Origin of the sequence: Stenotrophomonas sp. MYb238, from assembly GCF_009496535.1 — a bacterium.
Lineage (GTDB): Bacteria > Pseudomonadota > Gammaproteobacteria > Xanthomonadales > Xanthomonadaceae > Stenotrophomonas.
The window spans coordinates 58,431-115,470 of the sequence record NZ_WIDL01000009.1 but is presented as its reverse complement, the minus strand read 5'-3'; the positions used below and the strand labels follow the sequence as shown (position 1 = coordinate 115,470).

Below are 57,040 nucleotides of genomic sequence, written 5' to 3'. Positions count from 1 at the left end.
GGGCTACACCTTCTTCCTGAAGGACAACACCGGGCAGGGCCACGAGGCGCTGGTCAACGCGCGCAACCAGTTGCTGGGCATGGCGGCCGAGAGCGGCAAGCTGGCCAACGTCCGCCCCAACGGCCTGGACGATACCCCGCAGCTGCGCCTGGACATCGACGTGGCCAAGGCCGGCGCGCACGGGTTGTCGCTGGACGCGATCAACAGCACCCTGGCCACCGCATGGGGTTCGAGCTACGTCGACGACTTCATCGACCGCGGCCGGGTCAAGCGCGTCTACATGCAGGCCGACGACGGCTTCCGCATGAACCCGGAAGACTTCAACCTGTGGACGGTGAAGAACAACGCCGGGCAGATGGTGCCGTTCTCGGCCTTCGCCAGCCAGCGCTGGGACTACGGCTCGCCGCGCCTGGAGCGCTACAACGGCGTCTCCGCGCTGGAGATCCAGGGCGAGGCGGCGCCGGGCGTGGCCTCGGGCGATGCGATGCAGGAAGTGGAGAAGCTGGCCAGCCGGCTGCCGCCGGGCTTCAGCATCGAATGGACCGCGGTGTCCTACCAGGAACGCGAGGCCGGTTCGCAGACGCCGCTGCTGTACACGCTGTCGCTGCTGATCGTGTTCCTGTGCCTGGCCGCGCTGTACGAAAGCTGGAGCGTGCCGACCGCGGTGCTGATGGTGGCGCCGCTGGGCATCCTCGGCGCGGTGCTGGCCAACACGATGCGCGGCATGGAGCGCGACGTGTACTTCCAGGTGGCGATGCTGACCACGGTGGGCCTGACCTCGAAGAACGCGATCCTGATCGTCGAGTTCGCCAAGGAGAACCTGGAGAAGGGCGCCGGCGTGATCGAGGCGACGATGCATGCGGTACGCGACCGCCTGCGCCCGATCGTGATGACCTCGCTGGCGTTCGGCCTGGGCGTGCTGCCGCTGGCCATCGCCTCGGGCGCCGGCTCGGGCGCGCAGCGCGCCATCGGCACCGGTGTGCTGGGCGGCATGATCGCCGGCACCCTGCTGGGGCTGTTCTTCATCCCGCTGTTCTTCGTGGTGGTGCAGCGTGTGTTCAACCGCCGGCGCCTGGCCGGCAACGGGGAATCGCCGCAGGCGTGATCCCCTCGTTCCGGGTGCCGGCAGCGAGTCGGCACCCGCGCTGGAACGACGACGCCGGGGCATGCCCCGGCGTCGTCGTTCCGCTCCAGCCGCTCAGTTCCGGTGGGGCGGCTCGTCCAGCAGCTGCGCTTCCTCCACCGCGCCCAGCCGCTGCGCGAAGGCGGCCATGCGGTTGCACAGTTCGGCGCGGTGGTCGGGGAATTCGTCGGCCAGTTCGTTCTGGATCTGCTGGTAGGCATCCCAGAACGCGGCGGAGCGGCGGTGGCGGGCATAGTGGGCGCGCAGCCGCTCGCCGGCCTGGCGCAGCGATTGCCGATGGCGTCCATGTACGGGCGAAAGATGCATCGCGTCACCTCGATGGCAGTGCCCCCCTGCACGGCCGAGCATAGCCCGTATCGATGACAGGCAGGTGGCAGGCGCCCGACCGGCGCGGCCGGACGGGCGCCGCGTCACGGCCGGCGATGGTCCGGGCGCTGCGGCGAGAGCGGGCGCCCCTGGCGCCGCGGCTGCCGCAGATACCGGCGGCTCGCCCCGCCGGCCGCCTTATTCGCCGATGTCCTCGTTCCAGACCTCGGGGTTCTCTGCGATGTAGCGGCGCATCATGTCGATGCAGCCGGCGTCGTTCAGGTCGATGACCCTGACACCGTTTTCGCGCAGCCAGTCGATGCCGCCGCCGAAGGTCACCGATTCGCCGACCACCACGGTGCCGATGTTGAACTGGCGCACCAGCCCGGAGCAGTACCAGCACGGGGCCAGGGTGGTGACCATGATGGTGTCGCGGTAGCCGCGCTGGCGGCCGGCCTTGCGGAAGGCGTCGGTTTCGCCGTGGATCGACGGGTCGCCTTCCTGCACGCGGCGGTTGTGGCCGCAGCCGAGCAGGCGGCCGTCGCTGTGGTACAGCGCCGCGCCGATCGGGATTCCGCCCTCGGCCAGGCCCTGGCGGGCCTCGGCGATGGCGGTGTCGAGCAGGGCGCGGTAGTCGGGCGTGGCGATCATGGGGCGGGCATCCGTCGGGTGGCCGGCCATGATAGCGGTCCGTTCCCGGGCGCCGCCGCGCCGCCGGCGCGGGAGTGCGATAATCGGGCGCATGAGCGAATCCCCCTACAAGAGCGGCACCACCCACTTCGGCTTCCGCGACGTGCCGGCCAAGGACAAGCAGAAGCTTGTCGGCCAGGTGTTCACGTCGGTGGCCGACAACTACGACCTGATGAACGACCTGATGAGCCTGGGCATCCATCGGTTGTGGAAGCGCTACTTCGTGGCCACCGCGCAGGTGAAGCCGGGCGACCGCGTGCTCGACCTGGCCGGCGGCACCGGCGACATCGCCGTGCTGCTGAAGGAGCGCATCGGCGATGAAGGCAGCGTGGTGCTGGGCGACATCAATGCCGGCATGTTGTCGGTGGGCCGCGACCGCCTGACCAACCGCGGCCAGGTGTCCGGCTTCGAGTGGGTACAGCTCAACGCCGAGGCGCTGCCGTTCCCGGACCAGAGCTTCGACCTGGTGACCATTTCCTTCGGCCTGCGCAACGTCACCGACAAGGACGCCGCGCTGCGCGAGATGTACCGCGTGCTCAAGGTCGGCGGCCAGGCGCGCGTGCTGGAGTTCTCCGAGGTCACCGCCGACTGGTTCAAGCCGATCTACGATTTCCACTCGTTCAAGGTGCTGCCGAAGCTGGGCAGGCTGTTCGCGCGTGGCGACGGCGACAGTTACCAGTACCTGGCCGAGAGCATCCGCAAGCATCCGCCGCAGGAAGAGCTCAAGGCGATGATGGGCGAGGCCGGTTTCGCCCGCTGCCACTACAAGAACCTCAGCGCCGGCATCGTCGCCATCCATTCCGGCTACAAGATCTAGGAACGGGTGCGGGGAAACCAGGAACGAGCGGCGAAGCCGCGTCGTTCCCGCTTCCCGTCTCCTGCCGTTCCTCTCCACCCGTTCCTGCTTCCAGAGGTAACTCCATGCGTTCACCCTTCCTGATGCTGCCCCTGGCCGTCGCGCTCGCCGCCGGCTGCGCCAAGGACCCCGCCACCCCCGTTGCCGATCCGGTCGCCGAGAAGCCCGCCGCCGCCGTGAACACCCTCAGCCGCAGCCATGACGAAAGCTCCTACGCCGAGCCGGACAAGGTCGCCATCAAGGACCTGGCGCTGGACCTGAAGGTCGATTTCGACCAGAAGCAGATCGGCGGCACCGCCACCTACGCGCTGGAGTGGAAGGACAAGGCGGCCAAGCAGCTGGTGCTGGACACGCGCGAGCTGAGCATCGCCAAGGTCGAGGCGCTGGCCGCCGACGGCGCCGCCACGCCGCTGCAGCTCGAGCTGGCGCCGGCGGACAAGGTGTTCGGCAGCAAGCTGACCATCCAGACGCCGGACCAGCCGGCCAGCGTGCGCATCACCTACCACACCGCGCCGACCGCCTCGGGCCTGCAGTGGCTGGAGCCGTCGATGACCGAGGGCAAGAAGCTGCCCTTCATGTTCAGCCAGTCGCAGGCCATCCACGCCCGTTCGTGGGTGCCGCTGCAGGATACCCCGAGCGTGCGCTTCACCTACAGCGCGCACGTGACCAGCCGCCCGGACGTGATGGTGCTGATGAGCGCCGACAACGATCCCAAGGCCGCGCGCGACGGCGACTACACCTTCAAGATGCCGCAGCCGATCCCGTCCTACCTGCTGGCGATCGCCGCCGGCGACCTGGTGTTCGAGCCGATCTCCGGCCGCTCCGGCGTGTGGGCCGAACCGGCCATGGTCGGCAAGGCCGCCAAGGAGTTCGAGGACACCGAGAAGATGATCGGCGCGGCTGAGAAGCTGTACGGCGAATACCGCTGGGGCCGCTACGACATGCTGGTGCTGCCGCCGTCGTTCCCGTTCGGCGGCATGGAGAACCCGCGCCTGACCTTCGCCACCCCGACCGTGATCGTCGGCGACAAGTCGCTGGTCTCGCTGGTCGCCCATGAACTGGCGCACAGCTGGTCGGGCAACCTGGTGACCAACGCCAGCTGGAAGGACATCTGGCTCAACGAGGGCTTCACCACCTACGTGCAGGCGCGCATCACCGAGGCGCTGTACGGCCAGGAAGCGGCCGAGATGGAACGCGAGATCGACCAGACCGACCTGCTCAACGAAGTGAAGGACATGAGCCCGGCCGACCAGGCGCTGGCGCTGCCGCCGCTGACCGAGCGTGATCCGGACGAGGCGCTGAGCAACGTCGCCTACGTCAAGGGCGCGTGGTTCCTGCAGTTCCTGGAGCAGCGCTTCGGCCGCGAGGTGTTCGACCCGTTCCTGCGCGGCTGGTTCGACGACCACGCCTTCCAGAGCGCCAACACCGACCAGTTCGTCGACTACCTGAAGAAGAACCTGCTGCCGAAGAACCCGACCGCGGTGACCGAGGCCGAGCTGCATGCGTGGCTGGACGAGCCGGGCATCCCGTCGTTCGCGCCGAAGGCCCGTTCGCGCGGCTTCGCCGTGGTCGATACCGCGCGTATCGCCTGGCTGGGCAGCGAGCAGCTGCCGACCCACCAGGTGACCGACGAGTGGACCACCCAGGAATGGGTGCGCTTCATCGACGGCCTGGGCCAGACCGTGCCGGTGGCCAAGCTCGAGCAGCTGGACAAGGCCTACCACTTCACCGGTACGCCGAACGGCGAGATCGCCATGCGCTGGTATCCGCTGGCCATCCGCAGCGGCTACGCCCAGGCCCAGCCGGCCGCCGGCGAGTTCATCCAGAAGGTCGGCCGCCGCAAGCTGATCCTGCCGATCTACGCCGAACTGCTGAAGACGCCCGAGGGCCTGGCCTTCGCCAGGGAAGTGTTCGCTAGGGCGAAGCCGGGCTACCACCCGATCACCACCGCCTCGGTGGAAGACATGATCGCCAAGGCCGAAGCCGCGCCGAAGCAGGACGCGGCGCTGAAGCCGTAATCGGCGGTAACGCGCTTCACTGCAGACGGCGGGCTTCGGCTCGCCGTCTGTCTTTCCATCCCCGCCAACGGCAGGGGTCCTGAAGCCCGGGCAAGCGCCACGCGCCCGGGACATGCAGATCGGCAGGGGGCTGGCGCGGAGCAGCAGGACGGACGCTTCTAGATGGCGAGTCCACGTCCCGCCGCGCTTGCCCGGGTTACGTATGCCGGAGTTCAACTCCGGTCACGGCATTCAGTCGCGCGCCTTCGCCGCCGCAGCCGGCAGGCCCTTCAATACCGATTTGTCGATCTTCGCCGCCACGCCAACACTGCGGCCGGCAAGATTGACCACGTTGTACTGCACCGCCACCCCCAGTACCTGGGTAGCCTGCGACATGTCCAGGCCGTAGGACTGGCGCAGCCACTGCAGCATCCCCGATGTCGCCAGGCGCAGCGCGTCGTCGCTGGAGCCGGCCTGTCCCAGGGTCATGATCTGGGTGGGCGATTCCACCCGCGGGGTGGCGATGGAATGCTGCTTGATCAGCTCGACCTTCAACACCACGTCCAGCGAGGTTTCCAGCGCCCATTGGCTGGTCTCGCCATCGCCCTGCAAGGCGTGCCCATCGCCCACATAGAGCAAGGCGCCGGGCTGCTGCACTTCCAGGTAGACCGTATTGCCCTGGACCACGGCGTTGAAATCCATGTTGCCGCCGAAGTCGCCGGTATCGCCGGTGGAGAAGGGCGGGTAGCCAAAACCGGGGGCGACGGCGAGACCGCCGAGCATCGGTTTGACCGGGATTTCGAAGTCCTTCAACGCGCCGCTGGCGCCTTGCGGCCGCGCCGTGCCGCGTGTGCGATCCAGTTCCCAGCGGACCGGATTGCCCAGCGCCGATGTCTCGGTGGCGATGCGGGGGGTCTTCAGGCGCCCGACGATGCCGTCGAGGCTGTCGGCATAGTCGCGGTTGAGCTTGAGGGAGCTGATGGTGATCGCCAGGGTGTCGCCGGGCTCGGCACCGGCGACGAAGAAGGGACCGACCTGCGGGTTGCCGAACAAGGCGCGGGTGATGCCGTTCTCGTCGACGCCACCGGAATCCAGGGTCCTGGTCTGCACCGAATCGCCGGGCCAGATCACCAACGCCGGGGCGCGGTCGGCGCTGAAGGTATTGGAGTAATCGCTCGGCGTAAAACGGTGCAGGCGCGGTGCGTTGTCCGGCCGTACCGGCACCCGCCAGGCGCTGAAATCATGCGCGGCACGCGCGCTGCGGTTGTTGGTGTCCGGCTCATCGCTGCGGCCTTGCATGCGGCTGCCATCGATGCGGCCATCGTAGTGATAGACCTGCCCGTCACTGCCGGTTGCGGTGAACTTCAGCCGTGCGCCGTTCACGCTGCCGGTGATCGGGTCGCCGCCCAGTGTTCCGCTGACGCGCGTGCCTTGCACGTCCAGATTCAAGGTCTGCCTGGCGGTATTGCCCCATAGATCGGTGGCCAGGATCCATTGATCGGCAGCGAGGGTGGTGAGCGGGAATGCGGACAACAACAGCGATGACAGTTTCAGTGAAGTGCGCATGTTGCCGGTGTCTGCGAAAGGTCCGGTGGACGTGTTCGCGGAGTGTACGAATGGCCGTGCCGCCCTCGCAGTGTCAAACGTAACGACACTTGTAGTCAGCCCGGCCGCCGTAAAGCCGAGCAATGAATCCCGCGGCAGGCTGCCGGAGTGGGCGGCTGATGCCGGTGCCGCGCGGCACTCAAGGCGCGGGTGCGCGCACCGCCAGGAACATGTCCACGCAGTCGTGCATCAGCCGCTGCTGCGCGGCGGCATCCAGCGGTGCGGCGCCCATCGCGATCTGCGGCCAGAACGCGAACGCCTTGACCATGCCCTGAAGCTGATGGGCGGCGTCGGCCGGGGCGAGGTCGTCGCGCAGGCGGCCATCGGCCTGTGCCGCGCGGATCCAGCTGGTCAGGCCTTCTTCCTTCTCGGCCAGCTTGTCCATCATCACCCGCGCGCGCTCGGGCGCGTGCACCAGCTCGGCCATGGCCACCCGCGACAGGTCGATGAAGCTGGCGTCGCCGAGCAGGCGCAGTTTCTGCGCGACGAAGGCCAGCAGTTGTTCGCGCAGCGGCCGCGCCGGGTCGTAACCGGGTGCGTCCAGCGACCGGCTGGCTTCCCACAGCTGCCAGAGGATGGCGGTGAACAGCTCGTCCTTGCTGGCGAAGTGGTTGTAGACCGTGCGCTTGGAAACCCCGGCGGTGGCGGCGATGCGGTCCATGCGGGTGCCGGCGAAGCCGAATTCGCGGAACTCGGCGACCGCCGCGCGGAGGATGGCCTCGCGTTTGCGGTCGGTCAGGCGGGTGGGGCGGCCGGGCAGGTTCATGGCGGTCATTTTACACCGTTCAGTTTACTTTTCTGGAAGGCGAAGTAGACTCTGCGGTGTACTTTTCAGGGCAAGCCCCGATGACGCGCCGCCTGCCCCGCATCCTCCTCCTCGTGACGGTATTGATCGCCATGTCCATCGGACTGCTGACCTGCGGCGCCCATCCGGCCGCCACCTACGACCGGTCGCCGCACTACGGCGAAGGCCGATTCCACAACGCCGATCCCGCCGCCAAGGTGTCGCCGGGTTTTTCGGGCACTGTCCGCGCGCTGTGGCGGCTGCTGTTCGACAAGCCGGTCGATGCCAGCCCGCTGGCGCCGGTCCCGGTGCGGCGGCTGAGCCGGCAGGCGCTGCTGGAGGCGCCGGACGACAGCCTGTGGCGGCTGGGGCATTCGACCCTGCTGCTCAAGCTGGACGGCCATTTCTGGCTGACCGACCCGGTGTTCTCCGAGCGCGCCTCGCCGATGTCGTTCATGGGGCCCAAGCGCTTTCATGCGCCACCGCTGTCCATCGACGAACTGCCGGAAATCACCGGCGTGGTCATTTCCCACGACCATTACGACCACCTCGACCGCGCCGCGGTGCTGGCGCTGGCGCCGAAGGTGCGGCACTTCGTGACCGCGCTGGGCGTGGGCGACCGTCTTGCCGCCTGGGGCGTGCCGGCGGCGAAGATCGAGCAGCTGGACTGGTGGCAGGAAACGCGGGTGGAGGGGCTGAAGATCGCCGCCACCCCGGCCCAGCATTTCTCCGGGCGCGGCCTGTCCGACGGCAACCGCACGCTGTGGGCGTCGTGGGTGCTCGATACCGGCCGCACGCGGATCTTCTTCAGCGGCGACAGCGGCTACTTCGACGGTTTCGCCCGCATCGGCGAGCGCTACGGCCCGTTCGACCTGAGCATGGTCGAGACCGGCGCCTACGATGCCGGCTGGCCCGGCGTGCACATGCAGCCCGAACAGAGCCTGCAGGCGCACCTGGACGTGCGCGGCAAGGTGATGATGCCGATCCACAACGGCACCTTCGACCTTGCGCTGCATCCGTGGACCGAGCCGTTCGAAAGCATCCTCGCGCTGGCGCGGCAGCGCGGCGTGGCGCTGGCCACGCCGGAGATGGGCGAGCGGCTGGACATCCACGCGCCGTCGCCGCCCATGCCCTGGTGGCGCGAAGGGCAGCCGGCGAATAAGCAGGCCCACGCGCTCGTGCGGGAATGACGGAGCGCCATGCGGATGTTTAAAGTGGACGCCGTCGCGTGGCATCGCCGCGCATCGTCCCCGCGGAGTCGCCCGATGAAACCCCTGATCCTTGGCGCCCTGTGCGTCGTCGCCCTGGCCGCCTGCGGCAACCCGGAGGCCGAGCGCCAGCAGCGCGAGGCCGCCGCCGCGCAGGAGCGCGCCAAGCGCGAAGCCGATGCCGAGGGCATCGCCAGGCTCTACGACGCGGCGGTGACCGCCACCGAATGGGAGAAGGCGCGTGTCCATGGCGCCGCGCTGCTCGACCAGTTCCCGGAGTCGGACGCGGCCAGGCGCATCGAGCCCGGCTTCGCCGAGGTGAAGGAAAAGGCCGAGGCCGCGCGCGAACTGCGCCGCATGCAGGGCCTGTGGAGCTACAACCAGGTGTCGGTCGGCAGCAAGGGCGTGCAGCGCTCGGCGATGATCCAGGGCAAGGAGCGGGTCGATGTCGACGGCAGCGGCCCCAAGGTGGTGCAGCTGGTGTTCCGCGACCACCCGGAATGGAAACGCCACGCCTACCTGGTGCTGCAGACCGGCGATTTCGCCAAGGCCTGCTACGCCAGCTGCCAGGTCACGGTGACGGTGGACGACCAGGCGCCGCGGCGGATGGCCGCCTACCGCCCGGACACCGACGAGGCCATCGCGATGTTCGTCACCGACAACCGCGGCCTGTGGCGGCTGGCGCGCAAGGCCAGGACGATCCGCATCGAGTTCCCGGTAAAGGCCGGCGGCACCCGCGCCGCGGTGTTCGAGACCGGCGGCCTGGACGGCAGCCAGATGCCCGCGGGCTGGGATTGAATCCGGTGGCGGTGGGCGGCAGGTCCCGGCAGCCATGCGGCGGTACGCCCCGCAGGCACGCCTCGCGCGCGGCTTGGCTGTGCGCGCTGGTCGTCCTGTTTTCGCTGCCGGCGTCGCCGGCGGCGGCATGCGGCAGCCTGCCCGCGGACATGCACCGCCGGCTCGTGGCCGAGGACCTGCAACGGCAGCAGGCCCTGGCCGCCGCGCTGGCCGCCAAGGCCGATACCATCGTGATCGCCGACGTCCTGTCGGTGGCGGCGGACGGCGCGCGGGTGCGCGTGCGCCAGCGCATCAAGGGGGCGGGGGACGCGGAACTGCAGGTCGCTCCGGCGAACCGGCTCGACGCGCTCGGCTGCCTGCCCTCGGCGGATTTCGGCAACGTCGCGCTGCGGCCGGGGGAGCACTACCTGTTCTACCTGGCCGACGGCACCGTGCTGCGTGCCGGCAACCTGCGGCGCGGGCAGGAGGAACTCACCCTGGCGCAGGAACTGGTGCAGGCGCGCGCACCGATGGCGCCGCCGGCAACGACGGAGGCGCGGTGATGGATCTTGCGATCGTGCTCGTTGTCAGCGTGCTGGCCATCGCCCTGCACGTGGTGCTGTACCTGGTGTTCCGGCGCTGGATGGATCGCGACCTGGCGCTGTCCCTGGCCGGCGACGACGAGGACAAGCGGCGCTACATGCTCGATTGCCTGCGGCGCGCCAAGGCCGAAGGCGTGCGCAAGCGCGACCTGCAGGCCTGGCTGGAGCGCGAGGCGGTCCGCTACGGTCCGCTGGAATAGCCCCCGGCTGCGGAAGCGGAATCCCCGCCATCGCCGCAACGAGAAACGGCGCCTTCCGGCGCCGTTTCCGCAGGTGTCCGGACCCGCCGGATCAGAGCGCGTAGCCGAACTGCTGCTTGAACTGCTCGTTGAATTCGTCGAAGTCGAAGCGCTGGTTCTGCGTGCCCGGGTGTTCGACCTTCAGCGCGCCCATCAGGTTGCCCATGCGGCCGATGGTCAGCCAGTCGTAGCCCTTCTGGATGCCGTAGATCAGGCCGGCGCGGAACGCATCACCGCAGCCGGTCGGGTCGACCACGCGGCGCTCGTGCGCCGGCGGGATGTCATAGCTCTTTTCCGGCGTGTGGATCACCGCGCCCTTGGGGCCGCGGGTGGTGATGTAGGCCTTGACCCGGTCGACGATCTCCTTCTCGTTCCAGCCGGTGCGCTCCTGCAGCAGGTTGGACTCGTAGTCGTTGACCACCACGTAGTCGGCCTGCTCGATGAAGGTGCGCAGTTCCGGGCCGTTGAACAGCGGCATCGCCTGGCCCGGGTCGAAGATGAACGGCACGCCCATCTCCTTGAACTCGATGGCGTTCTGGATCATGCCTTCGCGGCCGTCCGGGCCGACCAGGCCCAGGGTCACGCCCGGCACGTCCTTCACGTGGTTCTCGTAGGACCGCATCATCGCGCCCGGGTGGAAGGCGGTGATCTGGTTGTTGTCGTGGTCGGTGGTGATGAACGCCTGCGGGGTGAACAGTTCCTCGATCACGCGCACGCGGCTCAGGTCGATGCCCAGCGCGTCGAAGTGCTCGCGGTACGGGCCGAAGTCCGAACCCACCGTGCCCATCGGGATCGGGGCGCCGCCCAGCAGGTGCAGGTTGTAGGCGATGTTGCCGGCGCAGCCGCCGAACTCGCGGCGCATGCGCGGCACCAGGAAGGACACGTTCAGGATGTGCACCTTGTCCGGCAGGATGTGGTTCTTGAACTGGTCCGGGAACACCATGATGGTGTCGAAGGCAAGGGAACCACAGATCAGTGCGGACATCGCGGACGGGCCTATACGGGTAAAGGGAAAGCACCGCCGTGCGGGCGCAGGCGGGTCGGGCGCGGACCTGCGCCAAAGTGCGTAAGGGTACCGGCTGCGGCGGCGCTCGGCCAGAACCGCGTGTCGTCCGGGGCGGCCGGACAAGGCCGCCAAACCCGCTCCGGGCATGGATTTTCCTTGCCCGTGCGGGGGTGGGTTGATAGGCTAGCCACCCCCCGATTTCTGCCCATTTTTTCGCCATCCGGCGTGGGCGCGCGCTCTCAGGATCACTCCCCAGATGTTCAAGAAGCTCCGCGGCATGTTCTCCAATGACCTGTCCATCGACCTGGGCACGGCCAACACTCTCATCTATGTGCGGGGGCAGGGGATCGTGCTGAACGAGCCGTCGGTCGTGGCCGTGCGCCAGGACCGCGCCATCGGCGGCACCCGCTCGGTCGCCGCGGTCGGCGCCGAGGCCAAGCAGATGCTGGGCCGTACCCCGGGCCACATCACCACCATCCGCCCGATGAAGGACGGCGTCATCGCCGACTTCACCTACACCGAGGCGATGCTCAAGCACTTCATCAAGAAGGTGCACAAGTCGCGCGTGCTGCGCCCGAGCCCGCGCGTGCTGGTGTGCGTGCCGGCCGGCTCGACCCAGGTCGAGCGCCGCGCCATCAAGGAGTCGGCCGAGGAAGCCGGCGCCCGCGACGTGTTCCTGATCGAGGAGCCGATGGCCGCGGCGATCGGCGCCGGCATGCCGGTCACCGAGGCGCGCGGCTCGATGGTCATCGACATCGGCGGTGGCACCACCGAGGTGGCGGTGATCTCGCTCAACGGCATCGTCTACTCGGCCTCGGTCCGCATCGGCGGCGACCGTTTCGACGAGTCGATCACCAATTACGTGCGCCGCAACCACGGCATGCTGATCGGCGAAGCCACTGCCGAGCGCATCAAGGTCGAGCTGGGCTGCGCCTACCCGCAGGCGGAAGTGATCGAGATGGAAATCTCCGGCCGCAACCTCGCCGAGGGCGTGCCGAAGATGATCAAGATCAGCTCCAACGAGGTGCTGGAAGCTCTGCACGAGCCGCTGTCGGGGATTGTTTCGGCGGTCAAGCTGGCGCTGGAGCAGACCCCGCCGGAACTGTGCGCCGACGTCGCCGAGCGCGGCATCGTGCTGACCGGTGGCGGCGCCCTGCTGCGCGACCTGGACCGCCTGATCTCCGAGGAGACCGGCCTGCACGTGCAGGTGGCCGACGACCCGCTGACCTGCGTGGCCCGCGGCGGCGGCCGCGCGCTGGAACTGGTCGACATGCACGGCAACGAGTTCTTTGCGCCGGAGTGACGCGCGAAGCTGGGAAGGGGGAAACGGGAATGAACAACCATCGGCTTTCCCGCCCTTTCCCGTTCCGTGATTGCCATTGTCCCGATCCGCGGTCCGCGTCGCGCCGTGAACGCGGAAGCCGTCGCGCACGTCCGTTCCCCTTTCCCCATTTCCCGTTCCCGGTAGTCGCACTGTGCCGCCCTATGCCGGTCCACCCGTAGCCTCCCGCCAGGGCGACGCCAGCAGCACGCTGCGGCTGCTGGCCTACCTGGCGTTGGCGATCATCCTGATCGTGCTGGACGACCAGGGCGGCTGGCTGTCGCGCCTGCGCGCGCAGGCCGGCGTGGCGGTGCAGCCGGTGTGGGCGCTGGCCGGCCTGCCCGGGCGCCTGGGCGCCTCGGTGCGCGACAACGCCGCCAGCCACAACCAGCTGGTCGCCGAGAACCGCGAGCTGCGCAACCAGCTGCTGCTGGCCAACGCGCGCCTGACCCGCCTGCAGACCGCTGCGCTGGACAACGCCCAGCTGCGCGAACTGTTGAACGTGGCCGAGCGCAGCGGCCTGGACGTGCAGCTGGCGCCGATCCTGGACATCGACCTGGACCCGGTGAAGCAGCGCCTGGTGCTGGACGCCGGCAGCCGCGAAGGCGTGCGCGCCGGCCAGGCGGTGATCGACGCCGGCGGCCTGATGGGGCAGGTGATCGCGGTGACCCCGCTGCATTCGACCGTGCTGCTGCTGACCGATCCCGACCACGCCGTGCCGGTGACGGTGGCGCGCAACGGCGTGCGCCTGATCGCCTACGGCCGCGGCGACCGCCTGGAACTGCGCGACATCCCGCTCAGCGCCGGCGTGGAAGTGGGCGACGAGATCGTCACCTCCGGCCTGGGCGGGCGTTTCCCGGCCGGTTTCCCGGTGGGAAAGATCCTGGAACTGCGGCCGGACGACACCCACGCCTTCCTGGTCGGCGAGCTGGAGCCGGCGGCCAAGCTGGACCGCGGCCGCGACGTGCTGCTGCTGCGCTCGGTGCCCCAGATCCCGCGCATGCCGGTGACCACCGGCCTGGAACCGCCGGCCGGCGGCGACACCGCGCCCGGTCCGCGCCCGGCGCCGAACAACCCGGCGCCCGGGGCCGCCGCGCCGGCCGCGCCGACGGATACCCCTGCGGCGGCGCCCGCCGCGACCACGCCGCCCGCCACCGATGCGCCGGCGCCTCCGGCAGGAGACCGCCGATGAGCCGCCTGCGCAGCCGTGGCTGGGTATTGCCGGCCAGCCTCGCGCTGGCCCTGCTGCTGGGCCTGGTGCCGTTGCCGGAACTGCTGCAGCCGGTCCGCCCGTACTGGCTGGCGCTGGTGCTGGGCTACTGGGTGATCGAAACCCCCGAGCGGGTCGGGCTGGGCTTCGCCTTCTGCATCGGCGTGCTGGCCGACCTGCTGTACGGGGGCATCCTCGGCGAGCAGGCGCTGCGGCTGGTGGTGTTCGCCTTCATCCTGCAGCGCTTCCGCGCCCGCATCCGCTTCTTCCCGCTGTCGCAGCAGGCGCTGGCGATCGGCGGCCTGCTGCTCAACGACCGCATCATCAGCGCCGCCGTGCGCCTGTTCACCGCCGAGCCGCTGATGCCGTGGAGCTACTGGTGGGCGCCGCTGCCGGGCATGCTGCTGTGGCTGCCGATCTACGTGCTGCTGGACGCCGCGCGGCTGGGCAGGCGCGGGCACTGAGCCATGTACGGGCGGCGCCAGCACAAGAACCTGCAGGCCGAGGTCGAGCAGTTCCGGCGCCGCGCGGCGATCGGCTTCCTCGGCGTGCTGCTGGGGCTGGGCGTGCTGGGCGGCTGGTACTTCAAGCTGCAGGTGCTGGACCACGACGTTTACGCCACCCGCTCGGAAGCCAACCGCATCAAGGCGCGGCCGGTGGTGCCCGGGCGAGGGCTGATTTACGACCGCAAGGGCAGGCTGCTGGCCGAGAACGTGCCGGCGTTCCGCCTGGACGTGACCCCGAACAAGGTCGAGGACATGGCCGCCACGCTGGCCGGGCTGCGCACGATCTTCTCGCTCGGCGAGGAGGACATCGAGCGCTTCAACCAGTCGCGCAAGGCGCGGCGCAGCTTCGTGCCGGTCACGCTCAAGCTGCGCGTCAGCGACGAGGAGATGGCCCGCTTCGCGGTGGACCGCTGGCGCTATCCGGGCGTGGAACTGGAGCCCTACCTGACCCGCCGCTACCCGTACGGCGACCTGCTCGCGCACGTCATCGGCTACGTCGGCCGGGTCGACGACAAGGACCTGCTGGAACTGGGCGAGGGCAACGCGGCGCTGACCCATATCGGCAAGTCCGGGCTGGAGCGCTATTACGAGAACCAGCTGCGCGGCAAGGTCGGCTACGAGCGGGTCGAGACCAACGTGCAGGGACGCGCGATCCGCACCCTCGGCCGGGTGCCGGCGCAGTCGGGCACCGACCTGCGCTTGTCCATCGACGTCGACCTGCAGCAGGCGATGGTGACCGCGTTCGGCGAGCAGGAAGGCTCGGCGGTGGCGATCGACCCGCGCACCGGCGAGATCCTGGCCATGGTCAGCCTGCCGTCCTACGACCCCAACCTGTTCGTCAACGGCATCTCGCACGCCGACTTCAGGCGGCTCAACGAGAACCCCTCGCGGCCGCAGTTCAACCGCCTGGTGCTCGGCGGCGTGGCGCCCGGTTCCACGGTCAAGCCGTTCCTGGGCCTGGCCGGCCTGGACAGCGGCCTGCGCCGGCCGGAGGACAAGATCCTCTCGCGCGGCATGTTCTACCTGCCCGGCGTGAGCCGCGGCTGGGGCGACGCCAACCGCGGCGGCCATGGCTGGACCGACCTGCGCAAGTCGATCTCGCAGTCGGTCAATACCTACTACTACCAGCTCGGCGTGGACATGGGCGTGGAGCGCTACGACCAGTACATGGGCGGCCGCTACGGTTTCGGCCAGCCCACCGGCATCGACCTGGCCGGCGAGATCGGCGGCATCCTGCCGTCGCCGGCGGCCAAGGCCCGGCTGCGCAACGAGCGCTGGTACCCGGGCGACATGGTCAATGCCAGCATCGGCCAGGGCCTGTGGAAGGTGACCCCGCTGCAACTGGTGCGCGGCGTCGGCGGCCTGGCGTCCGGGCAGCTGCGCACGCCGCACCTGGTGGTCGAGCAGAAAGTGGGCTTCGATCACGACTGGGCGCCGTTGCCGCAGCCCGCGTCGCGGCCGATCAGCCCCAATCCGTCCAACCTGCAGGCGGTGCGCGAGGGCATGATGGGCACCATGCAGCCGGGCGGCAGCGGCTGGCGCGTGGCGTCCGGCGCGCCGTACCTGATGGCCGGCAAGACCGGTACCGCGCAGGTGATCAGCCGCAAGGGCACTGCCGCGGTGAACCCCAAGAACCTGCCGATGCACCTGCGCCACCGCGCGCTGTTCATCGGCTTCGCCCCCGCCGAGGAACCGCGGATCGCCATCGCCATCGCGGTCGAGGGCGGCGGCTACGGCGGTTCGGCCGCCGCGCCGATCGCGCGCAAGGTGTTCGACGCCTGGCTGCTGGGGGTGATGCCCGATGCGCAGGACGCCAGCGGCGGCACCGAAGGCGCGGCCGGCGCCACCGCCGCTGCGGCCGGCACGGTGCCTGCGGCGACCGCAGCGGGCGAAGCTACGCCGGTACCCGTGCCGTCCCCGGCGCCGCCGGCATCGACGCCAGCGCCGGTGCCGGCGCAGGAGGAACGGCGATGAGGGATTTCCTGCGCTGGCTGCTGGAGATGACCCAGCGCCTCACCCGCGGCCTGGACTGGCCGCTGCTGCTCGCGCTGGGCGCGCTGATGGCGATGGGCCTGGCGGTGCTGGACAGCGCCGGCGGCAGCAGCCTGGTGATGGCGCAGGGCGCGCGTTTCGGCGTCGGCCTGCTGGCGATGTGGGCGATCGCGCGGGTGCCGATCCTGCGCATCCGCGCCTGGACGCCGCTGATCTACGCGCTGTCGATGCTGCCGCTGCTGGCGGTGTTCGTCCTGGGCACCGGCAAATACGGCCGGCAGTGGCTGGACCTGAAGCTGTTCTACCTGCAGCCGGCGGAACTGCTCAAGGTGAGCATGCCGATGATGGTCGCCTGGTACCTGCACCGCATGCCGCTGCCGCCGCGCATACCGGTGGTACTGGTGGCCGGCGTGATCATCGGCGTGCCGACCGCGCTGGTGATGCTGCAGCCGGATTTCGGCACCGCGATGCTGATCGCCGCCAGCGGCGCCTTCGTGCTGCTGCTGGCCGGGCTGCCGTGGTGGTGGGTGGGGCTGGGCGTGGGCGGCGTCGCCGCAGCCGCGCCCGTCGCCTGGTTCTGGTTCCTGATGCCGTACCAGAAGGACCGCATCATGATGTTCCTGGACCCGGAGAGCGATGCGCTCGGCGCCGGCTGGAACATCATCCAGTCCAAGATCGCGATCGGGTCCGGCGGACTGGCCGGCAAGGGCTGGGGGCTGGGCTCGCAGTCGCACCTGAACTTCATTCCCGAGCAGACCACCGACTTCGCCTTCTCGGTGCTGAGCGAGGAGTTCGGCTGGATCGGCGTGGCCACGGTGCTGGCGCTCTACCTGTTCGTGGTCGGCCGCTGCCTGTGGATCGCGGTGCAGTCGCGCGACGGCTATTCGCGCCTGGTCGCCGGCGCCACCGGCCTGTCGTTCTTCGTCTACGCGCTGGTCAACGGCGGCATGATCTCCGGCCTGCTGCCGGTGGTCGGGGTGCCGATGCCGCTGATCAGCTACGGCGGCACGGCCGCCGTGTCGCTGCTGGCCGGCTTCGGCCTGGTGATGGCCGCGCGCAGCCACAACCCGGTGCACGGCGGCTACGGCTGACGCCCGCGCGCGCGGCGCGCAGGCCGCCCCGGACGGGGGGCGGGGCGATGGCCTGGACCGGGCGCGAAAGTGCGACGTCGGTCGGCGGCTTTGATCAGGATCAAACACTTGGTTTAACAAAAGCCTCACAATGGCGCCCGCCGCAGGACGCCGTCGCGCCGTGGCAGCCGGTCCGCGATCGCGGGCCGGCAAGACCGGAGGCCGCCGGCCGGGCGTGGGGAGACGCCCGGCCAGCGCGGGCATCCGGTCGGGTACCGGCCGCACCCACGGGATGGGAGGTGCGGCCGGTACCCCGGTTTTCCGCAGGATTCGCGCCGCTTACCGTTGATTTCGCCGCTGGAAGCCCAGTCACACGTCGCACGCGGACCACGCGGCGTCAGCCTGCCGCTTCCCTGTCCGTCGGCGCTCGACCTGCTGTCGGAGAATCCCGCGCCTCGGCCAAGGCGTTGTCCGACATCGACTCGCGGGGCTTTCTGACATTCTGCGTATTCAGTTTTCCTGCCTCGCGATGCGTTGTATCCGCGCTTCCACAGGAACCAGGGGGCAAGCTTCAATCCCGTTGCGATTCATGGTGTTATTGATGGAAATTCATCCATGACCTGTTAATCTCGGCCGATGATTCGACGCGTCCTGGTCTGCTGTCTCACCCTGGGCATGGTCGCCTGCGCGACCCAGCCCCAGGCTCCCGCCCCCGCCCCGCAACCGGTGGAAAAACCGGTCGGCAAGGGCACTGCACCGGCCGAAGCCGCGCCGGAGCGCAAACCGGACCTGCCGCCGGTGGACCTGACCCCGGTGCCGTTCGAGACCGCGCGCGCCAACTTCGTGCGCGACACCGCCGCGCGCTACAAACTGGACCCGGCCTATATCGAATCGGTGCTGGCGCAGGCGCAGATCCGCGAACCGATCATCGCCGCCATGTCGCGCCCGGCCGAGCGGGTCAAGCCGTGGAACGAGTACCGGCCGATGTTCATCAGCCAGGCGCGCATCGACGGCGGCAAAAAGTTCCTGGCCCAGCATCGCGCCGAACTCCAGCGCGTGCAGGACCGCACCGGCGTGCCGGCCGAGGTGATCGTGGCGATCATCGGGGTGGAGACCAGCTACGGCGCCAATGCCGGCAACCACCGCGTGCTCGACGCGCTGTACACGCTGGCGTTCAAGTACCCGCGCAGCGGCGACCCGGAAAAACTCGAGCGCGAGGTGCGGCGCGAACTGTTCTTCCGCGACGAACTGGCCAAGCTGTTCGAACTGGGCGCGCTGGAGAAGCTGGACATCGCCGCGCTCAAGGGCAGCTACGCCGGGGCGATGGGCATGGGCCAGTTCATGCCCTCCAGCTACCTGGACTACGCCGTGGACGGCGATGGCGACGGCCGCCGCGACCTGTTCAACAGCTTTGATGACGTGTTCGCCTCCATCGCCAACTACTTCGTGAAGAAGGGCGGCTGGGTGCGCGGCGGCACGGTCGCGGTGCCGGCCACGCTCGATGCCGGCCGCGAGGAACTCAACCCGGTCGACTGGACGCCGAACCTGGGCCTGGACGCCCTGGCCGCGAGCGGTTACCACCCGGTCGTGCCGGTGCGTGCGGCCGGCGCCACCGCCACGCCGATCACGCTGGAAGGCAGCAACGGCAAGCAGTACTGGCTGGGCTTCCAGAACTACTACGCGATCACCCGCTACAACCTCTCCAAGATGTACGCGATGGCCGTGTTCCAGCTGTCGCAGGCCATCGCCGGCCGCGAGTTGCCGCCGGCATGAACATCCGCTGGCTGGTCCCCGCGTTGATCGTGCTCGGGCTGGCCGCCTGCAGCAGCGCGCCGCCCAAGCCGAAGTCCGCCGGCCACGGCCAGGGCCAGCCGGCCGGCAGCGTGGTGCAGGGGCGTGGCGGCCGTCCGCCGCATTGCCCGGAGGGCTCGCCCTACGCCAAGGCGCAGGAGGATCCCGGCACGCGCGGCAATTACGTCGCCGGCGGCCTGTACCGCCCGGGCGTGAAGGACAGCACGCCCGACTACGTGCCCGACGTGGCCTGCATTCCCGAGCCGGTGGTGCGCGAGGAGCCGCGTTCGGCCGTCGGCAACAGGTCGCCGTACGTGGTGCTGGGCAAGGAATACCGGGTGATGGAGCGGGTCGACGAATACGTCGAGCAGGGCACCGCGTCCTATTACGGCGCCAAGTTCCACGGCCGCCTGACCTCCAATCGCGAGGTCTACGACATGTACCAGTTCACCGCCGCGCACAAGACGCTGCCGCTGCCCAGCTTTGCCCGCGTCACCAACCTGGACAACGGCGAGTCGGTGATCGTGCGGGTCAACGACCGCGGCCCGTTCCACGACGGCCGGGTGATCGACCTGAGCTACGCCGCGGCGGTGCGGCTGGGCATCACCCAGCGCGGCACCGGCCGGGTGGAGGTGCGCGGGCTGGCGCCGGGCAGCGACAACCTGCTGGCCGCCGGCGACAGGCCGCGCCCGGCACGCGGCCGTACCGCGGTGCCGGCTGCCACGACCGCCGCCGCGGCCGCGCCAGCGCCCAGCCGCATGGACCAACTGGTCGAGCGGTTGCCGACGCCGGCTGTCCCGCGCCCGGCCGAAGTCAGCGCCGCCGGTCCGGCGGCGCAGGCCGTGGCCGTGCAGGCGCTGCCTGCTTCCACCGCCACGGCGTCCCCGCCGCCGGCTTCCGCGGCCATCGCACCGGCGGCGCCAACGCCGGCGCCCGACGCGGCGGCGCGCGCGCTGGGCGCGATCCTGCTGCAGGTCGCCAGTTTCTCCAGCCGCGACAACGCTTCCCGCGCTTTGGGGCAGCTGAGCGCGGCCGGCATCGCCGGCGCCACGCTCAGCGATGTCGTCAGCGGCGGCCGCACGCTGTGGCGCCTGCGGGTGCCGGCCGACGACGTGGCCAAGGCGGCGGAACTTGCCGGCCGCATCGCCGGTCTGGGGTTCGGCAGGCCGCAGATCGTGCGCGATTGACCGCGGTCCTGCCGCCGGCCGTAACGCTCCGCCGGCCGCGTCCGCGCGACGCTGCCACCGATGCGATAGCGTCCGCACGTCCTACAATGACCGCCTGTTTTCCATTCCTTGTCCCGACAGGAACCGCTTTCCGATGAAATTCCGCTTTGCCGCCGCCGCCATGGCCACGACGTTCGCCATCGGCCTGGCCTCCGCCCAGACGCCCACCCCGGTTCCGACGCCCGCGCCGGCCGCCGCCGCCGCACCCGCCCAGGTGGCGATCCCGCCGGCCCCGGTGCCGTCCAAGTCCAGCGCCTGGGTGCTGATGGACTACGCCTCCGGGCAGGTGCTGGCCGGCGAGAACATCCACATGCCGCTGCCGCCGGCCAGCATCACCAAGGTGATGACGTCCTACGTGCTGGCGGCCGAGACCCGCAACGGCAAGATCAAGCCCGACGACCAGGTGATGATGAGCGAGCGCGCCTGGCGCGAGGGCGGCGCCGGCACCGACGGCAGCTACAGCGGCTTCCCGGTCAACCAGACCGCGCGCCTGGAGGACATGGAAAAGGGCATGGCGATCCAGTCGGGCAACGACGCCGCCATCGCCCTGGCCGAGCACGCCGCCGGCAGCCAGGAAGCCTTTGCTGCGCTGATGAACAACTATGCCGCCAAGCTCGGCATGAAGGACTCGCACTTCGTCAACGCCCACGGCCTGACCGCCGAGGGCCACCAGTCCAGCGCCTACGACCTGGCGCTGCTGGGCCGCGCGTTCGTGCGCGATTACCCGGAAACTTACGCCTACAACAAGATCAAGGAATTCACCGTAGGCAACATCACCCAGCCCAACCGCAACCTGCTGCTGTGGCGCGACGCGAGCGTGGACGGCATCAAGACCGGCCATACCTCGGCGGCCGGCTACTGCCTGCTCAGCTCGGCCCAGCGCGGCGACCAGCGCCTGATCGCGGTGCTGATGGGCGGCGCCTCGGAAAAGCAGCGTGCCGACGACAGCCTGGCGCTGCTCAACTGGGGCTTCCGCTTCTTCGAGACCCACCGCCTCTACGAAACCGGCAAGGCGGTGACCACGCAGCACGTATGGAAGGGCGCCGCCGACGAAGTGCAGCTGGGCGTGGCGCAGCCGCTGCTGGTCAGCGTGCCGCGCGGCCGCTATGCGGACCTCAAGCCCAGCATGGACGTGCCCAGGCAGCTGGTGGCGCCGATTGCCGCGGGCCAGCAGATCGGTACGGTGAAGGTGGCGTTGGACGGCAAGATCGTCGCCGAGTCGCCGCTGGTGGCGGTGCAGGCGGTGGAGGAGGGCGGCTTCTTCAAGCGCCTGTGGGACGCCTTCATGATGTGGTGGAAGTCCTGAGCGGACGCATGAAAAAAGCCGGCGCAAGCCGGCTTTTTTTTCGCAGGTGCCGCGGCTACAGCGTGCGGCTGATGGTGAAGCTGCCGAACAGCGGCCGCTCCTTCTGTCCCTCGAACTCGCGGGTGCGGTGGTAGCGGGCCAGGGCGAATTTCCACTTGCCGCGCATCACCGCCACGCCATAGCCGATGTCGGCCACGAGCGGGCGCTTGTCCACGCTGTGGCTGTGGCGGAAGGTGTTGCCGTCCAGGGTGATGTCGCGCAGCACCCAGCGCGCGTCGGTGGTCATGAACAGGTGCGTCGACCAGCCCGGCGCGCGGCCGTCGCGGGTCGGCGCGGTGTTCTCGCCGGCCGGGCGCATCGGCGAACTGCCGAAATCGTCCGGCAGCTTCCAGCCCAGACGCACCTCGGCGCCGGCATTGGCGTAGGTCGCCAGGTTGCCGACCGCGCCTCCCCAGTGGCTGATCGCATCCCAGCCCCAGCCGCCCGGCGCGTTGGCCGGCCAGCGCCGCATGCGCTCGTGCAGCAGCCGGAACACCGGCTCGTCGTGCAGCTGGTGCTTCCAGCCCATGAACTTCTCGTCGTGCAGCACGCTGTGCACCGCATCCTGCACCTGCCTGCCCTGCGCCGACGGGCCGACCATGCCCACCGCCAGCTGGGTGGTGCGCAGGCGGTCGCCTTTGCGCGCGTTGTAGCCGAAATTGGCCAGCAGCACGCCGGCATACGGACGGTCGTCCTCGATCAGGTCGGTGCGGGTGCTGTCGGTCGGCGTGAACAGCCCCTGGCCGATGCTGAAGATCATGTTCTGCTGCTCGAACCCGCCCGGCTGCAACCGCTCCAGGTGACGGTTGATCCAGCGCGCAGGAGCCGGCAGGCAGGGGTCGTCGGTGTAATCGACCAGGTTGGGCGAGACGAAGGTCAGCAGCGCACCGTTGGTATAGCCCTGGTCCTGGTGGGCGCCGCCGAACAGGTCGTTGTCGACGCGGAAGTTGACCGCCGGCGGGTGGTCGCGCAGGGCGCTGCCGGTGCAGGTATCGGGACGGGGAGGCGCGGCGTGTGCGTCGTCGTTGCCGGCGAGCGCCAATGCCAGGGCCAGGGGCAGCCAGGGGCGGATATCCATCCACTCGTATCCGGTTCGGGGAAAGTGCGCGCAGCTTACCGGCCGTTCGCGCATGGACGCAGTGAGGACGGCGGATCACATCGTTGCAGCGCCGCGGACCCGCCGCCGGGGCGGGTCCACGGGGGCCGCAAACCGTGACGGACGGAGGTTGGAAACCGTCATGGCCCTGCGGTAGCATCGCCGCCGACACTCCGCGCTTGCCGGACTGGCTGCCCGCAAGGACCAGGACCTGTCGCCGGGTTTTCAGACCAATGGAACGCGCCCCCGCGAGGCGCAGGTTAATGGGGAATACACAGCTATGCGTAATGTCTTTTCGCCGTTGATGGCGGCTGCCCTGACCGTGGGCATCGCCGCGGTCGTCTCCAGCCAGCCGGCGCAGGCGGCGTTCAAGAACACCGGTACCCAGGCCCAGGAACAGCGCAAGCAGGCCGCCGCCCAGATCCCGGTGTGCCAGCGCCCGATCGGCACCATCTCGGTGATCGAGCCGGAAGACGCCACCAACTGGTGGACCGGCCAGCAGCTGCCGGCGCCGTCGCGGCTGATCAAGGTGTTCGTCAACCGCTCGCGCTGCTTCACCCTGGTGGACCGCGGCGCCGGCATGGCCGCCGGCCAGTTCGAGCGTGAGCTGGCCGCCAGCGGCGACCTGCGCGGCCGTTCCAACGTCGGCAAGGGCCAGATCAAGGCCGCCGACTACGTGATGATCCCCGACCTGGTCTCGCAGAACAGCAACGCCGGCGGCAACGCCATCGGCGGCCTGCTGGGCGGGCTGATCGGCGGCAAGGCCGGCGCGATCGTCGGCGGCCTGAACTTCCGCAGCAAGACCGCCGACGTGGTGCTGACCGTGACCGACGTGCGCTCCTCCGAGCAGGTCGCGATCTCCGAAGGCTCGGCGCGCAAGAGCGACATCGGCTTCGGCGCCGGCGGCGGCCTGTTCGGCGGCAGCGGCTTCGGCGCGGCCGGCGTCGGCGGCTACGCCAACACCGAGATCGGCCAGGTCATCACCATGGCCTACCTGCAGGCCTATACCGACATCGTCGCCCAGCTCGGCGGCCTGCCGGAAAACGCCTCGGCGGCCAACGCCCAGCAGGCGGTGACGGTGACCCGTCCGGGCCGCCTGCTGGCCAACGCCAAGGGCACCGGCGCGCCGGTGCGTTCGCTGGACCCGGGCATGATGCTGTACCCGACCGGCAACAAGGAAGGCGTGATGTGGGAGGTCGAGGACGAACTGGGCAACAAGGGCTGGGTGTCCTCCACCCTGCTGGAACTGTCCAAGTAAGGGCGCCGCGCCGGCCCTGGCCGGCAGCCCGGATCGGGTCCGGCCGGCGGCCGGCACCGATCCCGGGCCGACAACGCAGCTTTCCGCGAAAGGGCCGCCCGCAGCGGCCCTTTCGCCGTTGCCGACCTTGGGTTTGCCCGCCTGCGCCCCGATAATGGCGGGCATGGAAATCAAGTCCGACAACCCCGAACACGGCTTCCAGTTCCCCGGCACCTTCGAGTTGAGCGCCATGGGCGCGGCCAACGCCGGGCTGGAACAAGAGCTGCCGCAGCTGCTGCAGCAGGCCGGCGTGGATGTGCTCAGCGAGCGCATCAGCTGGAAGCATTCGTCCAACGGCAAGTACGTGTCCGTGCGCATCGCCTTCAGGGCCGACAGCCGCGAGCAGTACGACGCCGCGCACGAAGCCCTGCGCAACCACCCGGAAGTGAAGTGGACGCTGTAGGCGCCTGCCCGGCCGACGCCGTGCGCGCCGGTCGGGTCCGCCCGGCGACGCTGCGCGACCTCGGCCGCCAGGCCTACGAGCCGGTCTGGCACGCGATGCAGCGCTTCACCGACGCCCGCGACGACGCCACCACCGACGAGCTGTGGGTGGTCGAGCACGAGCCGGTGTTCACCCTGGGCCAGGCCGGCAAGGACGAGCACGTGCTGGCGCCGGGCGAGATCCCCGTGCTGCACGTGGACCGCGGCGGCCAGGTGACCTACCACGGCCCCGGCCAGATCGTGGTCTACCCGCTGCTGGACCTGCGCCGGCTCGGCATCGGCGTGCGCGACTACGTGTGCCGCATCGAGCAGGCCATCATCGACACGCTGGACGAATGGAATATCGTCGCCGAGCGCCTGGAAGGCGCGCCGGGCGTCTACGTCGGCGGCGCCAAGATCGCCGCGCTCGGCATCCGCGTGCGCCGCGGCTGCAGCTTCCACGGGCTGGCCTTCAACGTCGGCCTCGACCTGGAGCCCTTCCACCGCATCAATCCCTGCGGTTATGCCGGGATGCAGGTGACCTCGGTGCTAGACTTGGGCGGTCCTTCGGGCATCGAGGCGGTCAAGCCGGTGCTGCTGTCCCATCTGGCCCGGCAGTTCGGACTGGACCTGCACGACGATCCCGGATTGCCCGACCTGACCATGCGGCCCTGACGCCGCCGGAACGCCATGACTGAATCCACCAGCCGCTCCATTCCCCTGCAGGTCCTGCAGGGCGACACCCCGTCCGCGCCGCTGCAGGCCGGCGCCAAGCAGCTCGGTGGCGACAAGATCAACCGCTCGCCGGTGCAGTTCGCCGACGCGCCGGTGCTGCGCAAGCCCTCGTGGATCCGCGTGCGCATCCCTTCCGGCAACGCCGTGCAGCAGCTCAAGGCCAAGCTGCGCGAGAACCGCCTGGTGACGGTGTGCGAGGAGGCCAGCTGCCCGAACATCCACGAATGCTTCGGCCACGGCACCGCCACCTTCATGATCCTGGGCGAGGTCTGCACCCGCCGCTGTTCGTTCTGCGACGTCGCCCACGGCCGGCCCAAGCCGCCGGACGCGGCCGAGCCGCTGCATCTGGCGCAGACGGTCAAGGACATGGGCCTGAAGTACGTGGTGGTCACCAGCGTCGACCGCGACGACCTGCGCGACGGCGGCGCCGGCCATTTCGTCGACTGCATCAGTGCCATCCGCGAGTTCAGCCCGGGCACCCGCATCGAGATCCTGACCCCGGATTTCCGCGGCAAGGGCCGCATGGAGCGCGCGCTGGAGATCCTGGCGGCCAACCCGCCGGACGTGTTCAACCACAACATCGAGACCGTGCCGGACCTGTACCGCAACGTGCGCCCGGGCGCGGACTACCAGTGGTCGCTGACCCTGCTGCAGAAGTTCAAGGCCCAGCATCCGGCGGTGCCGACCAAGTCCGGCATCATGCTCGGCCTCGGCGAGACCCTGGAACAGGTGCAGGCCACCCTGCGCGACCTGCGCGCGCACGACGTGGAAATGGTCACCATCGGCCAGTACCTGCAACCCACCCCGCACCACCACCCGGTGCTGCGCTACTGGACGCCCGAGGAATACAAGGCGCTGGAGGACTACGGCTACGCGCTGGGCTTCCACCACGTCGCCTCCGGCCCGATGGTGCGCTCGTCCTACCATGCCGACCGGCAGGCCGCCGGCGCCGGCGTCGGTTGAGTCCAGGCCATCGTTGCACGCCGTCGCCCCCCGTTCTGCCTCGCCCAAGGACGCTGAAGAGGGGCGCGGCGGCAGATGGGCGCATGCGACGCGGTCCCCTGGCGGGTGCTTGATGCCGGGTGGCGCGCTCCCGTCTCACGCATGCCTGCATGCACCCGAATTGCGCCCCTGACCGCGGCTTTCCTCCGGCCGTCATTTCCGCAGGTTCGGGAATGACGGTGGCGCACCGGCGAGGTGCCGATCGACCATCCGGCCTCCGGTTCCCGTGTCCGGCGGGCCGCCTCGCATGGCGGCGCGGCATCCCCTGTTTCCCCCCTTGCCCTGCAGGCGGTTCACGTCCCGCTACGGCGGGGCCGCTAGGCTGTGGGCGCTGCGGATGACAAGCGCTGCAACTTCCGGCACTGTCCCGTTGTCCGAGTCATCCGCAGTCTTCCTCCATCGCCCGGCGCCACGAGTACCTTGATGAACTACCGAGTTCCCGCTTTCCTGCTGGCCTTCGCGCTGACCGCGCCGGCCGCCTTGCTGGCGCGCGCCGACAGCCAGGTACTGCCGTCCACCGCGACGGTCGACCAGGCGACCACCTCCAAGCTCGTCTACGGGTTGCTGTCCGACAGCCGCTACGCCTACCGGCCGCGGCCGCTGGACGCGGCGACCTCGCAGGACGTGTTCAAGCGCTATCTGGAGTCGCTGGACAGCGGCAAGCAGTTCTTCACCCGCGAGGACGTGGACCGCTTCGCGCCGCTGGGCGCCCAGGCCGGTACGGCGATCCGCACCGGCGAGCTGGACCCGGCGTTCCAGGTGTTCGCGGTCTACCGCCAGCGCGTGACCGAGCGCGTGGCCTACGCGCGGCGCCTGCTGAAGCAGGAACCGGATTTCACCACCAGCGAGCGTTTCGACTACGACCGCAAGGATGTGCCGTGGGCGACCAGTGCCGAGCTGGACGAGCTGTGGCGCAAGTCGGTGAAGAACGACTGGCTGCGGCTCAAGCTGGCCGGCAAGCAGGCCGCCGACATCCGCAAGACCCTGGACAAGCGCTACGCCACCCTGCTCAAGTCGGTCAACGAGGTGAAGGGCGAGGACGTGTTCTCGTTCTTCATGAACGCCTATACCCGCGCGGTCGATCCGCACACCGACTACTTCACCCCGCGCACGGCCGAGAACTTCAACCAAGCCATGTCGCTGTCGCTGGAAGGCATCGGCGCGCAGCTGCAGCGCCAGGACGACGTGGTGGTGATCCGCGAGATCATCGCCGGCGGCCCGGCCTCGGTGGACGGCACGCTCAAGCCGGGCGACCGCATCGTCGGCGTCGGCCAGGGCCGCTCTGGCGCGGTCGAGGACGTGATCGGCTGGCGCATCGACGACGTCGTGGCCAAGATCCGCGGCGCCAAGGACACCCAGGTGCGGCTGGAATTCATCCCCGCCGCCGAGGGCCTGGACGGCAAGCACCGCATGGTGACGCTGACCCGGCAGAAGGTGCGCCTGGCCGAGCAGGCCGCCAAGGGCGAGACCATGACCATTCCCGGCGCCGCCGGCGAACCGGGGCGCCGCATCGGCATCGTCAAGCTGCCGACCTTCTACCAGGACTTCGAGGGCCGGCGCCGCAACGCCGCCGACTATGCCTCGGCCACCCGCGACGTGGCCCGCCTGCTGGCCGGCTTCAAGGCCGACAAGCTCGACGGCGTGGTGCTGGACCTGCGCAACAACGGCGGCGGCTCGCTGGACGAGGCGATCGAACTGACCGGCCTGTTCATCGAGCAGGGTCCGGTGGTGCAGGTGCGCGAATCCGGCGGCCGCGTCACCGTCAACAGCGACCGCAACCCGGCCGTGGCCTGGGATGGCCCGCTGGCGGTGCTGATCAACCGCGGTTCGGCCTCGGCCTCGGAGATCTTCGCCGGCGCCATCCAGGACTACGGCCGCGGCCTGGTGATCGGCGAGACCACCTTCGGCAAGGGCACCGTGCAGAACGTGGTGCCGCTGGACCGCTGGCCGGCCAGCGAGAAGGAACGCTTCGGCCAGGTCAAGCTGACCATCGCCCAGTTCTTCCGCGTCAGCGGCTCGTCCACCCAGCACAAGGGCGTGGTGCCCGACCTGGCCTTCCCGGCCAGCGTGGATGCCAGCGAGTTCGGCGAGAGCACCTACGACAACGCGCTGCCGTGGACCCGCATCGCCGCGGTGCCGCACACCCAGTACGGCAACTTCGCGCCGATCCTGCCCAGGCTGGAGACGCGCCATGCCGCGCGCATCCAGAGCGACCGCGAGTTCAAGTGGTGGGAGGAGGACGTGCAGCAGTTCCGCACCGAGGCGGCGAAGAAGTACGTCTCGCTCAACGAGGCCGAGCGTCGCGCCGAACGCGACAGGCAGGACATGCAGCGCAAGCAGCGCCAGGAAATCCGCAAGGAACTGGGCCTGCCGCTGGACCCGCTGGCCGACGACGGCAACGACGACGGCCTGACCGGCAACGAGCGCGACATCGTCAAGGATGCCGCGCGCGAGAAGGCCGCCGAGAAGCGCCCCGACCCGCTGCTGAAGGAATCGGCCTCGATCCTGGCCGATGCGGTGAACCTGCTGGAGAAGGACCGCCCGCTGTCGGCGCAGGTGCTGCCGCAGTCCACCGGCCCAGGTCGCTGGGCCGACTGAGCGCGGGACAACCACGTTCCCGCAGGTCCATGCGCCGTCAGCGTTCCTCCACGCTGGCGGCGTTATGCTGAGCGCCTTCCCGATCGTGGAGGTGCCATGCACGGGCCTTCTTTCCGCATGTTGCTGGTCTTGGCCTGCGCCGTCGTGGCCGGGTGCGGCCACCGCGCAGCCGACAGCACGCTGGTGCGCGAATCGTTCGATTCCGGCGACACCTATACCCGCGACGTCGACGCCACCCCCGCGCAGGCCTGCGAGGCCGCACGCCGCGCGCTGTTGGGGCAGGGCTACGCGATCACCCGCGCCGGCGCCGACAGCGTCGAGGCCAACAAGAATTTCCAGCCGGAGGAAGAGCTGCACGAGCAGCTGGTGCTGCGCGTATCCTGCGCCCCACGCGGCGGCGCTGGCGCGCAGGTGTTCGCCAGCGCGGTGCAGGACCGCTACGCGCTGAAGAAATCGCCGACCTCGGCCAGCGTGGGCGTCGGCGCGCTGGGCTCGGTGTCGCTGCCGTTCGGCGGCAAGGACGATTCGCTGGTGCGCGTGGCCAGCCGCACGGTGCAGGACGCGCAGTTCTACCGGCATTTCTTCGAGCGGCTGCAGCAATACCTGGCACCGGTGGCGGCCGCGCCCGGGGACGGCGCGCGGTGACGCATGCCGCCCGTGTCCCGGCCTGGCTGGCGGGGTGCGCGTTGGCGCTGCTGGGCCTGTCGTCGCCGGCGCCGGCCGCCGATGGTGCCGCCTGCGTGCTGCCGCTGCTGCAGCGACTCGGCTGGCAGGTACTCGAGACCGATGCCGACGCGCCCGAGGTCCACGGCGGCGAACCGTGCCGACGCGCCTCGCTGGACGACGCGCACCGCCATGGCGACCTGCGCGTCCATGTTCCCCGGGCCTACGGCGACGCGCGGCGTGCGGACCTCTACCGCGGCCTGCTCGACGACCCGGCGACGCTGTGCGCCTATGCGTTCCAGCTGGGCGATGCCGCGCGCCGCGCCGCCGCCCGGCTGCAGGACAACCCGGGGTATCGCTTCTCCGCGCTGCAGCTGGGCTGGATCGGCTTCGGGCTCCGCGGTGCCGAGGCGCAGGGCTGGCAGCGCTTCCGCAGCTTCGGCCGCGGCTACGCGCCGGCCGGTTCCAATTCCGCCGCGATCGAGGCGTTCTACAGCGGCCATGTGCGTTCGGAGTGCGGCGTCGGCCGCCAGGTCGCGCAGCTGGCCACGCAGCGCGAGTTGTACGGCGACGCCGGTTTCGACCGCGAATTCGCGCCGGGCGAGTTGTCCATCGGCACCTTCCTCACCCTGCACGGCACCTCCAGCATCCTGCTCGGCGCGAACGCGGGCGAGTTCTTCGCCGACGGCAAGGCCGTGCGCACCTCGCGGCTTGGGCGGCAGGCGTTCATGGGCGTGCCCGGCTTCATCGAGCATGTATTGGACAAGCGCCATCTGGACGACATCAACAACCAGGCCGAGAACTTCGTCATCACCGACGTGAGCGCGGAGGCGGCCGCCGCGCTCGCGCGGCATGGCGGCTTCGCCCATTACGACGACCTCAACCGGCGCCTGTGGGAACTGTCGCGGCAGATGCCCGGCGCCGGCAGGCGCTATTTCGAGCGGCTGCTGTACGAGCGCGATCCGCGCCTGCGCGCCGCGTTGCCGCCGGCGCAGCGGCCGCTGCTGGCGCAGATGGACGCGCTGCTGGCCGACCCGGTCTACGGCGGGCTGATGATCTACGTGCACCCCAAGGGCATCCGCCCGCTGGGCTATCACATCGCGCGCCTGCTCGACCGCAATCCGCGCACGCCGTACAGCATCGACCTGGCCCTGCACAATCTGCACACCACGCTGTTCCGGCGCTGGCTGCAGGCGCAGCTGCGCGAATGCGCGGCGCGAACCGCTTACATCGACCAACGAGGTGGAACATGGAACTGGGCATGATCGGGCTGGGACGCATGGGCGCCAACATGGCGCAGCGCCTGCACCGCGGCGGCATCGCCGTGACCGGCTTCGACCCGGGGCAGGAGGCGCGCGAACGGCTGGCCGCCGCCGGCGTGGCCACGGCCGCGACGCTGGAGGCGCTGGTGCAGGCGCTGCCGGCACCGCGCGCGCTGTGGCTGATGGTGCCGGCCGACGTGGTCGACCCGGTGCTGGAACAGCTGCTGCCGCTGCTCTCGCCCGGCGATCTGGTGGTGGACGGCGGCAACTCCTGGTACCGGGAGTCGCTGCGCCGCGCGCAGCGCTGCGGGCAGGCGCAGGTGGACTTCGTCGACTGCGGCACCAGCGGCGGCGTCTGGGGCCTGCAGGAAGGGTATTGCCTGATGCTCGGCGGCCAGGCCGACGCGCTGGCGCGGCTGCGGCCGGCGCTGGCGGCGCTGGCGCCGGCGGCCGATCGCGGCTGGGCGCACGTGGGGCCGGTCGGCGCCGGACACTTCTGCAAGATGGTCCACAACGGCATCGAGTACGGGATGATGCAGGCCTATGCCGAGGGCTTCGCGCTGATGGAAAAGAAGCGGGAATTCGACCTGGACCTGGCGCAGGTGGCCGAGACGTGGCGCCACGGCAGCGTGGTGCGCTCCTGGCTGCTCGACCTCGGCGCCGAGGCGCTGCAGCGCAACCCACGGCTGGAAGGCATCGCCCCGTACGTGCAGGACTCCGGCGAAGGGCGCTGGACGGTGCGCGAGGCGATCGACCTGGACGTGTCGGCGCCGGTGATCACCCTTTCGCTGCTCGAACGCCTGCGCTCGCGCGAATCCAATTCCTTCGCCGACCGCATGCTGGCGCAGATGCGCGGCGGTTTCGGCGGGCATGCGGTCAAGGCGGCCAACGATGGCGCGTGAACAGGCCGGCAGGCGCGGGACGATGACCGTGGGCAGACGCTCGGGCGCGCATGGCATCGGACTGTCCTGCCTGCTGGCGGCGCTGCCGCTGCAGGCGCAGGAACCGGCGCGGCAGGAGCCGGTGCCGCCCGCGCTCCCGGAAGCGGCCGTGCCCGCGCGGATGAGCGATGCCTGGATCACCACGCGGATCCGCGCCGCGCTGGTACCGCTGCAGCGCGATGGCACCGGGCAGGTGCGGGTCGCCACACTGGAGGGCATGGTCACCCTGGAAGGGGTGGTCGGGGACAGGGTCGCCCGCGACGCGGTGGTGGCCGCCGCTGCCGGCGTCCGCGACGTGCGCGGCGTGGACGCGCAGGGACTGCTGGTTGGCGCGGCGACGCTGCCGTGACGCCGCCGCGCGCGGCCTGCGTTCACTCCGCCGGTGAATCGTGCAATGCTTGCGGGCCGATCCGCATGCGTGCGGTGGAGCCGTATATTCCGGCGTTGCCGCGGTCCATGCGGCCGGGCGTGCATGGCCGGATGCCACGGCCGCCGTTCCCGTTACATGGCTAAGGAATAAGGATGGCTTATCGATTCACCGACGAGGGATGGGACCGCTGGCGTTTCGCCGGCCTGGGGCTGGCCGCGCTGCTGATCGTCGTGGTGCCGTCGCTGCTGCTGCTGCAGCTTTCGCGCGACAGCATCAACGCCGCCAACTGGGTGGCGCATACCCAGGCGGTGGGCGCGCGGCTCTACGTGCTGCAGGCGGACATCCGCGACGTGGAGTCGGCGGCGTTGACCTTGTCCAAGGGCGTGGAATCGGACGCGCTGCGGGAGCGCCTGCGGCGCGCCGACAGCATCGATGTCACCCTCGCCGAACTGTCTAACCTAGTCAGCGACAGCCCGGAACAGCTGGTGCGCATCGGCCGCATCACCTCCATGCTGGAGCGGCGCATGGCGCTGGCCAAGCAGATCGCCGGCAGCGTCGACTCGGAGCGCCAGCGCGAACTGATCGAGGAAATGACCTTCAGCTACCCGATCCGCGACATCGTCGTGGAACTGCAGCGCCACGAGGACGACCTGCTGATCCGGCGCGTGGCGGCGGCGCAGCGGCAGCAGCGCCTGTCCACCCTCGTCGCCTGGAGCACCCTGGCCGCGCAGCTGCTGCTGCTGGGGCTGGTACTGTGGCTGCTGAAGCGGCAGATCGGCCGGCGCACCCGCGCCGAGGAGCGCCTGCTGCAGGCCAGCGCCCGCTCCGGCGCGGTGCTGCAGACGGTGCGCGAACCGATCGTGCTGCTCGACGGCGAGCAGCGCATCGTCCTGCACAACGCCGCCTTCAGCGAGCTCTATGGCGTGCAGGACAGCGAGGTCAACGGCCAGCTGCTGCAGTCCATCGGCGAAGGCGCCTGGGCCGACGCCATCATCCGCCAGCGGCTGGCCGACGTGCTGCTGCGCGGCCGCGAGCTGTGGGACTACGAACACGAACAGCGCGGCGTGGACGGCATGGTCCGGATCATGCTGATCAACGCCCGGCGCATGCCGCTGCCGGATTCGGACGACGAAGTGGTGCTGATGACGGTCAGCGACGTCACCCTGCAGCGCGCCGTGCAGCAGCGGGTGGAGGAGCTCAACCGGCAGCTGGAGGGCAAGGTCGAGCAGATGGCCGAGGTGAACCGCGAGCTGGAGGCGTTCAGCTATTCGGTCTCGCACGACCTGCGCGCGCCGCTGCGGCACGTGGCCGGCTTCTCCGACAAGCTGGTCCGGCACCTGGGCGAGGGCGCGGACGAGAAGACGCGCCATTACCTGCAGGTCATCGGCGAGTCGGCGCGGCGCATGGCGGCGCTGATCGACGACCTGCTGGTCTATTCCCGGCTCGGCCGCGGCGCGATGCGTCTGCAGGCGGTGGACATGCAGTCGCTGGTGGCCGACACCCGCGCCCTGCTGGATTCCAACCTGCAGGCCGAGGCCGGCCCGGACGGCAAGGCGCGCGAGGTCGAGTGGAACATCGGGCCGCTGCCGGTGCTGGTGGCCGACGAGAACATGATGCGCCAGGTGTGGCTGAACCTGCTCGGCAACGCGGTGAAGTACACTGCCGGCCGCGAAGCCGCGGTCATCGACGTGTCCGCGCAACAGCTGTCCGACGGCAGCCAGCAGTTCACGGTGCGCGACAATGGCACCGGCTTCGACATGCAGTACGCCGGCAAGCTGTTCGGCGTGTTCCAGCGGCTGCACAAGGCCAGCGATTACCCCGGTACGGGTATCGGCCTGGCCAGCGTGCGCCGCGTGCTTACCCGCCACGGTGGCCGGATCTGGGCCGAGGCGGAGGTCGACCAGGGCGCCACGTTCCATTTCATCTTTCCCCCCCCTGCGCCAGAGGCGCACAGCTGAGGTCCACCCGCATGAGTCCGCTCCGTACCATCCTGCTCGCCGAAGACAGCCCCGCCGACGCCGAAATGGCGATCGACGCGCTGCGCGATGCACGCCTGGCCAACCCCATCGTGCACGTGGAGGACGGCGTGGAGGCGATGGACTTCCTGATGCGGCGCGGCGCCTTCGCCAACCGCGAGGAAGGCCTGCCGGCGGTGCTGCTGCTGGACATCAAGATGCCGCGCATGGACGGCCTGGAGGTGCTGCAGCGCATCCGCGCCGACGAGGAACTCAAGCGCATGCCGGTGGTGATCCTGTCGTCCTCGCGGGAGGAGAGCGACCTGGCGCGCAGCTGGGACCTGGGCGTGAACGCCTACGTCGTCAAGCCGGTGGACGTCGACCAGTTCTTCAACGCGGTCAAGACGCTCGGCACCTTCTGGGCGGTCATCAACCAGGCGCCCGACCAGGAGTAAGGTCCCATGCCCAACAAGGGAGCGCCCTTGGGTCCCCTGCGCATCCTGCTGGTGGAGGATTCCCCCGAGGATGCGGAACTGCTGTGCGACCAGCTGCTCGAGGCCGGCCTGGAGGCCAGTTTCGAGCGGGTCGACAGCGAGGATGACATGCGCGCCGCGTTGGCCGCGAAGATGCCGGACATCGTGCTGTCCGACCTGAGCATGCCGGGGTTTTCCGGCTACGAGGCGCTGCGCATCGTGCACGAGCTGCACCCGCTGGTGCCCTTCATCTTCGTCTCCGGGACGATGGGCGAGGAGACCGCGGTGCAGGCGCTGCACGAGGGCGCCAACGACTACATCATCAAGCACCAGCCGGCGCGGCTGCCCTCGGCGGTGGCGCGCGCCATCCGCGAGGCGCGGCGCGAGATGGAGCGGCTGCGGGTCGAGGACGAACTGATGCGCGCGCAGCGGCTGGAAAGCCTGGCGCTGCTGGCCGCCGGCCTGAGCCACGACTTGCGCAACATCCTGCAGCCGCTGCTGATCGTGCCGGACCTGATCCGCGACCGCAGCGACGACCCCAAGGTAGTGCGGCTGGCCGACGTGATCGCCGAGTGCGGCAGGCGTGGCCACGAGATGGTCGAATCGATGCTGTCCTTCGTGCGCGGTTCGCGCCTGCCCAGCGAGCGCATCGTGCTGCAGCGCCTGTTCCAGGCGGTGGGGATGCTGCTCAAGAGCAGCCTGCCGGGCAACGTCGACCTGCACCTGGAGGTGCGCGACGACCGCATGGCGGTGGAGGGCAACTACACCGAGCTGCAGCAGGTGCTGCTCAACCTCGCGCTCAACGCGATCCAGGCCATGCCCGAGGGCGGGCGCCTGAGCCTGCTGGCCGAGCGCGTGGCCACCGCCGACGGCGAGCGCCTGCGCATCCGCGTGCAGGACGAAGGCATCGGCATGGACGAGGCGACGGTCGGCCGGCTGTTCAGCCCGTTCTTCACCACCAAGGCCAGCGGCACCGGCCTGGGGCTGGTCTCGTGCAAGCGCATCGTGGAAAGCCTGGACGGCACCATCTCGGTTTCCAGCTGCCCCGGCGAGGGCACCTGCTTCGACCTGCTGCTGCCGCTGCATGGGGCGGTGGTGGAACGGGAGGACGGCGCGATGCCGGCGGTGCCTGCGGGCCGCGGTCGGCGGATACTGGTGGTCGACGACGAGGCCACGCGCCTGTCGCTGCTGGGCAACGCGCTGGCCAGCCAGGGCTACCGGCTGCGGCTGGCAGCCGACGGCGCCGCGGCGATGCGCCACCTGCAGGAGGCCGGCATGCCGGACGTGGTGCTGGTGGACAGCGGCATCCCGCTGCTGTCCGCCGGGCAGCTGCTGACGGAGATGCAGGACATGGGTTATCGCGGCCCGGCCATCGTGCTGGAGGAGAGCGGCAACGCGGCGTTCGCCGACGGCCTGGCGCCGTCGGGCATCAGCGTGCACGTGCTGCCGCGCCCGCTGGAGATGCAGCGCGTGTTCCGCGCCGTGGCCGATGCGCTCGGGGCAGGCTGAGAAGCCGGGAACGGGCGGGAAAGCCGGGCGCCAGCAGAGAGGAACCATAAGCGAGTAAAGGCAACGGCACCGGCCCGCGCTCACGCTCTTGTTTCCGCTCTCTCCGGTTCCTGTTTTCCCCGCACTGGTTCCTGGCCCAAAGCCCTATCATGTGCGTCCCGATTCCCGCCGCAGGGCGGCACGCCGCGACCCTCCCCACCCGATGACGACCGTCCTACTGAGCCTGGGCAGCAACCTGCGCCCGCAACACCATCTGCAGGCGGCGTTACGGGTGCTGCGCGAGCGCTTCGGGCAGATCGCCGTTTCCCCGGCCTACCGCACCCCGGCAGTAGGCTTCGATGGCCCGGATTTCCTCAACAACGCGGTGATGCTGCACACCGACCTGCCGCTGGCGGAACTGGACGACTGGCTGCACGCGGTCGAGGACGCGCACGGCCGCGACCGCAGCGGGCCGCGCTTCAGCGACCGTACCCTGGACATCGACGTGGTGTATTACGGCGACCTGGTGGTGGAAGGGCCGGGCCACCTGCGCATTCCCCGGCCCGAACTGAAGCACGCCTTCGTACTCAAGCCGCTGGCCGACATCGCCCCGGATTTCATCGATCCGGTGCGCGGCCTCAGCCTGCGGCAGATGTGGCAGGCGCACCCGCAATACGGCGACGCGTTCGATACCGTCGAACTGGCGGGGCACACTCTGTAGGAGCGCACTTCAGTGCGCGAAGGGAGCTTTCCACTTGAGTCCCGCACTCGCGGTACAGGCCGTCGCGGCAGGAACTGCCTGCACGCCTCATCGCGCACCAAGGTGCGCTCCTACGTCAGCGTGCGTCCGCCGTCCAGCCGCAGCGTCTGCCCGGTGATGTAACCGGCGTCGTCGAGCAGCCAGCGCACCGCCGCGGCGATCTCGTGCGGCGTGCCGGATTTCATCGATCCGGTGCGCGGCCTCAGCCTGCGGCAGATGTGACAGGCGCACCCGCAATACGGCGACGCGTTCGATACCGTCGAACTGGCGGAGCGCACTCCGTAGGAGCGCACTTCAGTGCGCGAAGGGAGCTTTCCACCTGAATCCCGCACTCGCGGTACAGGCTGTCGCGGCAGGAACTGCCTGCACGCCCCATCGCGCACCAAGGTGCGCTCCTACGTCAGCGTGCGTCCGCCGTCCAGCCGCAGCGTCTGCCCGGTGATGTAACCGGCGTCGTCGAGCAGCCAGCGCACCGCCGCGGCGATTTCGTGCGGCGTGCCGGATTTCATCGATCCGGTGCGTGGCCTCAGCCTGCGGCAGATGCGGCAGGCGCACCCGCAATACGGCGACGCGTTCGATACCGTGGACCTGTAGACGCGCACCCGTAGGAGCGCACTTCAGTGCGCGAAAGGGCTTGCAGGTGGGTTCTTCTGCGACAGCCTGCGAGCGTGGGATTCACGGGCAAGCCCCATCGCGCACCCAGGTGCGCTCCTACGTCAACGTACGCCCGCCGTCCAGCCGCAGCGTCTGCCCGGTGATGTAACCGGCGTCGTCGAGCAGCCAGCGCACCGCCGCGGCGATCTCGTGCGGCGTGCCGGTGCGCGCCATCGGCGTGCGTTCCATCAGTGCCTGCTTGGCCGCTTCGCTCTTGCCCTGTTCCGGCCACAGGATCGCGCCCGGCGCCACCGCGTTCACCCGCACGTGCGGCGCCAGTTCCAGCGCCAGCGCGCGGGTGGTCATTTCCAGCGCGGCCTTGGCCGCCGAATAGGCCGGATGGTCGCGCAGCGGCTGGGTAGCGTGCAGGTCGGTCAGGTTGACGATGGCGCCGCGCTGCCGGCGCAGGTGCGGGGCCGCGGCCTGCGCCAGGAAGAACGGCGCGCGCGCGTTGACCGCGAACAGCTCGTCCCACTGTTCCACCTGCACCTGGCCGAACGGCGTGGGGAAGAAGTTGGAAGCGTTGTTGACCAGTGCGTCGAGCCGGCCGAAATGCGCCACCACGTCCTCGACCAGCTCCGGCAGCGCCTGCGCATCGCGCAGGTCGGCCTGTACCGCCAGCACGCTGCCCGGTCTTTCGCTTTCAAGGTCGAAGGCCAGCGCCTGCAGTTCCTCGCCCGACTGGTGGGCATGCAGGGCCAGCCGGTAGCCGTGGCCATGCAGGTGGCGGGCGATGACCGCGCCGATGCGGCGCGCGCTGCCAGTCACCAGGGCCACCCGTTGCGGATCGGTCATCTGCGTTTTCCTCGCTCGGCTATCCTGTGCATTGTCCCCGCAAACCGCCGTCCCATGCATTCCGACCTGCCCCTGCCCGAATCCGACGCGCTGGCCCACAGCGAGCAGCTGGCCGCGCACCTGCGCGCGGAGATTCTCGCCCAGGGCGGCGCGATGCCGTTCTCGCGGTTCATGGAGCTGGTGCTGTATGCGCCGGGCTGGGGGTATTACAGCGCCGGCGCCAGCAAGTTCGGCGCCGCCGGCGACTTCGTCACCGCGCCGGAGATGGGCACGCTGTTCGCCGCGGCCACCGCCAACGCGCTGGCACCGGTGGTGCGCGAGGTCGGGCCGCAGGCGCGCGTGCTGGAACTGGGCGGCGGCAGCGGCGCGTTCGCCGAGGTCGCGCTCGGGCGCCTGGCCGAACTGGACGCCCTGCCGGCGCGCTACGCCATCCTCGAGCCCAGCGCCGACCTGCGCCAGCGCCAGCGCCAGCGCCTGCAGGACGCGCTCGACCCGGCGGTGTTCGCCCGCGTGGAATGGTTGGACCGCCCGTTCGAGGACGAATGGGACGGCGCACTGTTCGCCAACGAGGTGATCGACGCGCTGCCCACGCCGCGCTTCCTCGTCGACGAAGGCGAGGTCTACGAGGAAACCGTCGAACTCGATGGCGAAGGCCGTTTCGTGCGCGGAGCGCAGCCGGCGGACATGCTGCTGTCGGCGGCGGTGCGGCACGTGGAGCGCTACCTGGAGCGTCCCTTCGCCGACGGCTACCGCTCCGAACTGCTGCCGCAGCTGCCGTACTGGATCCAGGCGGTGGCCGGCGGCCTGCGCCGCGGCGCGATGCTGTTCGTCGACTACGGCTACACCCGCGCCGAGTTCTACCAGGACGACCGCCGCGACGGCACCCTGCGCGCGTTCTACCGCCATCGCGTGCACAACGATGTCTACCTGTGGCCGGGCTTGCAGGACATCACCGCCTCGGTGGATTTCACCGCGCTGGCCGAAGCGGGCACCGGCGCCGGCTTCGACCTGGCCGGCTACTGCCACCAGGCCGGCTTCCTGCTCGGCAACGGCATCGCCGGCCTGCTTGAAGAGGCCGACGAGCGCACCGACGAGGTCGGGCGCGTGCGCCTGCGCGAGCAATTCAAGCGCCTCACCCTGCCCACCGAGATGGGCGAGCGCTTCCAGGTGATGGGCTTCAGCCGCGACGTGGACCTGTCGGCGGCATTCGCCATGGGCGACCTGACCTGGCGCCTGTGAGCCGGCCGCTGTTCAAGCCGCTGCGCCACCTGCCGTTCTGGATCGCCCTGTGGGCGCTGGCGGTGATGGGCGTGATCGTGGTGTGCCTGATCCCGCCACCGCCGCTTCCCTCCCTGCCGGAGAACGGCGACAAGGCCGAGCACTTCATCGCCTATTTCCTGCTGTCGGCCAGCGCGGTTCAGCTGTTTCGCCGCGGCCGCGCACTGCTGGCCGTCGCCCTGGCACTGGTGGCGATGGGCGTATGCATCGAGCTCGCGCAGGGCGCGCTGACCGACACCCGCAGCGCCGACCCGTTCGACGCGCTGGCCAACACCATTGGCGTGGCCATCGGCCTGGCAACGGCATTCACGCCGCTGCGCGACCTGCTGCTACGCCTGCAACCGCGCCACAAAGTTTCCTAGGCCCGTAGGAGCGGCTTCAGCCGCGAAGAGCCTTCAGACAGACCTCGCTCCACACAGAATCTGCGCTCGCAGCTGAGGGCCGAAGGAAATGCCGCTTCGCGACTGGCATTGCCTTCACGGGTTGTCTGTGCGGGACATTGACGGCTCTGCCGGCAACGCCCGGCCTTCCCGGAATCCATCACATGCTTTGAGAGGGCTTGCTCCGAGTGATACCGTGCCATGCAAAGAACGCCGGCAGGGGGAATGCGACAATGTTTACGCCCCAGCTTTACTTGCCGACATCGCGGACAACTCATGCAGCGTATATGGCTGGGGTCTCTTGCCAAGCACTCGTGTTGCCGGCCTTTGGGCTAGTAGTTTGGGCGCAGCAATGAAGAACGCCGCAGCTCGGGTAGCGGTTCTCTCGACCCTATTGTCAGCTTGTGCTTATGGACCGATAAAAGACCCCATCTTATAGGGGTGAGTACTTCTATAACTTTGAGAGTTCCTATCTCACTCCTAAAGGCAAGGACGAAGCGTGGTGCATCGATGCTGGCGCCATGAGCAAAGCCATGCTCCCCGCAAAGGACGCCAATGGCCCATGGGGCATATCCGATGTTGTGGTTCGCGGGAAACTCGGTCCTGTCGGTAGCTATGGTGGCCTGGCAAGGTGCAGACACATGCTGTACGTGACTGAGATTGTTGAGGTATCGAACATGCGCGGGCGTGATGGATAGGCAGCCGTCTGACAATTCATTCAAGCTGTCCTTGCTTTGCGAGGCGGCTCGATTCAGGCACTAAGTCGCAGGTGGATACTTGATGCACAACGTTCTCTTTGTCTGTGGCAAGAACCGCCTGCGCAGCCCGACGGCAGAGCAGGTGTTCGCGGATTGGCCTGGCGTGGAGACCGCTTCCGCTGGGACAGCCAATGACGCGGACTGTCCTGTTTCGGCCGAGTTGATCGCCTGGGCAGATACCGTGCTGGTCATGGAGGCTGCGCACAGGTCCAAAGTCGCAGCCAGGTTCCGGACTCAACTGCGCGGCAAGCGCATGGCCGTGCTGGGCATCCCCGACCAGTTCGAGTACATGGCTCCGGAGCTCGTCCGGCTGCTCCAACAAAAGGTTCCGCCCTACTTGCCGGGCCGCACTGCAGCGGCCTAGCTGCCGCCTGACGGTTCGTTCAAGCCGATGCCGATTCGCGGCAATTCTTGATCAGGAGTTGGAGCGCATATGCAGGCCATTGCAATCTTGCTGATAGCGGTCGCGGCTCTCATCACTCCCTTTTACTTTCACGCACTTGTCCGTTTTCGGCGCATTCTTCTGGCAGAGCGCCCGGATCTGGCGAACCGAAGAGGTTCGCTCAGCTTTTTCTACACGGGCCTTCCCCGTATCGGTGATCCGAATGTGAGCATGGCTGTCATCGGCGCTGCCTTTGGGGCTGTCGTTCGGGAGCTTAAAGACCCGGGTGCTGTACGGTATGCCCGGCGTATAAGGATCAGCCTTTTCGTGGTTGTCCCCGCCTATCTGGTAGCCCTCACGATCCTGATCGTGGGTGTGCCCTGACAATTCATTCGTGCCGATGCCGCTTCGCAGCACGGCTTAATTCAGGCGATACGCCCTGGAGGATCCTATGTCGAGCTTTGGGAACTGCTGCAGCGATATGAGGGATGCGATGATATCGCCGCCTGAAAAGTTGTTTCGGGTTGAGGAGAACGGTGTCCTGTACCTGGCAGTCGGGTATGCGAACACGGACCAAGGTGTTGGCTGGTTCGATATGGCCGTCCTGTACTGCCCGTTTTGCGGTGCAACTCTCCAGTCCCGCGCGGACATACAGCGCCGTGCCGGAGTCTGACGATTCATTCAAGCCGACGCTGCCCCGCGGCGCGGCTTAACCCGGGCGTCAGGCGACTTGCCAAGGGGGTTCGCCAATGAAAATTCTTGTTCCTGTTCTTGTCCTTTTGCTGGCCCCTCCATCCGCCGCAGCGATCGGGCCAGAGGCTCTACTTGTCTGCGAATCGGGTCCTGTACAGCGCGAATTCGGCAAAGCCAGCTGGAACGTCTATGCCTGCGCTGATGGCAAATCCATCGTTGTTGTTCCGCTTGCAGCCATGGACGGCGAGTTTGGTTACTTCTTCGTAACGCCGAACGGGGGAGAGATCGTTGTTGCCGGTGAAGGCTGGGGGCAGGAAGCATCATTCCAGCCGGCGTTCCAGCAACTCAAGCGGTTCACGGTTGTAGAGTTGGCGGCTTTGGCCAAGTCTGCAAAAGCAGTTGAGCCGGCGGTGTCACCCGATCCGTGACGCCGCCCAACAATTCAATCAAGCCGATGCCGCTTCGCGGTGCCGCTTGACCTACGGAATCAGGTGATCATGCCGCTCTATCGCTGTTCTATTTGTGGCGAGAACTTTCCCGGCGACATGTTGGGCGAGGCATCGCCGATTGGCTTCTATACAACGCGCTTTGTTGTCGCGGATAGTCCAGGGCAGGCGGAGATGCTTGCCTTGGATGCGTTGCGTAGAGAGGATTTCTTCAATATTCCGGCTGAGAAAAGATCGGAAGACGCGAAGGTCTTCTTCGAGGAGATTGCGGAGATTGCGCCGGACACCGAGAGGACGCCCAACACCGGCTTCACGTTCTTCGTGATGGGAACCTGAAAGTTCATCCAGGCTGACACGGCTCAATTCAGGCGCTAGGCGTGCATGGGCACGCCCATGTCGACAGCGGCCGCTAACGCAGCGTCACCCTGTCCACCACCCACATGTCGGGACGGAAGTCGCCGCTGAAGCGGATGCACAGTGCTTCGGTGGCATCGGAACGGCGCAGCAGCGGCGCGCGCAGGGTGATGAAGCCGTCGGCGTCGGGGCGTGCCGGCAGGGGCGCGGTGGCGATGACGTCGCCGTCGCAGGAGCCGGCGCGGATGTCGAGTTCACCGTGCGCGCTGCGCGCGGGCAGGAAGCGGCGGCGGGCGTTCTCCTCCTCGCTCTGGTCGATGATGTAGGGCAGGCGGCCGGCGCGCACCTCGATGCTGCCGGCACCGGCCATCGGTGCCTGTTCCCAGCGCCAGCACGGTTGCATGAAGGCGACGTTGAACAGGGCGCGCTGGCCGTCGGCCTGCACCGTGTCGTCCTGCATGCGCAGGACCGGGCCTTCGGCGATGCAGGGCTGCAGCTGCGCGTTGCCGCGGCTGCGCAGGCTGGCAGTGGTGAGGTCGAAGCGGTCTGCAGGTTGCAGCGCGCTGCTGCCGGCGAAGGCGGCGGTGCGCAGCCGCAGCGGCAGTCCGGTCTCGATGGGGCCGGCGTACAGCGGCGACCGTGCGGTAGGTTCGCTGCCATCGAGCGTGTAGCGCACCGGGTAGCCGAGCGGGTTGGACAGGCGCAGCGCCGCCTTGCCGGGGCCGGCGGGCGCATCGTCCAGCAGCACGCGGAACGGCGTGCGTGCGTAGCCGACGTCCAGCGCTTCGTAGCGTCGGGTCCAGGCCGGCAGGCGTTGCAGGAAGCTGGCGTAGTCCTTGCCGGCCTGCGGCGTCCAGCCGGTCTCGGCCACTGCCAGCAGGCGCGGGAAGGTGTTGTGTTCGACCGCGGCGAAGCGCACGTCGTCGGTGGTCCACATGTTCGCCTGCAGGCCGAGGATGTGGCGGCGCTGGGTCGCGTCCAGCGCTTCGGGCACCGGTTCGAAGCGGTAGAACCGTTCCATCGGGATCAGCTTCGGGCGCGGACGGCCGCCGGGCTCGTCCGGCGAGTCGGTCTGCAGGTAGTCCAGGTACAGGTCGGCGTTGGGCGACATGACCACGTCGTGGCCCTGGCGCGCCGCGGCGATGCCGCCGTCGATGCCGCGCCAGGACATCACCGTGGCATCGGGCGCCAGGCCGCCATCGAGGATTTCGTCCCAGCCGATCAGGCGTTTGCCGTGCGCATGCACGAGGGTTTCCAGGCGATGGATGAACCAGCTCTGCAGCGCGGCTTCGTCGGCCAGTCCGAGTTCGCGCATTCTGGCTTGCACGCGCGGCGAGGCCTGCCACTGCGTCTTGATCGCCTCGTCGCCGCCGACGTGGATGTAGGGCCCGGGGAACAGCTGCGCCACTTCGGCGAACACGCCGTCGAGGAAGTCGAACGTGGCGTCGTCCACGTTGAACAGGTTTGCGTGGATGCCGCGGTGCGCCGAGACCGGAATCTCCCGGCCCTCGGTGCCCAGCGCTGGATACGCGGCGATGGCGGCGGTGGCGTGGCCGGGCATATCGATCTCCGGCACCACGGTGATGTGCAGCGCGGCGGCGTGGGCGACGATGTCGCGGATGTCGTCCTGCGAATACCAGCCGCAATACGGCGCCGGCTTGCCGCTGGCCCGGTCGACGCCGGCATCGCCGGCGGGAATGCGGCAGCCGCCGACTTGCGTCAATCGAGGATGGCGCTTGATCTCGATGCGCCAGCCCTGGTCGTCGGTCAGGTGCCAATGGAATACGTTGAGCTTGTGCAGCGCCATCGTGTCCAGCAGCTGTTTCACCTGCGCCGGCGTCTGGAAATGCCGGGCCGAATCGAGCATGTAACCGCGCCAGGGGAAACGCGGTGCGTCCTCGATGCGCATCGCCGGCAGCGCCACGCGTGCGCCTTCGCCCTGGGTGAGCAGTTGCCACAGCGTCACCGCGCCATGGAACAGGCCGGCTTCGTCACTGGCGCGGATCGCGATGCCGTCATCGCCGACGGTGAGCGCATAGCCTTCGGCCGGAAGGGAGCTGCCGGTGTCGATGGCGAGGCGGATGCCGTGCCTGTCCTTGTCGCCAGCGGCCATGCGCAACGGCGCGCGCCCGGCCTTGGCGAGGAAGGCGTTGAGCTGCCCGGCCACGCGCATCGCGGCTTCGCCTTCGGCATGGAGCCGGGTGTCTGCATCCACAGCGAAGGCGGCCGCGCCGGCATCGACCTGCAGCGAAGCCGGCTGCGGGATCAGCGAGGGAACGATGGCATCGTCGCCGGCATGCGCCTGGTTGCAGAGTGCCAGCAGGCAGAAGGACAGCCACACGGATCGACGCATCATGGGTTCCGGTTGGGCGAAGGCCAGGCCGGATTATCCGATGATCGGCTATCGTTGCCCATCGCTTCCCCTACCCGGATACGCGCATGCATGGATACATGAGAAACCTTTTGCTGTGCGGCCTGTTGCTGGCATGGATGTCGCCGGTGCGGGCCGTCGAAGCAAGCGGCAGCGGCCCCGAACCCGGCATCGAGGTGCTGCTGCGCGAGCGCGCCGGCGACCTGGAGGGCAAGCGCATCGGCCTGGTCACCAACATGACCGGCGTTGACCGCATGCTGCGCAGCGACATCGACCTGCTCGCCGCGCGCAGGGATGTCCAGCTGGTGGCGCTGTTCGGCCCCGAGCATGGCGTTCGCGGCGACGTGCAGGCCGGGGGACACGTGGATTCGTCGCGCGATGCAGCCACCGGCTTGCCGGTGCACAGCCTCTACGGCGAGCACCGCGAGCCGACGCCGGACATGCTGCGCGGCATCGACCTGCTGCTGTTCGACATCCAGGACGTCGGCGCGCGCTTCTACACCTACCCGTACACGCTGGCCAACGTGCTGCGCGCGGCCCGGCGCGACGGCATTCCGGTATGGGTGCTGGACCGCCCCAATCCGGTCGGCGGGCTCAAGGTGGAAGGCCCGGTGCTGGAGCCGGGGCAGTCCTCGTTCGTCGGCATGTTTCCGATCCCGGTGCGCCACGGCATGACCATCGGCGAGCTGGCGCGGTTGTTCAACGGCGAGTTCGGCATCGGCGCCGACCTGACCGTGGTGCCGATGCGCGGCTGGCAGCGCGGCGACGCCGAGCCGGGCGGGGCGATGCCCTGGGTGCCGCCGTCGCCGAACATGCCTACGCGCGACACCGCGCTGGTCTACCTGGGCACGGCGCTGCTGGAAGGCACCAACGTGTCCGAAGGCCGCGGCACCACGCGGCCGTTCGAAACCGTCGGCGCGCCCTTCGTCGATGCGCGGCGACTGGCCGACGCGCTCAATGCGCTCGACCTGCCGGGCGTGCGTTTCCGGCCGACATCGTTCACGCCCAGCTTCTCCAAGCACGAAGGCAAGGCCTGCGGCGGCGTGCAGATCCATGTGGTCGACCGCGAGGCGTTCCTGCCGTTCCGCACCGGATTGGCGGTGGTCAAGGCGCTGCACGACCTGTATCCGGACCAGTTCCGCTTCCAGTCCGACGCGCCGGGCGCGACACCGGGCTTCTTCGACAAGCTGGCCGGCAATGCCTGGCTGCGGCAGGCGATCGAGCGCGGCGACACGCTCGACGCGATGCAGGCGCGCTGGCAGCCGGAGCTGCGGCGTTTCGAGGCGGTGCGCGCGCGTTACCTGCTGTATCCGTGAGCGGTGGCGCGGGCCGCGGCACTTCCGCCGCCGCCTGCGCGCCTGCTACGGTGCTGCCACTGCCATCGCCGGCAGCGCGTGGCGGCGGGCGATGGCGGAAGGAAGGGCGCGGTGCGGGACGGTACGGTGGAGAGAACCTGCCGCACCGCACCGCGCCTTCCCGGGTAACTATTTGCCCGGCTGCAGCGTCACCTGCTGCAGCACCCACATCTGCGGACGGGTATCGCCGCTGAAGGTCATGCACAGGTCGGCGATGGTTTCCGGCCCCCTGCGCAGCGGTGCTTCCAGTTCGATGAAGCCGTCCTTGCCCGCCTGCGCCGGCAGCGGCACCGTGGCCAGCACCGGTCCCTGGCAGCCGGCGCGCACCTCGAACTCGCCATGGCGCGCCACCGGCCTGCGCCAGCCGCGCCTGGCTTCCTCTTCGCGCAGCAGGCCGAAGTTGTAGGGGATGCGTCCGGCGCGGACCTTGACCGAGGCGATGTCCTGCAGCTGCGCGTCCTCCCACAGCCAGCACGGGTTGAAGATGGTCACGTCGAAGTTCGCGCGCGGGCCGTCGATCGGGTTGTCGTCCTCCAGCCGCAGCAGCAGGCGCCCGCCCTGCGGGCATTGCGCCAGGGTCTTGTCGGTGCGGGTCAGCAGCGAGGCGGCGTCGAAGGTCCAGCTGCTCGGCGCATCCGCCAGCGGCCGGCCTTCGTGGAAGGCCATCGCCGTGAGCACGGTGGGCACCGCAAGGGTCAGCGCGGCGCCGTAGCTGGCCGACTGCGCCGTCGGCGCGCTGCCGTCGGTGGTGTAGCGGATGTCGCGGTAGCTCAGCGGGTTGGACAGTTCCACCGTCACCTTGCCGGCGGCGCGGTCTTCCTGGCGCTTCATCGCCACCGACAGCGCGGTCTGGCCGTAGGCGATGCCGAGCGCGCGGTAGCGCTGCAGCTGCGCCGGCAGGCGTGCGAGGAAATCGTCGTAGCTCTTGCGCTCCAGCGGCGTCCAGGCGATCTCGGCCAGCGCCGACAGGCGCGGGAACACGTTGTGCTGCAGGCGCTCGAAGGTGCGCGTGTGCTCGGTCCACAGGTTGGCCTGCACGCCGAGCACATGCTTGCGCTGGGCCGCATCCAGCTGCGCGGGCACCGGGTCGAAGGCGTAGATCTTCTGCATCGGGGTGAACTTCGGGCGGCCCGGCGGCTCGTCCGGCAGGTTGGTCTGCAGGAAGTCCAGGTACAGCGTGTGGCTGGGCGCCATCACCACGTCGTGGCCGTGGGTGGCGGCCTCGATGCCGCCCTCGATGCCGCGCCAGGACATCACCGTGGCCTGCGGCGGCAGCCCGCCCTCGATGATCTCGTCCCAGCCGATCAGTCTGCGGTCGTGCTCCTCCAGGTATTTCTCCAGGCGCTTGAGCATGTGCGACTGCAGCGCTTCCTCGTCCTTCAGTCCCAGCTCGCGGATGTAGGCCTGCACCGCGGGCGATGCCTGCCACTGGTACTTCACCGCCTCGTCGCCGCCGATATGCACGTAGGGGCCGGGGAACAGTTCGATCACCTCGGCCAGGATGTTCTCCAGGAACTGCAGCGTCTCCTCGCGCGGATTGAACAGGTAGGGATTGACGCCCCAGTTGTGCGAGGGCTCGGTCGGCCCGTCGACCACGCCGTGCTCCGGATAGGCCGCCACCGCCGCCTGCGCGTGGCCGGGCACGTCGATCTCCGGCACCACGGTGATGTGCCGCGCAGCCGCGTAGGCCACCACGTCGCGGATCTGTTCCTGCGTGTACCAGCCGCAGTAGCGGTTGGGCGTGCCGTCGTCGTGGCGGCCGAGCGCGCCGGCCGGGAGGCGGCAGCCGCCGATCTCGGTCAGCTTCGGATAGCGCTTGATCTCCATGCGCCAGCCCTGGTCGTCGGTGAGGTGCCAGTGGAAGGTGTTGAGCTTGTGCGTGGCCATCGCATCGAGCAGCAGCTTGATCTGCTCGACGCTCTGGAAGTGGCGCGCCGAATCGAGCATGAAGCCGCGCCAGGAAAAGCGTGGCGCGTCCTCCACGCGCATCGCCGGCAACGACACCGCCGCCGCCTCCTGCCCGGCCAGCAGCTGCCACAGCGACATCGCGCCGTAGAACAGGCCGCGCTCGCCGGCCGCCTCGACCACGATGCCGGTGGGCGAGATGTCCAGCGTGTACGCCTCGGGCGCAGCGTCCGCGCCTGCCGGCGCCAGGCGGAACACGATGCCGCCCTTGGCCTTGCCCGCGTCGGCGGCGAGCGCCAGCGGCGTGGTTTTGCCGAGCAGGCCGGTGAACTGCGCCGCGACGCGGGCCGCCGCTTCGCCCTGCGCGCGCACGGGAGTGCGCGCATCGACCAGGTAGCTGCCGGCTGCCGGCTGGATCGATTGCGGGCGCGGGACGATCGTCGCGCTCTCCACCCGCACCGGCTGCACCTGCGCCGCCGGAGTGGCCGCGCCGGTGGTCGCGGCGCAGGCGGTGGTGCCGCCCAGGACGACGAGCAGGGCGCTTGCGAGGGCGGTGGCGGCAGTGCTGCGGTATCGGGTCATCGTGGTTCCTTTCGGTGAAGCCTGGACGCGGGCGCGGCCAGGTGATCGCTGCGGTACGGCGTGGAAGCGCCTCTCAGCGGAGGGACGGATCGCGGGCGTGGGAAGGAGGAACGCCCGCATCCGTTTGCGTCGTGGCGTCGGTGGGCAGGGTAAAGCCCATCAACGTGCCGCCGACGGTCGCGGCGACCAGTGTGTCGCCATCGCGTGCCAGGCCGCCGGCCACGCCCCATACGAAACCCTCGCCGGCGGGCAAGGCCAGGCGCGCCAGGACCTGTCCGTCGGCGCGGTCGAGCATCGCCAGTTCCGCCTGCAGCGGCTGGAAATACGGCGCGCCGGCGGCGGTGGCGACGAACAGGTGGCGGCCGGCGGGCAGCGGCGTTCCCCAGCTCCAGCCGGCCACTTCGCTCCGCCAGTGCACCTTGCCGCTGCCCGCATCGATGGCGCTGATGCGCTTCAGGTCGGACGAGCCGATGTAGAGCGTGTCGTCCACGATCATCGGTGCCGATTCCACCCACGAGGTCCAGAACGGCAGCAGCCACAGGCGGTGGCCGTCGCGCGCGTCGAGCGCGTGCAGCAAGGCGCCGCGGTCGCTGACATAGACGCGGCCCTGGTGGACCACCGGCGCCGCGCCGGGCTGGCCGGACAGGGCATGGCGCCAGCGTTCCTCGCCGGTGCGCGGGTCCAGGGCATGCACGCTGCCAGGTTCGCTGACCACGTAGATATGGCGGGCGTCGGCCGCGGCGCCATGGCGGATGCGGCCCGGTGCGGCGAAGCGCCATAACCGCCGGCCGCTTCCGGCGTCGACCGCATGCAGGCTGCCATCGGCGCTGCCGACGTAGAGGGCGTCGCCCACCCGCAGCGGTTGCGGCGCCTGCCAGTCCCAGTGCGCGCTGTCCGGATGCGGCAGCACGCGCGCCGCTGGCGCCGGTGCCAGCGGGTAGCGCCAGACTTCGTGGCCGTCGGCCCTGTCCAGGCGATGCAGGAAACCGTCGCTGGCCACGTAGACCGCGTCGCCCTCGACGGCGGCGCTGGCGAACACGGGAAAGCCCAGCGCCGCGCTCCAGAGGCGATGGCCATCGCGTACGTCCACCGCCTCGAAAGTGCCGCCGGTGGTGCCGACATAGGCGATGCCGCCGTCCACGACCGGCGAGGCGAACACCTGGCCCGACAGGCGTACCGACCAGCGCGGCCCCGGCAGTACGGGCACGTCGTTGGTCAAGGTCGAGGGCATGGCCGATGGGCGCGGCCCGGCGTGCCGCAGGTCGGCGCGACCGGCCGGGTCCAGCAGGGTGCCGGTCAGGCGCCCTGCCTTGCGTTCCAGCGCCAGGTGCAGGCCGGGCAGGCGCAGGACGCCGTCCTCGACCCGCGCGCTGCCCATCGCCATGGACTGCATGTGCGCGATGGGCAGGTCGAGCCTGACCGACAGGCCGCCTTCGCCATCGGGCTGCAGGTCCAGGCCGACGGCGATGCGCTCGCGTCCGCTGCCGGTGTGGCCGGACCAGTAGCCGGCCAGGCCGGCGGTGTCCTGCGCGGCGGCCGCGGCGGAACCCGCGAGCGCGCAGGCGAGCAGCCAGCATCGCCATCCTGCCTGCGGGCCGCGGGCGTGCCGGTCTCGAACTGGAGCGCGCGTTGTCATGGTGGTCGTGGTCCTCTGTCCGGCGCGGACGCCAGGGTGCGGCAGGCGCCAGGCAAACCGCATCGCATTCCATGCGCCTTGCCTGACGCCTGCGGGAAAGCCCCGCAGGCAACGGTGGACCGGCCATGCCGGTCCACCGGGGTACTACGGTATTGCCTGCGGCATCAGAACGCGAAGCGCAGCGATGCCATGTAGCGGCGGCCGCTCAGGTAAGCGCCGCGGGTGAGCTGTTCCACGCCCGAGTAGGAGTGGTACTGCTCGTCCAGCAGGTTCATGCCTTCCAGGCCGATGGACAGGTTTTCATTGATCCTGAAGGCGATGGACGCATCCAGCGAGGCGTAGTCCATCGTCCACAGTTCACGGCCGGCGCTGACGTTGGTGAAGTACTTGTCGCGCCAGCCATAGGTGACGCGTGCGGTCCAGGTGTCGTTCTCGAAGAACGGGCTGATGTTGAACTGGTTCTTCGAGTTGAACGGCAACGGGCGGCCGCCGGTAGCTTCGCCGTCGGAGTAGGTGTAGTTGGCCACGATGCCGAAACCCAGGCCGAAGTTTTGCTGCCATACCAGCGAGTAGCCCTTGATCTTGGCATCGCCGGCATTGCGCGGACGGTCCACCAGGTAGGTGTCGTCCTTGTTCTGGTTCTGGTTCCAGTGCGTCTCGGGCGTGGACTCGGTGAGGATGTAGTCGGACACATCGCGGTAGAAGATCGAGCCGGCGACGATGGCGTTCTCCGAGAAATACCACTCGGCGGAGAAGTCCAGATTGGTGGACTGGTACGGCTTGAGGTTCGGGTTGCCGCCGCCGCCGGTCAGCGCGGTGTCGGAGAGCCACAGGTAGGACGAGATGTCCGTGTAGTTCGGCCGGGCGATGGTCTTGGCGGCGGAAGCGCGCAGGATCAGCGAATCGGTGGCGTCGTAGGCAAGGTTCAGGTTCGGAAGAACGTTGTTGTACTTGTTCTTGTTCACCACCGGGTCATAGGAAGCTGCAAGCTTCTCCGCACTCCAGGTGCTCTGGGTGCAGCCGGCCAGGCCGGTGTTGCACGCGTAGCTGCCCGATTCCAGGTCGGTCCGCACATAACGCACGCCGATGTTGCCGCGCAGCTTGTCGAAGCTGAAGTCGGCCTGCACGTAGGCGGCGCCGATGTCCTCGTTGATCGACCAGTTGTTGCGCGCGAACTCCTCCGCACTGAACGGCGAGACGACGGGCATGGTCTGCCACGGCGCCAGCCACTTGCCGCTGCTGATGTAGTCGGCCAGCTTCCAGCCGTCGATGGTGAAGCGCTTGCCCAGGTCGCCGTAGTCGCTGAAACCTCCCAGGTAATTGCCGGGCAGTTCGCGCGGATCGAAGTCCGAAGCCTTGGCGTCGCCGTAACCGCCCACGGCCGCCAGGCCGATGCCCTGCTGGACCTGTCTGGTCTCATGCTTGCGCTGCTTGTAGCCGAAGCGGAGCAGGTACACCGGCGAGTCGAGCTTGATGCCGAAATCGACCTGGCCGTAGGTTTCCTTGTCGACGGTCGGCTTGTCGACCAGATTGCCGCCCCAACCGGTATTCCAGTCCGGCATGTCCGGACTGCCCGAGGCGCCGGCCCAGCCGCCATCCATCTGGAACTGGTCCGGATGGAGGAAGGGGTTGCTGCCGGTGAACTTCACGCTGCCCGGCTTGCCCGGGGCGTCCGCGATGGACCAGGTGTAGTCGGTGCGAGCCAGGAATTCGCCGAACACCTGCTGCGGGCCGCCATCGGCCTTGGTGTGGCCGATATGGGTGGAGGCGAACCAGCGCTCGTCGTTCCAGTCGAGCTTGACGTCGTAGGTCGACGACTCGACCTTGGCGCGGCGGTTCTGCATGTCGAAGACCACCAGGCCATTCTTGTGGCTGGCGCTGGTGATCAGGCCGTCCTTGACGGTGATGTCGCTCAGCGTCTTGAGGCTGTTCCAGGTGTTGCCCTGATGGGTGAACATCGACTGCGCCATGTGGTCGAAATCGGCGTCGATCTTCAGCGCGTTCAACTCGACATTCATCTGTTCGACCGGCTTGAACTGCAGCGCCAGCGAGTAGGTCTTGCGCTCGCGTTTCTGCTCGAAGAAGTGCGCGCTGGTGGAGTTGGGGCCGACCGCGTTCGGATTGGCGTACAGCGTGTCGGCGCAGGTGCCGGTGCAGGTGGCCGGGAGTGTCGGCTGCACGCCGTTGACGGGCGACTTGGACCAGTCCGGCGGGAGGTTGGTCACCGAGCCGGGCGCACCGCCCACGCCGGCGATGTAGTCCTTGGCGCGCACGATGCCGTAGGACTCGATGCCGTCGCGGCGGATGCTTTCATTGGAAGCCTGTGCCGAGACGATCACGCCGAAACTGCCGGCATCGTTCTTCCAGGCGAAGGCGGCCGAGGCATTGGGATCGGTCTTTTCCACGCGGTCGTTGCGGCCATAGCTCACGCGGCCGGACAGGCTCGTCTTCTCGGGCATGTCCAGCGGCTTGCGGGTGGAGACGATCACCGTGCCGCCGATCGAGCCTTCATCGATGCGCGCTTCCGGCGACTTGAACACTTCCACCTTGCCGACCAGTTCGGGCGCCAGCAGCGAGTAGTTGAAGGTGCGCGTCGGGAAGTCGGACATGTTCCAGTCGCCGGAGGCGATGGACTGGCCGTTGAGCAGGGTGCGGTTCAACGCGGGGTCGGTACCGAGGATCGAGACCTTCTCGCCCTGGCCGTAGGCGCGGTCGATGGTGACGCCCGGGATGATGGTCATCGCTTCGGCCACGTTGGTGGCCGGGAACTTGCCCACGTCCTCTGCGGTGATGACATCGACGATGGCATCGGCGTTGCGCTTGGTTTCCAGCGATTGCTGCAGGCTGGCGCGGATGCCGGTGACGACCACGCGGTCAAGTTCGGTGGCGTCCTGCTTGGCTTCCTGCGCGTTGGCGCTGAAGCCAAGCACGAGACAGCTGACGATGGCTGCGGTGAGTGGCGACTTGCGGTGGTTCAAAGGTCTCTCTCCTTCGCTTGGGAATGGCCGGCGCATGGCCGGCCGGTGGCTTTCCGTACTCCGGTCGGGAGCTCGGATGAAGCGGGTGCGCCCGCCCGCGGGGGCATCCCGCCCGATGCGGGCAGGGACAGGAGGAAGGGGTGTTGCGCTTCCACGGCTGGCCTCGTTTGCGGGTGGCGTGTGTGGTTCGACGGCAGCGAAGTTTGTGTTCAACACAACATCTAGTCAATGAAATGCAAAAATATTTTTCATGAAAAAACGCGGTATAGAGACCATCGTTTTCATCATTCAATCATTGATTAAAAAGGATAATTCTCACGAAAATGGATTGTTTTTCGTATCCTTTGAAAATTTTCCAACTAAAAGTAATTAGATCTTTAAAAATTATGTTCAATGCCGGTATGGCATACGGTGGGCTTCTGTAGCCGGCGCTGGAAAGAGGCGCGCGGGCAATAGCGCACCCCGACCATCGGCACCGCCTGGCGGCCGTGTCCTGGCGCCCCGATGTGCGTCGCACTCGGGCACGGAGACGCGTGCCGGGACCCGGCAACGTGTTGCGATTTGGCGCTGGCGCGACCTGCGCGCCGGACAAAAAAAGGGCCTGGAATGCCCAGGCCCGTTGGAGGAGAAAAAACGGTGGAACGAAGCGGTGGCGCTTAGAAGGCGAAGCGCAGCGTGGCCATGTAGCGGCGGCCGGTACGGTACAGGCCGCGCACCAGTTTCTCGGTGTTGGCCACGCCCGGGATCTCGGCGTAGGAGCGGTACTCGCTGTCCAGCAGGTTCATGCCATCCAGGCCCAGGGTCAGGTTGTCGGTGAGCTTGAAGTTGAAGCTGGCATCCAGCGAGTCGTAGTCGTCGGTGACCAGGTAATTGCCGCGGTCGACGTTGGTGTAGTACTTCGAACGCCACGAGTAGGTCACGCGGGCGCTGATGCGGTCGCTCTCGTAGAACGGGCTGAAGTTCAGCTGGTTCTTGGAGTTGTAGGGCAGGAAGTCGCCGCTGTCGGCCTTGGCTTCGGCGTAGGTCCAGTTGGCCAGCAGGCCCAGGCCGGCGCCGAAGGTCTGCTGGTACGCCGCGGAGAAGCCCTTGATGGTGGCGCTGCCGGCGTTGTTCGGACGCGAGACGTCGAACTCGGTGATGCGCTGGTCGGCCTGGTTGAAGTGCTGTTCCTTCTGGGTGCTGACCAGGATGTAGTTGTCCACCTTCTTGTGGAACAGCGTGCCGGCCAGGATGGCGTTCTCGGCGAAGTACCACTCGGCCGAGAAGTCCAGGTTGGTGGATTCGTACGGATCCAGGTCCGGATTGCCGCCGCCGCCGGTGCGGGTCTGGTCGCCCAGCCACAGGTAGGTGGACATGTCGCCGTAGTTCGGGCGCGCGATCACCTTGGCCGCCGAACCGCGCAGCACCACCGTGTCGCTCAGGTCGTAGACCAGGTTCACGTTGGGCAGCACGTCGTTGTACTTCTTCGTGGTGGTGGCCAGCTGGTAACTGTGCACCCAGTTGTTGGCCTCGTTGGCGACGCAGCTGGGCTTGCCGATGCACTGCCAGCTGGTGCTGTCGGACTCGGTGCGCACCAGGCGCACGCCGAAGTTGCCGCGCAGGCGGTCCACGCTGAAGTCGGCCTGCACATAGGCCGCGGTGACGTCCTCGGTCACCTTCCAGGTGTTGGCCACGAACGAGGGGTCGAAGAAGGTGCTCGGGGCACGCATGGTCTGCCACGGCGCCAGCCAATCGCCGCTGAGGATGTAGTCGGCCAGCTTCCAGCCATCGATCATGAAGCGGCTGTCGAGGTCGCCGACGTCGCCGAAGCCGGAGAGGTAGTTGTCCGGCAGCGACTTGGGATCGAACTTGTCCGCGCTGACGTCGCCATAGCCCTTGATCGAGGCCAGCGTCACGCCCGCCATCGACTGCGAGGTCTCGTGCTCGCGGCGCTTGGCGCCGAAGCGCAGCTGGTAGACCGGCGATTCCAGCTGGATGCCGAAGTCCACCTGCGCGTACTTCTCCTCGTCGCGGGTGGGCTTGGTGACGATGTTGCCGCCCCAGCCCGACTTCCAGTTGTCCTTGGTCGCCGGGTCGGCATGCCAGCCGCAGCCCCAGGAGAACTGGGTGCAGGGTTCGCCGCGGTCGAGCTTGTAGGCGTTCGGGTCGTTGAACGGGCTGCCCGGGTTGGCGGGGGCGAAGTGCCTGGCCACGTCCTGGATGGCGTCGGTCTGGTAACCGTCGAAGTACAGCTTCGGCACCTTGCCGGTCAGGTCGTAGCTGTAGTTGGCCTTGTTGAGGAACTCGCCGAACACCTGGCGGCCGGTGCCGCCGGTGGCCTTGGAGTAGCCGGCATGGGCCGAGGCGAACCAGCGTTCGTCGGTCCACTTGAACTTCAGGTCGTAGGAGTCCGTGTCGACCGTGGCCTGGCGGTTGATCAGGTCGTACACGGTCAGCGCGTTGCGGAACTTGGCCTTGGTGATGACGCCGCCGTCGACGGTCAGGTCGGTCAGGTTGCCCAGCGAGTTCCAGGTGTTGCCGTTGAAGGCGAACATGGCGTGGCTGATGTTGTCGTAGCCGGCCTTCACGTCCAGTGCGTTGAATTCGATGTCCAGCTTTTCATGCGGCTTGAACTGCAGGGCCAGCGACAGGGTGTCGCGCTCGCGCTTCTGCTCGAAGTAATGGGCGCTGATCGAATTCGGGGTGACCGCGTTCGGGTTGGCCAGCAGGGTGGTGGCGCAGCTGCCCACGCAGCTCGGCGGCATGGTGACGGCTTCGCCGGTGGACCAGTCGTCGCTGGTGCTGGTGATCGAGTTCGGCGCGCCGTCGCGGCTGTTGATGTAGTGGTCGCCGGTCACCGTGCCGTAGGACTCGATGCCTTCGCGGCGGATGCTTTCGTCCGAGCGCTGGCCGGAGATGATCACGCCGAAGGTATTGGCGTCGTTCTTCCAGCCGAACATGGCCGAAACCGAGGGATCGCCGCTCTCGATGCGGTCGTTGTAGAGGTAGCCCACCGAACCGGAGACGGTGGTGCCGGCCAGGTCCAGCGGCTTGCGGGTGGAAATGTTGACGGTGCCGCCGACCGAACCTTCGTCCAGCCACGCTTCCGGCGACTTGTAGACTTCGACCTTGCTGACCAGTTGCGGGGCGAGCAGCGAGTAATTGAACGTGCGGCCCGGCTGGTCGGTGATGAACCAGTCGGCCGAGGCCACGGTCTGGCCATTGAGCACGGTGCGGTTCAGCGCCGGATCGGTGCCCAGGATGCTGACCTTCTCGCCCTGGCCGAAGGCCTTGTCGATGGTCACGCCCGGGATGATGGTGATGGCCTCGGCCACGTTGGTGGCCGGGAACTTGCCCACGTCCTCGGCGGTGATGACGTCGACGATGGCGTCGGCGTTGCGCTTGGTTTCCAGCGACTGCTGCAGGCTGGCGCGGATGCCGGTGACCACGACGCGGTCGAGGTCGGTCGCGTCCTTGCCGGTGTCCTGCGCGTGCGCGGAGAAGCTCAGGCAGGTGACGATGGCGGCGGACAGTACGGACTTGCGGTACCTCATGATGTCTCTCCTCATCATTGGCGGGATTGCGGGTTGTGAACCGCGGTTGCTGGTGGTGGCCGCCGGGCATGCCCGTGCGGCGGGGTTCCTTGCGTGGGTGGGAGCGTGATCAGGTGGTGCGGTGCTGCAGATACCAACTGGCCGCGCCGATGACGCCCAGTTGCCCGTGCTCGACCAGCTTCACGGGGATGCGCTGCAGCGCCTT

Annotated in this window: 46 protein-coding genes and 5 pseudogenes (1 of these 51 running past the window's edge); 36 read left to right on the top strand and 15 right to left on the bottom strand. The window is 68.9% G+C overall.

Annotated elements, in window-relative coordinates; genetic code table 11:
* Window positions 1-1,105: the final stretch of a multidrug efflux RND transporter permease subunit SmeE gene (gene smeE, locus CQ393_RS08205; RefSeq protein ID WP_153191065.1), read on the top strand. The gene continues 2,042 nt to the left of window position 1, outside the view; only the last 1,105 of its 3,147 coding nucleotides appear in the window; its start codon lies off the left edge, out of view; its stop codon occupies window positions 1,103-1,105.
* Window positions 1,106-1,198: 93 nt separating this feature from the next.
* Here the strand turns inward: smeE and CQ393_RS08200 are convergent, their stop codons facing one another.
* Window positions 1,199-1,450 carry a hypothetical protein gene (locus tag CQ393_RS08200; protein WP_153191064.1) on the bottom strand — a complete coding sequence of 84 codons (252 nt, stop codon included), beginning with the start codon at window positions 1,448-1,450 and terminating at the stop codon, window positions 1,199-1,201.
* A 198-nt stretch (window positions 1,451-1,648) separates the two neighbouring features.
* Window positions 1,649-2,101, bottom strand: coding sequence for a nucleoside deaminase (locus CQ393_RS08195; RefSeq protein WP_153191063.1), 453 nt, complete (start codon window positions 2,099-2,101; stop codon window positions 1,649-1,651).
* A 91-nt stretch (window positions 2,102-2,192) separates the two neighbouring features.
* Between CQ393_RS08195 and ubiE the strand changes: the two genes are divergently transcribed.
* Both ubiE and CQ393_RS08185 read left to right on the top strand, forming a co-directional pair.
* Window positions 2,193-2,957, top strand: coding sequence for a bifunctional demethylmenaquinone methyltransferase/2-methoxy-6-polyprenyl-1,4-benzoquinol methylase UbiE (ubiE, locus tag CQ393_RS08190; protein ID WP_153191062.1), 765 nt, complete (start codon window positions 2,193-2,195; stop codon window positions 2,955-2,957).
* A 104-nt stretch (window positions 2,958-3,061) separates the two neighbouring features.
* A complete protein-coding gene (locus CQ393_RS08185; RefSeq protein ID WP_153191061.1) occupies window positions 3,062-5,014 on the top strand; it encodes a M1 family metallopeptidase in 1,953 nt (650 codons plus the stop codon).
* A gap of 231 nt (window positions 5,015-5,245) precedes the next feature.
* Here the strand turns inward: CQ393_RS08185 and CQ393_RS08180 are convergent, their stop codons facing one another.
* Together CQ393_RS08180 and CQ393_RS08175 are read right to left on the bottom strand one after the other, a co-directional pair.
* A complete protein-coding gene (locus CQ393_RS08180; protein WP_153191060.1) occupies window positions 5,246-6,559 on the bottom strand; it encodes an acetamidase/formamidase family protein in 1,314 nt (437 codons plus the stop codon).
* Window positions 6,560-6,737: 178 nt separating this feature from the next.
* Complete coding sequence (locus tag CQ393_RS08175) at window positions 6,738-7,373, bottom strand: TetR/AcrR family transcriptional regulator (RefSeq protein WP_153191059.1); 636 nt, start codon at window positions 7,371-7,373, stop codon at window positions 6,738-6,740.
* 122 nt (window positions 7,374-7,495) lie between these two features.
* Between CQ393_RS08175 and CQ393_RS08170 the strand changes: the two genes are divergently transcribed.
* The 4 genes from CQ393_RS08170 (at window position 7,496) to CQ393_RS08155 (ending at window position 10,169) form a co-directional block, all read left to right on the top strand.
* Entirely contained in the window at window positions 7,496-8,572 is a 1,077-nt protein-coding gene (locus CQ393_RS08170) for an MBL fold metallo-hydrolase (RefSeq protein ID WP_153191058.1), read from the top strand.
* A gap of 75 nt (window positions 8,573-8,647) precedes the next feature.
* Window positions 8,648-9,388: a hypothetical protein gene (locus tag CQ393_RS08165; protein WP_153191057.1), complete on the top strand. Its 741-nt coding sequence runs from the start codon at window positions 8,648-8,650 to the stop codon at window positions 9,386-9,388.
* A gap of 149 nt (window positions 9,389-9,537) precedes the next feature.
* Window positions 9,538-9,930: a hypothetical protein gene (locus CQ393_RS08160; RefSeq protein WP_153191056.1), complete on the top strand. Its 393-nt coding sequence runs from the start codon at window positions 9,538-9,540 to the stop codon at window positions 9,928-9,930.
* Window positions 9,930-10,169 (top strand): hypothetical protein, encoded by a 240-nt coding sequence (locus CQ393_RS08155; protein ID WP_153191055.1) that lies wholly within the window; start codon window positions 9,930-9,932, stop codon window positions 10,167-10,169. The genes CQ393_RS08160 and CQ393_RS08155 overlap by 1 nt, the downstream gene beginning before the upstream one ends.
* Before the next feature lie 91 nt (window positions 10,170-10,260).
* Here the strand turns inward: CQ393_RS08155 and CQ393_RS08150 are convergent, their stop codons facing one another.
* Entirely contained in the window at window positions 10,261-11,193 is a 933-nt protein-coding gene (locus CQ393_RS08150; protein WP_153191054.1) for a carbohydrate kinase family protein, read from the bottom strand.
* 277 nt (window positions 11,194-11,470) lie between these two features.
* Between CQ393_RS08150 and CQ393_RS08145 the strand changes: the two genes are divergently transcribed.
* The 8 genes and pseudogenes from CQ393_RS08145 to CQ393_RS08110 all read left to right on the top strand — a co-directional run bounded on the left by CQ393_RS08145 (window position 11,471) and on the right by CQ393_RS08110 (window position 21,636).
* On the top strand, window positions 11,471-12,517 hold the full coding sequence (locus CQ393_RS08145; protein ID WP_005419402.1) for a rod shape-determining protein: 1,047 nt from the start codon (window positions 11,471-11,473) through the stop codon (window positions 12,515-12,517).
* 172 nt (window positions 12,518-12,689) lie between these two features.
* Entirely contained in the window at window positions 12,690-13,727 is a 1,038-nt protein-coding gene (mreC, locus tag CQ393_RS08140) for a rod shape-determining protein MreC (protein ID WP_343199846.1), read from the top strand.
* Complete coding sequence (gene mreD / locus CQ393_RS08135; protein ID WP_153191053.1) at window positions 13,724-14,209, top strand: rod shape-determining protein MreD; 486 nt, start codon at window positions 13,724-13,726, stop codon at window positions 14,207-14,209. The genes mreC and mreD overlap by 4 nt, the downstream gene beginning before the upstream one ends.
* 3 nt (window positions 14,210-14,212) lie before the next feature.
* Window positions 14,213-16,132 (top strand): annotated as a pseudogene (gene mrdA / locus CQ393_RS08130) (penicillin-binding protein 2); the annotation flags it as partial.
* An 89-nt stretch (window positions 16,133-16,221) separates the two neighbouring features.
* On the top strand, window positions 16,222-17,334 hold the full coding sequence (gene rodA, locus CQ393_RS08125; protein WP_153191051.1) for a rod shape-determining protein RodA: 1,113 nt from the start codon (window positions 16,222-16,224) through the stop codon (window positions 17,332-17,334).
* Between the two features lie 615 nt (window positions 17,335-17,949).
* A complete protein-coding gene (mltB, locus tag CQ393_RS08120; protein ID WP_153191050.1) occupies window positions 17,950-19,086 on the top strand; it encodes a lytic murein transglycosylase B in 1,137 nt (378 codons plus the stop codon).
* On the top strand, window positions 19,083-20,291 hold the full coding sequence (locus CQ393_RS08115; RefSeq protein WP_153191049.1) for a septal ring lytic transglycosylase RlpA family protein: 1,209 nt from the start codon (window positions 19,083-19,085) through the stop codon (window positions 20,289-20,291). The genes mltB and CQ393_RS08115 overlap by 4 nt, the downstream gene beginning before the upstream one ends.
* Window positions 20,292-20,424: 133 nt before the next feature.
* Window positions 20,425-21,636 (top strand): D-alanyl-D-alanine carboxypeptidase family protein, encoded by a 1,212-nt coding sequence (locus CQ393_RS08110; protein WP_153191048.1) that lies wholly within the window; start codon window positions 20,425-20,427, stop codon window positions 21,634-21,636.
* A 55-nt stretch (window positions 21,637-21,691) separates the two neighbouring features.
* Here the strand turns inward: CQ393_RS08110 and CQ393_RS08105 are convergent, their stop codons facing one another.
* The gene (locus CQ393_RS08105) at window positions 21,692-22,753 is read right to left on the bottom strand and encodes a lipid A deacylase LpxR family protein (RefSeq protein ID WP_153191047.1); all 1,062 of its coding nucleotides are present in this window, start codon (window positions 22,751-22,753) and stop codon (window positions 21,692-21,694) included.
* Window positions 22,754-23,075: 322 nt separating this feature from the next.
* On the opposite strand from CQ393_RS08105, the gene CQ393_RS08100 reads away from it, so the two are divergent.
* The 13 genes from CQ393_RS08100 to folK all read left to right on the top strand — a co-directional run bounded on the left by CQ393_RS08100 (window position 23,076) and on the right by folK (window position 36,696).
* Window positions 23,076-24,029, top strand: a complete 954-nt coding sequence (locus CQ393_RS08100; protein WP_153191103.1) for a CsgG/HfaB family protein — start codon at window positions 23,076-23,078, stop codon at window positions 24,027-24,029.
* Between the two features lie 163 nt (window positions 24,030-24,192).
* Window positions 24,193-24,471 (top strand): DUF493 family protein, encoded by a 279-nt coding sequence (locus CQ393_RS18220; protein ID WP_228114354.1) that lies wholly within the window; start codon window positions 24,193-24,195, stop codon window positions 24,469-24,471.
* Entirely contained in the window at window positions 24,459-25,163 is a 705-nt protein-coding gene (lipB, locus tag CQ393_RS08090) for a lipoyl(octanoyl) transferase LipB (protein ID WP_343199843.1), read from the top strand. The genes CQ393_RS18220 and lipB overlap by 13 nt, the downstream gene beginning before the upstream one ends.
* A gap of 15 nt (window positions 25,164-25,178) precedes the next feature.
* On the top strand, window positions 25,179-26,186 hold the full coding sequence (lipA, locus tag CQ393_RS08085; protein WP_153191044.1) for a lipoyl synthase: 1,008 nt from the start codon (window positions 25,179-25,181) through the stop codon (window positions 26,184-26,186).
* Between the two features lie 462 nt (window positions 26,187-26,648).
* Complete coding sequence (locus tag CQ393_RS08080) at window positions 26,649-28,823, top strand: carboxy terminal-processing peptidase (RefSeq protein ID WP_153191043.1); 2,175 nt, start codon at window positions 26,649-26,651, stop codon at window positions 28,821-28,823.
* A gap of 96 nt (window positions 28,824-28,919) precedes the next feature.
* Window positions 28,920-29,468 carry a DUF2242 domain-containing protein gene (locus CQ393_RS08075; protein WP_153191042.1) on the top strand — a complete coding sequence of 183 codons (549 nt, stop codon included), beginning with the start codon at window positions 28,920-28,922 and terminating at the stop codon, window positions 29,466-29,468.
* 47 nt (window positions 29,469-29,515) lie between these two features.
* On the top strand, window positions 29,516-30,751 hold the full coding sequence (locus CQ393_RS08070) for a hypothetical protein (RefSeq protein WP_153191102.1): 1,236 nt from the start codon (window positions 29,516-29,518) through the stop codon (window positions 30,749-30,751).
* Complete coding sequence (gene gnd / locus CQ393_RS08065) at window positions 30,736-31,650, top strand: phosphogluconate dehydrogenase (NAD(+)-dependent, decarboxylating) (protein ID WP_153191041.1); 915 nt, start codon at window positions 30,736-30,738, stop codon at window positions 31,648-31,650. Before CQ393_RS08070 ends, gnd begins: the two co-directional genes overlap by 16 nt.
* Before the next feature lie 22 nt (window positions 31,651-31,672).
* A complete protein-coding gene (locus tag CQ393_RS08060) occupies window positions 31,673-32,038 on the top strand; it encodes a BON domain-containing protein (RefSeq protein WP_153191040.1) in 366 nt (121 codons plus the stop codon).
* Window positions 32,039-32,211: 173 nt separating this feature from the next.
* The gene (locus CQ393_RS08055; RefSeq protein WP_153191039.1) at window positions 32,212-34,017 is read left to right on the top strand and encodes an ATP-binding protein; all 1,806 of its coding nucleotides are present in this window, start codon (window positions 32,212-32,214) and stop codon (window positions 34,015-34,017) included.
* Between the two features lie 11 nt (window positions 34,018-34,028).
* Window positions 34,029-34,469 carry a response regulator gene (locus CQ393_RS08050; RefSeq protein ID WP_153191038.1) on the top strand — a complete coding sequence of 147 codons (441 nt, stop codon included), beginning with the start codon at window positions 34,029-34,031 and terminating at the stop codon, window positions 34,467-34,469.
* Window positions 34,470-34,475: 6 nt separating this feature from the next.
* Window positions 34,476-35,996 carry a hybrid sensor histidine kinase/response regulator gene (locus tag CQ393_RS08045; RefSeq protein ID WP_153191037.1) on the top strand — a complete coding sequence of 507 codons (1,521 nt, stop codon included), beginning with the start codon at window positions 34,476-34,478 and terminating at the stop codon, window positions 35,994-35,996.
* A gap of 202 nt (window positions 35,997-36,198) precedes the next feature.
* Entirely contained in the window at window positions 36,199-36,696 is a 498-nt protein-coding gene (gene folK, locus CQ393_RS08040) for a 2-amino-4-hydroxy-6-hydroxymethyldihydropteridine diphosphokinase (protein WP_153191036.1), read from the top strand.
* A gap of 110 nt (window positions 36,697-36,806) precedes the next feature.
* Here folK and CQ393_RS08035 read toward each other — a convergent pair.
* Window positions 36,807-36,917 (bottom strand): annotated as a pseudogene (locus tag CQ393_RS08035) (pteridine reductase); the annotation flags it as partial.
* On the opposite strand from CQ393_RS08035, the pseudogene CQ393_RS18215 reads away from it, so the two are divergent.
* A pseudogene (locus tag CQ393_RS18215) lies at window positions 36,910-37,020 on the top strand (2-amino-4-hydroxy-6-hydroxymethyldihydropteridine diphosphokinase); the annotation flags it as partial. The pseudogenes CQ393_RS08035 and CQ393_RS18215 sit on opposite strands and share 8 nt — an antisense overlap.
* Before the next feature lie 110 nt (window positions 37,021-37,130).
* On the opposite strand, the pseudogene CQ393_RS08030 reads toward CQ393_RS18215, so the two are convergent.
* Window positions 37,131-37,241 (bottom strand): annotated as a pseudogene (locus CQ393_RS08030) (pteridine reductase); the annotation flags it as partial.
* Here CQ393_RS08030 and CQ393_RS18210 point away from each other — a divergent pair.
* A pseudogene (locus CQ393_RS18210) lies at window positions 37,234-37,329 on the top strand (2-amino-4-hydroxy-6-hydroxymethyldihydropteridine diphosphokinase); the annotation flags it as partial. The pseudogenes CQ393_RS08030 and CQ393_RS18210 sit on opposite strands and share 8 nt — an antisense overlap.
* Before the next feature lie 117 nt (window positions 37,330-37,446).
* On the opposite strand, the gene CQ393_RS08025 reads toward CQ393_RS18210, so the two are convergent.
* The gene (locus tag CQ393_RS08025) at window positions 37,447-38,184 is read right to left on the bottom strand and encodes a pteridine reductase (protein WP_153191035.1); all 738 of its coding nucleotides are present in this window, start codon (window positions 38,182-38,184) and stop codon (window positions 37,447-37,449) included.
* A 54-nt stretch (window positions 38,185-38,238) separates the two neighbouring features.
* On the opposite strand from CQ393_RS08025, the gene CQ393_RS08020 reads away from it, so the two are divergent.
* From CQ393_RS08020 to CQ393_RS08010, 3 genes are all read left to right on the top strand, one after another.
* Complete coding sequence (locus CQ393_RS08020; protein ID WP_153191034.1) at window positions 38,239-39,423, top strand: SAM-dependent methyltransferase; 1,185 nt, start codon at window positions 38,239-38,241, stop codon at window positions 39,421-39,423.
* Complete coding sequence (locus CQ393_RS08015; protein ID WP_343199840.1) at window positions 39,420-39,824, top strand: VanZ family protein; 405 nt, start codon at window positions 39,420-39,422, stop codon at window positions 39,822-39,824. Before CQ393_RS08020 ends, CQ393_RS08015 begins: the two co-directional genes overlap by 4 nt.
* Window positions 39,825-40,619: 795 nt before the next feature.
* Window positions 40,620-40,964: a low molecular weight protein tyrosine phosphatase family protein gene (locus CQ393_RS08010; RefSeq protein WP_153191032.1), complete on the top strand. Its 345-nt coding sequence runs from the start codon at window positions 40,620-40,622 to the stop codon at window positions 40,962-40,964.
* Between the two features lie 51 nt (window positions 40,965-41,015).
* On the opposite strand, the gene CQ393_RS08005 is transcribed toward CQ393_RS08010, so the two are convergent.
* Window positions 41,016-41,399, bottom strand: a complete 384-nt coding sequence (locus CQ393_RS08005) for a hypothetical protein (protein WP_153191031.1) — start codon at window positions 41,397-41,399, stop codon at window positions 41,016-41,018.
* Between the two features lie 332 nt (window positions 41,400-41,731).
* Between CQ393_RS08005 and CQ393_RS08000 the strand changes: the two genes are divergently transcribed.
* Window positions 41,732-42,103 carry a hypothetical protein gene (locus tag CQ393_RS08000; RefSeq protein WP_153191030.1) on the top strand — a complete coding sequence of 124 codons (372 nt, stop codon included), beginning with the start codon at window positions 41,732-41,734 and terminating at the stop codon, window positions 42,101-42,103.
* 63 nt (window positions 42,104-42,166) lie between these two features.
* Window positions 42,167-42,457 (top strand): hypothetical protein, encoded by a 291-nt coding sequence (locus tag CQ393_RS07995; protein ID WP_153191029.1) that lies wholly within the window; start codon window positions 42,167-42,169, stop codon window positions 42,455-42,457.
* Window positions 42,458-42,530: 73 nt separating this feature from the next.
* Here CQ393_RS07995 and CQ393_RS07990 read toward each other — a convergent pair whose 3' ends face one another.
* Complete coding sequence (locus CQ393_RS07990; protein WP_194269615.1) at window positions 42,531-44,828, bottom strand: family 20 glycosylhydrolase; 2,298 nt, start codon at window positions 44,826-44,828, stop codon at window positions 42,531-42,533.
* 98 nt (window positions 44,829-44,926) lie between these two features.
* Here CQ393_RS07990 and CQ393_RS07985 point away from each other — a divergent pair, with 98 nt between their 5' ends.
* A complete protein-coding gene (locus CQ393_RS07985) occupies window positions 44,927-46,162 on the top strand; it encodes a DUF1343 domain-containing protein (RefSeq protein ID WP_153191027.1) in 1,236 nt (411 codons plus the stop codon).
* Window positions 46,163-46,330: 168 nt separating this feature from the next.
* Here CQ393_RS07985 and CQ393_RS07980 read toward each other — a convergent pair whose 3' ends face one another.
* From CQ393_RS07980 to CQ393_RS07965, 4 genes are all read right to left on the bottom strand, one after another.
* Entirely contained in the window at window positions 46,331-48,688 is a 2,358-nt protein-coding gene (locus CQ393_RS07980) for a family 20 glycosylhydrolase (protein WP_153191026.1), read from the bottom strand.
* 73 nt (window positions 48,689-48,761) lie between these two features.
* Entirely contained in the window at window positions 48,762-50,324 is a 1,563-nt protein-coding gene (locus CQ393_RS07975) for a PQQ-binding-like beta-propeller repeat protein (RefSeq protein WP_194269614.1), read from the bottom strand.
* A gap of 164 nt (window positions 50,325-50,488) precedes the next feature.
* The gene (locus CQ393_RS07970) at window positions 50,489-53,302 is read right to left on the bottom strand and encodes a TonB-dependent receptor (RefSeq protein WP_228114352.1); all 2,814 of its coding nucleotides are present in this window, start codon (window positions 53,300-53,302) and stop codon (window positions 50,489-50,491) included.
* A gap of 656 nt (window positions 53,303-53,958) precedes the next feature.
* Window positions 53,959-56,835, bottom strand: coding sequence for a TonB-dependent receptor (locus CQ393_RS07965; RefSeq protein ID WP_153191023.1), 2,877 nt, complete (start codon window positions 56,833-56,835; stop codon window positions 53,959-53,961).
* Window positions 56,836-57,040: the final 205 nt, after the last annotated feature.

Coding starts and splice junctions, on each gene's coding strand:
- mreD (WP_153191053.1), top strand. CDS start 13,724: ATGAGCCGCCTGCGCAGCCGTGGCTGGGTATTGCCGGCCAGCCTCGCG.
- CQ393_RS07965 (WP_153191023.1), bottom strand. CDS start 56,835: ATGAGGTACCGCAAGTCCGTACTGTCCGCCGCCATCGTCACCTGCCTG.
- CQ393_RS08115 (WP_153191049.1), top strand. CDS start 19,083: ATGAACATCCGCTGGCTGGTCCCCGCGTTGATCGTGCTCGGGCTGGCC.
- CQ393_RS18220 (WP_228114354.1), top strand. CDS start 24,193: ATGGAAATCAAGTCCGACAACCCCGAACACGGCTTCCAGTTCCCCGGC.
- CQ393_RS08020 (WP_153191034.1), top strand. CDS start 38,239: ATGCATTCCGACCTGCCCCTGCCCGAATCCGACGCGCTGGCCCACAGC.
- CQ393_RS08055 (WP_153191039.1), top strand. CDS start 32,212: ATGGCTTATCGATTCACCGACGAGGGATGGGACCGCTGGCGTTTCGCC.
- CQ393_RS07990 (WP_194269615.1), bottom strand. CDS start 44,828: ATGCGTCGATCCGTGTGGCTGTCCTTCTGCCTGCTGGCACTCTGCAAC.
- CQ393_RS08060 (WP_153191040.1), top strand. CDS start 31,673: ATGACCGTGGGCAGACGCTCGGGCGCGCATGGCATCGGACTGTCCTGC.
- CQ393_RS08165 (WP_153191057.1), top strand. CDS start 8,648: ATGAAACCCCTGATCCTTGGCGCCCTGTGCGTCGTCGCCCTGGCCGCC.
- CQ393_RS07980 (WP_153191026.1), bottom strand. CDS start 48,688: ATGACCCGATACCGCAGCACTGCCGCCACCGCCCTCGCAAGCGCCCTG.
- CQ393_RS07985 (WP_153191027.1), top strand. CDS start 44,927: ATGAGAAACCTTTTGCTGTGCGGCCTGTTGCTGGCATGGATGTCGCCG.
- CQ393_RS08160 (WP_153191056.1), top strand. CDS start 9,538: ATGCACCGCCGGCTCGTGGCCGAGGACCTGCAACGGCAGCAGGCCCTG.
- CQ393_RS08185 (WP_153191061.1), top strand. CDS start 3,062: ATGCGTTCACCCTTCCTGATGCTGCCCCTGGCCGTCGCGCTCGCCGCC.
- CQ393_RS08175 (WP_153191059.1), bottom strand. CDS start 7,373: ATGACCGCCATGAACCTGCCCGGCCGCCCCACCCGCCTGACCGACCGC.
- CQ393_RS08100 (WP_153191103.1), top strand. CDS start 23,076: ATGGCGGCTGCCCTGACCGTGGGCATCGCCGCGGTCGTCTCCAGCCAG.
- CQ393_RS07975 (WP_194269614.1), bottom strand. CDS start 50,324: ATGACAACGCGCGCTCCAGTTCGAGACCGGCACGCCCGCGGCCCGCAG.
- CQ393_RS08180 (WP_153191060.1), bottom strand. CDS start 6,559: ATGCGCACTTCACTGAAACTGTCATCGCTGTTGTTGTCCGCATTCCCG.
- CQ393_RS08155 (WP_153191055.1), top strand. CDS start 9,930: ATGGATCTTGCGATCGTGCTCGTTGTCAGCGTGCTGGCCATCGCCCTG.
- ubiE (WP_153191062.1), top strand. CDS start 2,193: ATGAGCGAATCCCCCTACAAGAGCGGCACCACCCACTTCGGCTTCCGC.
- CQ393_RS08145 (WP_005419402.1), top strand. CDS start 11,471: ATGTTCAAGAAGCTCCGCGGCATGTTCTCCAATGACCTGTCCATCGAC.
- gnd (WP_153191041.1), top strand. CDS start 30,736: ATGGAACTGGGCATGATCGGGCTGGGACGCATGGGCGCCAACATGGCG.
- CQ393_RS08075 (WP_153191042.1), top strand. CDS start 28,920: ATGCACGGGCCTTCTTTCCGCATGTTGCTGGTCTTGGCCTGCGCCGTC.
- CQ393_RS08025 (WP_153191035.1), bottom strand. CDS start 38,184: ATGACCGATCCGCAACGGGTGGCCCTGGTGACTGGCAGCGCGCGCCGC.
- mltB (WP_153191050.1), top strand. CDS start 17,950: ATGATTCGACGCGTCCTGGTCTGCTGTCTCACCCTGGGCATGGTCGCC.
- folK (WP_153191036.1), top strand. CDS start 36,199: ATGACGACCGTCCTACTGAGCCTGGGCAGCAACCTGCGCCCGCAACAC.
- rodA (WP_153191051.1), top strand. CDS start 16,222: ATGAGGGATTTCCTGCGCTGGCTGCTGGAGATGACCCAGCGCCTCACC.
- CQ393_RS08000 (WP_153191030.1), top strand. CDS start 41,732: ATGAAAATTCTTGTTCCTGTTCTTGTCCTTTTGCTGGCCCCTCCATCC.
- CQ393_RS08080 (WP_153191043.1), top strand. CDS start 26,649: ATGAACTACCGAGTTCCCGCTTTCCTGCTGGCCTTCGCGCTGACCGCG.
- CQ393_RS08105 (WP_153191047.1), bottom strand. CDS start 22,753: ATGGATATCCGCCCCTGGCTGCCCCTGGCCCTGGCATTGGCGCTCGCC.
- CQ393_RS08195 (WP_153191063.1), bottom strand. CDS start 2,101: ATGATCGCCACGCCCGACTACCGCGCCCTGCTCGACACCGCCATCGCC.
- CQ393_RS08110 (WP_153191048.1), top strand. CDS start 20,425: ATGAAATTCCGCTTTGCCGCCGCCGCCATGGCCACGACGTTCGCCATC.
- CQ393_RS08170 (WP_153191058.1), top strand. CDS start 7,496: ATGTCCATCGGACTGCTGACCTGCGGCGCCCATCCGGCCGCCACCTAC.
- CQ393_RS08200 (WP_153191064.1), bottom strand. CDS start 1,450: ATGCATCTTTCGCCCGTACATGGACGCCATCGGCAATCGCTGCGCCAG.
- CQ393_RS08150 (WP_153191054.1), bottom strand. CDS start 11,193: ATGTCCGCACTGATCTGTGGTTCCCTTGCCTTCGACACCATCATGGTG.
- lipA (WP_153191044.1), top strand. CDS start 25,179: ATGACTGAATCCACCAGCCGCTCCATTCCCCTGCAGGTCCTGCAGGGC.
- CQ393_RS08050 (WP_153191038.1), top strand. CDS start 34,029: ATGAGTCCGCTCCGTACCATCCTGCTCGCCGAAGACAGCCCCGCCGAC.
- CQ393_RS08045 (WP_153191037.1), top strand. CDS start 34,476: ATGCCCAACAAGGGAGCGCCCTTGGGTCCCCTGCGCATCCTGCTGGTG.